This is a genomic window from Pseudomonas sp. TMW22080 (assembly GCF_022496745.1).
GTDB lineage: Bacteria > Pseudomonadota > Gammaproteobacteria > Pseudomonadales > Pseudomonadaceae > Aquipseudomonas > Aquipseudomonas bubulae.
In genome coordinates this window covers 1,145,913-1,203,583 of record NZ_SCFF01000001.1, presented here as the reverse complement: position 1 = coordinate 1,203,583, position 57,671 = coordinate 1,145,913, and the positions used below count along the sequence as shown (strand labels likewise).

Sequence of the window (57,671 nt, the reverse complement as noted above, 5' to 3'; positions counted from 1 at the left end):
AACAACGCTGGCGCGAAACACTTTCGCTTCTTCGTCGTCGATGGAAATCCAGCTACCGTCGGTGGCCGGAGTCATGCATGACATGACGATACGACCACGCTTGTCGTTCTCGTCGGTGTACTGCTTGACGGCGCATTGGCGGCAGGCGCCAACACTGCCCAGGGCAGGGTGCCAGCAGAAATACGGGATATCGAGGCCCAGCGACAGACATGCCTGTAACAGGTTGTCTGCCCCATCGACTTCGAGATCTTTGCCGTCTACGTGGATAGTGGCCATGGTTCAAAGGTCTTCGTTGGCCCGGTGTCAGCGGGCGTGGCTAATGGAATCTTGTTATGCGTTCGAAGCAACCCAGCCTTACGGCGTTATCGAACGATCAGAAGGGGGCACGGACCCCCTTCATTCAGAGCGTTACGCGCCGATAACAATCGGGCGTGCCAGAGGTGGAACACCGGGTTTTGCTTGCGCAATACCGGCTTCGAACTCTGGACGGAAGTACTTGATCGCGCTGCCCAACGGTTCCACGGCGCCCGGTGCGTGAGCACAGAACGTCTTGCCAGGGCCGAGGAAACCGACCAGACCCAGCAGGGTCTCGATATCGCCAGGCTGACCTTCGCCGTGTTCGATCGCCATCAGCAGCTTGACGCTCCACGGCAGACCATCACGGCAAGGGGTGCAGAAGCCGCACGACTCACGGGCAAAGAACTGTTCCATGTTGCGCAGCAAGGAGACCATGTTGACGCTGTCGTCCACGGCCATGGCCAGGCCAGTACCCATACGGGTGCCAACCTTGGCGATGCCGCCGGCATACATTTGTGCGTCCAGGTGCTCGGGCAACAGGAAGCCGGTACCGGCGCCGCCTGGCTGCCAGCACTTGAGCTTGAAGCCGTCGCGCATGCCGCCGGCGTAGTCTTCGAACAGCTCGCGAGCGGTCACGCCGAATGGCAGTTCCCACAGGCCAGGGTTCTTCACTTTGCCGGAGAAGCCCATCAGCTTGGTGCCGTGGTCTTCGCTGCCTTCGCGGGCGAGGGATTTGTACCAGTCAACGCCGTTGCCGATGATGGCCGGTACGTTGCACAGGGTTTCCACGTTGTTCACGCAGGTCGGCTTGCCCCATACGCCCACAGCGGCCGGGAACGGCGGCTTGGAGCGCGGGTTGGCGCGACGGCCTTCGAGGGAGTTGATCAGTGCGGTTTCTTCACCGCAGATGTAACGCCCGGCGCCGGTGTGCACGAACAGTTCGAAGTCGAAACCCGAACCGAGGATATTCTTGCCCAGCAGGCCTGCTGCCTTGGCTTCTTCGACGGCACGGCGCAGATGCACCGCTGCAGTGGTGTATTCGCCACGCAGGAAGATATAGCCACGGTAGGTTTTCAGTGCGCGGGCACTGATCAGCATGCCTTCGATCAGCAGATGGGGCAGTTGCTCCATCAGCATGCGGTCTTTCCAGGTGTTGGGTTCCATTTCATCGGCGTTACACAACAGGTAACGGATGTTCATGGATTCGTCTTTGGGCATCAGCCCCCACTTCACGCCCGTCGGGAAGCCGGCACCGCCGCGACCCTTGAGGCCTGCGTCTTTCACGGTCTGGACGATATCGTCCTGGGCCATGTCGGCGAAGGCCTTGCGCGCAGCGGCGTAGCCGTCCTTGGCCTGGTACTCGTCGAGCCACACGGGCTCGCCGTCGTCACGCAGGCGCCAGGTCAGCGGGTGGGTTTCTGCCGAACGCTTGATCAGGTTGGCAGGGCCGAAAGAAGTCAGGCTCATGGGTAGGCCTCCAACAACGTGGCGACGCCAGCAGGCTGCACGTCACCGAATGTGTCGTCGTCGATCATCAACGCCGGCGCCTTGTCGCAGTTGCCCAGGCAGCACACCGGCAGCAGCGTAAAGCGGCCGTCCGGGGTGGTCTGACCAAGGCCGATGCCCAGCTTGTTCTGGATTTCGCCGACCACGGATTCGTGGCCACCGATGTAGCAGACCATGCTGTCGCACACGCGGATGATGTGGCGGCCGACCGGCTGACGGAAGATCTGGCTGTAGAACGTAGCCACGCCTTCAACGTCGCTGGCAGGGATGCCCAGCAGTTCGCCGATGGCGTAAATCGCGCCGTCCGGCACCCAGCCGCGTTCCTTCTGAACGATCTTCAGGGCTTCGATCGACGCCGCGCGCGGGTCTTCGTAGTGATGCATCTCATGCTCGATGGCCGAGCGCTCGGTTTCGCTCAGGGCGAAACGGTCTGTCTGGATAAGCGTGCTGTTCATGCTTAGCGGTCCACGTCGGCCATAACGAAATCGATACTACCCAGGTACGCAATCAAGTCCGCGACCATTTCACCTTTGATCACCGAAGGGATCTGTTGCAGGTGCGGGAAGCTTGGGGTGCGAATCCGGGTGCGGTAGCTCATGGTGCCGCCATCGCTCGTCAGGTAATAACTGTTGATGCCCTTGGTCGCTTCGATCATCTGGAAGGATTCGTTGGCCGGCATCACCGGGCCCCACGAAACTTGCAGGAAGTGCGTGATCAAGGTCTCGATATGCTGCAGCGTGCGTTCTTTAGGCGGCGGCGTGGTCAGCGGGTGATCCGCCTTGTACGGGCCGGCCGGCATGTTGCGCATGCACTGCTCGATGATTTTCAGGCTCTGGCGCATTTCTTCGACGCGCACGATGCAACGATCGTAGGCATCGCCGTTGGCTGCCAGCGGGACTTCGAATTCGAAGTTCTCGTAGCCGGAATACGGGCGCGCCTTGCGGATATCGAAGTCACAACCGGTGGAGCGCAGGCCGGCACCGGTGACGCCCCATTCCAGGGCCTCTTTGGTGTTGTAGGCGGCAACGCCGATGGTACGACCACGCAGGATGCTGTTGTCCAGAGCGGCTTTCTGGTACTCGTCCAGACGCTTGGGCATCCAGTCGATGAACTCCTTGACCAGGCGATCCCAGCCGTTCGGCAGGTCGTGGGCAACGCCGCCGATGCGGTACCAGGCCGGGTGCAGACGGAAACCGGTGATGGCCTCGATCACCTTGTAAGCGCGCTGACGGTCGGTGAACGTGAAGAACACCGGGGTCATGGCGCCCACGTCCTGGATATAGGTACCCAGGAACAGCAGGTGGCTGGTGATACGGAAGAATTCGGCCATCATGATGCGGATGGTGTCGACCCGGTCCGGCACTTTGATACCGGCCAGCTTCTCGACCGAGAGCACGTACGGCAGGTTGTTCATCACGCCGCCGAGGTAGTCGATACGGTCGGTGTACGGGATGAAGCTGTGCCAGGACTGGCGTTCGGCCATTTTCTCGGCGCCACGGTGGTGGTAACCGACGTCAGGCACGCAGTCGACGATCTCTTCACCGTCCAGCTGCAGGATGATGCGGAAGGCACCGTGAGCCGAAGGGTGGTTCGGCCCCAGGTTAAGGAACATGTAGTCCTCGTTTTCACCGGAGCGTTTCATGCCCCAGTCTTCCGGGCGGAAGCGCGCGGCTTCCTCTTCCAGCTGCACCTTGGCCAGGGTCAGGCTGTACGGATCGAACTCGGTAGCACGGGCCGGGAAGTCCTTGCGCAGCGGGTGACCTTCCCAGGTCGGCGGCATCATGATGCGCGACAGGTGCGGGTGGCCTTTGAAATCGATGCCGAACATGTCCCAGACTTCACGCTCGTACCAGTTGGCGTTCGGCCAGATACCGGTCACGGTAGGGACACTCAGGTCTTTTTCAGACAGGGCCACCTTGATCATGACGTCGCTGTTACGTTCCAGCGACATCAGGTGGTAGAAGACGGTGAAGTCTGCACCCGATGGCAGGCCCTGACGCTTGGTACGCAGACGTTCGTCCACACCGTGCAGGTCATAGAGCATGACGTAGGGTTTCGGCAGGTTGCGCAGGAAGGTCAGTACTTCGACCAGTTTTGCGCGGCTAACCCAAAGCACCGGCATGCCGGTGCGCGTGGCCTGGGCGGTGAACGCCTCAGGGCCAAAACGGGTGTTGAGTTCGACAACCACATCTTGGTCGTCAGCCTTGTAAGGCGGGATGTACAGAGCGGAGCCTGCAGTCATGGTTTTTTATCGCTTTCGGTCAACGTAAAGAATGAAGCCAGTGATTCGTTCTATTGAGTAGAAACGGCGCTGGATCAGACTTCGTCGGGGCTGCGCAGGTTGGTTACCTGAATACGCTGTTCGCGGCGCTGTTCCTTTTGCGATGGCATCTCGGCGCGGTACACGCCTTGTTCGCCAACGACCCAGGAAAGTGGGCGACGCTCCTGGCCAATCGACTCTTGCAAGAGCATCAAGCCTTGCAGAAAAGCCTCAGGGCGGGGCGGGCAGCCGGGTACGTAAACGTCCACAGGCAAGAACTTGTCGACCCCTTGAACCACGGAGTAGATGTCGTACATGCCACCGGAGTTGGCGCACGAACCCATGGAAATGACCCATTTAGGTTCAAGCATTTGCTCGTAGAGACGCTGGATGATCGGCGCCATCTTGATAAAGCAGGTCCCGGCAATAACCATGAAATCCGCCTGACGCGGCGAAGCCCGGATAACCTCGGCGCCAAAGCGCGCGATGTCGTGGGGCGCCGTGAAGGCGGTGGTCATTTCCACATAGCAGCACGACAGGCCGAAGTTGTACGGCCACAGGGAATTTTTACGTCCCCAGTTGACCGTGCCGTTCAGCACGTCTTCGAGCTTGCCCATGAAAATGTTTTTGTGGACTTGATCTTCTAACGGATCGGCAACGGTTTCCCGTGTGCCGATCGGGTATTGCTCGTTAGGAGCATCCGGGTCGATCCTGGTGAGTTCGTATTGCATCGCCAAAGCCTCATTGTTTCAGCTTGGCCTGCCGCTTACGACGAGCTTCCGGTGCCCAATCAAGAGCACCCACCCGAAATAGGTAGACAAGGCCTGCCAACAGAATTGCTATGAAAACGAGAGCTTCGACGAATCCGGTCCAGCCGCTTTCGCGAACAGACACAGACCAGGCAAAGAGAAAGAGGGCTTCGATATCGAAGATCACGAACAGCATCGCGACCAGATAGAATTTGGCTGAGAGCCGCAAGCGGGCGCCACCGGTAGGTAGCATGCCGGACTCGAACGGTTCATTTTTGCTGCGACCCCAGGCTTTTGACCCAAGGAGGCTGGAGACGCCAAGCATGAAGGCACAGAGGCCGACAACGCCGAGAAGGAAAATGGCAAAGCCCCAGTTGTGGGCTATGAGTCCTGTCGCTTCGGGCATGCTGGAAATCCTTAACAGAGAGCAAAGGTCTCTGAGCTAGAAAAGGTGATAAAGCAGTGACGTTATGTCGCAGTGCTATTGATTGCCGGGATTTTATGGCTAAACACCCAGCAAGTAAATTTTCTAAGATGAATTAATTCAGTCCTTTAGTTGTAGAACCTCCATCAATGTCTATGCAGGCCTTGAACTGTGGGCGTTACAGCGTTTTTCAGTGTTTGTTTTTCAGTGTGCATGTATTCAACAAAAGCAACTCGTAATGATAATTAATATCGTTTGAGTGGTTATTTGTTGTGTCGCTATGTCGCAGGCCTGTAGAACTTGGCTTTTTAACCCGGTCTGGCGATCGAAGCATGGATCTGGGTCAGTGTTTTGTCGGATGGGCAGGGCAGCGGGATGTCTTTCTGTGGGAGCGGGCTTGCTCGCGATGCTGATAACTCGGTCCTCCAGGCAGGCGCGGTGATGCCATCGCGAGCAAGCCCGCTCCCACAGGGGAGGGGTGAACAAGTCGCCGGGCAAAAAAACGCCCCGAACCAGTCGGGGCGTCATGGGCATGGCATTGCGTTTGTTCTTTACAGGCTGGGCAATGGCCGTGGTTCCATTATCAGTGGAACTGTTCTTCTTCTGTAGAGCCGGTCAGGGCGGTAACCGAAGACGAACCACCCTGGATCACGGTGGTCATGTCGTCGAAGTAGCCAGTGCCCACTTCCTGCTGGTGCGCCACAAAGGTGTAGCCTTTGGCTGCGTCAGCAAATTCCTGCTCTTGCAGTTTCACGTAGGCGGTCATGTCGTTGCGGGCGTAGTCGTGCGCCAGGTTGAACATGCTGTGCCACATGTTGTGGATACCCGCCAGGGTGATGAACTGGTGTTTGTAGCCCATTGCCGACAGCTCGCGCTGGAATTTGGCGATGGTCGCGTCGTCCAGGTTTTTCTTCCAGTTGAAGGAAGGCGAGCAGTTGTACGACAGCAACTGGTCCGGGTATTCCTTTTTGATTGCTTCGGCAAAGCGGCGCGCTTCTTCCAGGTCCGGCTTGGCGGTTTCGCACCAGATCAGGTCGGCATACGGCGCGTAAGCCAGGCCACGGGCAATGGCTTGATCAAGGCCGGCACGTACTTTATAGAAGCCTTCCTTGGTGCGCTCGCCAGTCACGAATGGCTGGTCGTACGGGTCGCAATCGGAAGTCAGCAGGTCAGCCGCGTTGGCGTCGGTACGAGCCAGAATGATGGTCGGCGTACCGGCAACGTCAGCTGCCAGACGTGCTGCTGTCAGTTTTTGCACAGCTTCCTGGGTCGGAACCAGTACCTTGCCGCCCATGTGACCGCATTTTTTCACCGAGGCCAGCTGGTCTTCGAAGTGAACGCCTGCAGCGCCCGCTTCGATCATGCTTTTCATCAGCTCGTAAGCGTTGAGTACGCCGCCGAAACCGGCTTCAGCGTCAGCCACGATCGGTGCGAAGTAGTCGATATAACCCTGGTCGCCCGGGTTTTTACCGGCTTTCCACTGAATCTGGTCGGCACGACGGAATGAGTTGTTGATGCGCTTGACCACGGTTGGAACGGAGTCCACCGGGTACAGCGACTGATCCGGGTACATGGATTCGGCAGAGTTGTTGTCTGCCGCCACTTGCCAACCCGACAGGTAGATAGCCTGGATACCGGCTTTAACCTGTTGTACCGCTTGGCCCCCGGTCAGGGCGCCCATGCAGTTGACGAAATCTTTCTCAGGACGGAAGGACGGGTGTGCGCCCTGTGTCACCAGTTTCCACAGCTTGTCGGCACCCATTTTTGCAAAGGTGTGCTCGGGTTGAACCGAGCCGCGCAGGCGGACCACGTCAGCAGCGGAGTAATCGCGAGTCACGCCTTTCCAGCGTGGGTTTTCGGCCCAGTCTTTCTCAAGGGCTGCAATTTGCTGTTCGCGTGTCAGTGCCATGGTGATAAACCTCGTCGCATAGGTCTGGGTTGAAAAATGGTTGCTCCACCAGGCACACAACACTGTTGTTTGTATAAGTGCGTGAATGGCGGCTCGCTACGGGCAGTACAGGCCCCAGGGCCTTTGCGGGGCCTCTGATCAGCGGGAGCGGGGCCATCATGCCTTTGCATTTTTGAGGCGTCAAATGTTTTGTAGTGCTTTTTTTATAACACTACATAATTTGCGAAAAACGACTCGTCGGTCAGTTTTGGCCCTTTTGGTCGAGTACATCGACTTTGACCCGAACGGTCATGTCATCCAGGCTTTGCGTAGAGTAGCTGCGGGTTTGCGGCGGATTGTCAGTCTGGTTAAGAGCGTTGTTGCCCGCCACGGTTATCCATTGCCCCAGAGGGCCGCTGACTTGTGTGTCGGTACTTTGCGTGTTCACTACATCGGGTTGCTCCTGGCTCATGCGATCGCGAGTCGTACTGATCGCCAGGTGTACCGTTTCACCTGTGACGCTGGCGGTCACGTAAAAACCCCGGGTGACGTTGCGGTAGTCGGTCTGGGTGAGCAAGCGGCCGTAGGCGTCGGTCTGGGTGCTGGTCAGCGGTACGCTCTGGCCGGTCTGGATAAATGCCGGGGTGCCTTCGCTGGTCTGGATTTGCTGGGTGCCGCCGTCGCGGCTGGCGGTGCTGATCACCCGGGTGTCCGGATCATTAGTGGCCAGGTTGTTGTCACTGGTATCGACCGTGATCAGCAGGCGTCGGGCGGGTGTGTCGAGTTGCGCCAGCAGGTCTTCGAGATTGTGGATTTTCGAGGCGCCTGCCTCGACGATCAGTTGGTTGCCATAGGCGCTGACTTTGCCGTTTTTGCCGATAAAGTTCTGCGCGATGGGCAGCAAATCGGCGCTGGTACGGTTTTGCAGGGTGATGACGCGGGTGTCGGCGATCGCGCTGAAGCTAGCGATCAGCAGCAGGCCAGCGATGAAGGGGCGTAGGGACATGTCCATTATCTCCGCAATGCTTGAAAGGGCTGGGTCTGAGTGTGCCAGATAGCAAAACGCCCTGCGATCCGGGGATGGCAGGGCGTTTTGCAAAACTGCTGTGGGAGCGAGCCTGCTCGCGAAGTTCTCAAGAGTGCCGCGCTAGCAGCCTTCGCGAGCAGGCTCGCTCCCATAGAGATGGGCGTGGCAGTTAGCTCACCCGCACCATATCAACGTGGGGAATCCCTGCTTCGAGGAATTCATCGCTGACGATCTTGAAGCCAAGGCGCTCGTAGAAGGGTGTGGCATGCACTTGGGCGCTGAGCATTTGTTGCTTGAGGCCACGTTTTTCGGCTTCAAGAATCGTGGCCTGCATCAGTGCGTCGCCAACCTTCAGGCCGCGCCAGTCCTTGAGAACCGATACGCGGCCGATATGGCCGTCCGGCAGGAGCCGGGCGGTACCAATCGGGAAGTCGCCTTCATAGGCCAGAAAATGCACGGCATCGGCATCGTCTGCATCCCACTCCAGTTCTGGAGGTACAGATTGTTCGGCAATAAATACCGCCTCACGAATGCGTCGAAGTTCGGCGTTGTCCTTTTGCCAGTCGGCGACACGTACGTGAATGCTATTCATCAGCGAACCCCAGGCTTCCTTGTTTAACCAGCTCGCAGAGCAGGTTGCGTCCATCTTCATCGGCCAGCCATGTGCCGAGGTTGTCACTGTGCAGCGCGTCGGCGGCACAGATCATTTTCAGCAGTTCGCGCAGCTTGCCCGGCAGCAGGCGGCTTTGGCCGCTGGCGAACAACAACAGGTCGTCATCGACCTCGGACCATGCCAGGCGTGCGCTCGGGTTGCGGATCAGGATCGCGCCCTGTTCCAGGCTACCCAGCAGGTCTTCTTCTTCGAGTTCAGGGCCGACCACGAGTTCCGGATAACGTGGCTCGGTCATGAACTGGCCGAACCAGGTCAGCAGCATGCGCTCGTCGCTCATGTGCTCGGTCAGCAGGCTCTTGAGGCGATCAAGGGCGTCGTGCTGGATCTGGTGCGGGTCGCTGACCGGTTGAGCGTCAGCGTCGGTGTAGCGATCTTCGTCCGGCAGGTACTGGCTGAGGAAGTCGGTGAAGTGGGTCAGTACTTCAGCGGCGCTCGGTGCACGGAAGCCCACCGAGTAGGTCAGGCAGTCGTCTACGGCTACGCCACAGTGGGCCAGGCGCGGTGGCAGGTAGAGCATGTCGCCGGGCTCAAGGGTCCACTCGTCGGTGGCCTGGAAATCAGCGAGGATACGCAGGTCCGCGTGCTCCAGCAGCTTGCTGTCGGAGTCGCACATCTGGCCGATCTGCCAGTGACGCTTGCCATGACCCTGCAGCAGGAACACGTCGTAGTTGTCGAAGTGCGGACCAACACTGCCACCTGGGGCGGCGTAGCTGATCATCACGTCGTCGATACGCCAGCTCGGCAGGAAGCGGAAGTTTTCCAGCAGTTCATTGACTTCAGGCACGAACTGATCAACGGCCTGCACCAGCAGAGTCCACTCGCGCTCTGGCAGTTTGCCGAATTCGTCTTCGGCGAACGGACCGCGGCGCAGTTCCCATGGGCGCTCGCCGTGTTCGATGATCAGGCGCGATTCGACTTCTTCTTCAAGGGCCAGACCGGCCAGTTCGTCGGCGTCGATCGGGCTTTCGAAGTCAGGAATTGCCTGGCGCACCAGCAGCGGTTTTTTCTGCCAGTAGTCGCGCATGAACTCGCGCGCAGTGATGCCGCCCAGAAGTTGAAGAGGAATGTCAGGATTCATGTGTAACCTATTGAAAAATTGCACTTTGTAATCGGGAATAAAAACGCCCGGCACGGCCGGGCGTTAATAGGTCGTTGCAGCGATCAGATGCGCTTGGCTTGCTCGACGGCGTTGCCAATGTAGTTGGCCGGAGTCAGCAGCTTCAGCTCGGCTTTGGCCGCTTCCGGCATTTCAAGGCCGTCGATGAAAGTTTGCAGTGCTTCAGGGCTGATGCCCTTGCCGCGGGTCAGCTCTTTGAGCTTTTCGTACGGGTTTTCGATGTTGTAACGACGCATCACGGTCTGGATCGGCTCGGCCAGGACTTCCCAGCAGGCGTCCAGGTCAGCAGCGATTTTCTGTGCATTCAGTTCAAGCTTGCTGATGCCCTTGAGGCTGGCTTCGTACGCGATCACGCTGTGAGCAAAGCCCACGCCGAGGTTGCGCAGTACGGTGGAGTCGGTCAGGTCGCGCTGCCAGCGGGAGATTGGCAATTTGCTGGCCAGGTGCTGGAACAGGGCGTTGGCGATACCCAGGTTGCCTTCGGAGTTTTCGAAGTCGATCGGGTTGACCTTGTGCGGCATGGTCGAAGAACCGATTTCGCCGGCAATGGTGCGCTGCTTGAAGTAGCCCAGGGAGATGTAGCCCCAGATATCGCGATCGAAGTCGATCAGGATGGTGTTGAAGCGGGCGATGGCGTCGAACAGCTCGGCAATGTAGTCGTGCGGCTCGATCTGGGTGGTGTATGGGTTGAAACCCAGGCCCAGCTCGTCTTCGATAAAGGCGCGGGCGTTTTCTTCCCAGTCGATCTGCGGGTAGGCCGACAGGTGGGCGTTGTAGTTGCCCACGGCGCCGTTGATCTTGCCCAGCAACGGTACAGCAGCGACTTGAGCGATTTGACGCTCCAGACGGTAGACCACGTTGGCCAGCTCTTTGCCCAGGGTGGTCGGCGAAGCCGGTTGACCGTGGGTGCGGGACAGCATGGGTACGTCGGCGAACTTGATCGCCAGTTCGCGGATGGCTTCTGCGGTTTGACGCATCAGCGGCAGCATCACGTCATCACGACCTTCACGCAGCATCAGGGCGTGGGACAGGTTGTTGATGTCCTCGCTGGTGCAGGCAAAGTGGATGAACTCACTGACGTTGGCCAGTTCAGGCAGCTTGGCGGCCTGTTCTTTGAGCAGGTACTCAATGGCCTTCACGTCGTGGTTGGTGGTGCGCTCGATCTCTTTGACGCGTTCGGCGTGCTCAAGAGAGAAGTTCTCGGCCAGTTCATTCAGAACGGCGTTGGCTTCGGCAGAGAAGGCCGGGACTTCAGGGATGGCAGCGTGGGCGGCCAGGCGCTGGAGCCAGCGAACTTCAACCAGAACGCGAGCACGGATCAAGCCGTATTCGCTGAAAATTGGGCGCAGGGCCTGGGTTTTGCCGGCGTAGCGGCCGTCAACAGGGGAAACCGCAGTGAGCGAAGAGAGCTTCATGGGGTGTTCTCGGACAGTCGGGCAACGAAATGGGGCGCGTATCATACATGAAAAAACGGCCGGTCCGTTGCCAAGTGACCGGCGTCATACGCGTATCGATTTTAAATTCTGTGCCTGCCGGCGTGTTTCAGTTGCCGCGCAGCATCGGGTAAAGCTCTTTGAGCAGCTTGCGTCGGCTGATGACCAGCTGCCAGCGGTGGCCGCCCAATTGGCGCCACAGCCTTGCGCAGCGGATACCGGCCAGCAGCAGGGCGCGAATTTTTGCCGCGTTGTTCGGTTGTTGCAGGTTGCGCATGTCGCCGTGTACCTGGATACGCTGGCGCAGGGTGCTCAGGGTGTCCTGGTACAACGCGCCACAGGCGGCCACCACGTTTTCATGGGCCGGGCCGAAATGCTCGACCTGGGACTGGATCTGCGGCAGGCGCTTGCCGATCAGCTCCAGCATGTCGTCCCGCTTGGCCAGTTGGCGCTCAAGGCCGAGCATCGACAGTGCGTAACGCAGGGGCTCGCGCTGCAGGGTGTTGGGATCGCGCTCAAGAGCACCGATCAGGGCACGATAGCCTTCGCGCAGGTTGATGTCGTCGCCGCCAAAGACTTCCAGGGTGTCCTTGGGGTCACGCACCAGCAGGCTGCCGAGCATGCAGCTCAGGTCGGCTTCGCTGACCTGGCCGGTCTTGGCAATTTTATCCACCAGCACCGCGGCCAGAAATACGCCGCCGAGGGCTACCAGTTGCTCCTGAGTGGCGTTCATGGGCGTTTGCCCTTGCTCGACCAGGGCTCGGCCACTTCTATCACGCCGCCGCCCAGGCAGACTTCGCCGTCGTAGAACACCACGGACTGGCCGGGGGTGACCGCGCGTTGCGGGTCGTCGAAGGTGGCGCGGTAGCCGTTGGCGGTTTTTTCCAGGGTGCAGGGCTGATCGCTCTGACGATAGCGAACCTTGGCCGTCAGGCGCAGCGGGGTGCTCAGGTCGATCGGATTGACCCAGTAGATCTCGGAGGCGAGCAGGGCGCCGGAGAACAGCCACGGGTGGTCGTTGCCCTGGCCGACGATCAGCTCGTTGTGCTCCAGATCCTTGACCAGCACGTACCACGGCTCGTCGCTGGCGTCCTTGAGGCCGCCAATGCCCAGGCCCTGGCGCTGACCGATGGTGTGGTACATCAGGCCATGATGGCGGCCGATCACTTCACCTTCTGTGGTCTTGATCTCGCCCGGCTGTGCCGGCAGGTATTGCTTGAGGAAGTCGCTGAAGCGGCGTTCGCCGATAAAGCAGATCCCGGTGGAGTCTTTTTTCTTCGCGGTGGCCAGATCGTGTTTTTCCGCAATGCGGCGCACTTCCGGTTTTTCCAGCTCGCCTACCGGGAACAGGGTGCGGGCGATCTGTTCGCCGCCGACGGCGTGCAGGAAGTAGCTCTGGTCTTTGTTCGGGTCCAGGCCCTTGAGCAGCTCGGTACGGCCGTCAATGTCGCGACGGCGCACATAGTGGCCGGTAGCAATCAGGTCGGCGCCCAGCATCAGGGCGTAGTCCAGGAAAGCCTTGAACTTGATTTCGCGGTTGCACAGGATGTCCGGGTTCGGCGTGCGACCGGCCTTGTATTCGGCCAGGAAGTGCTCGAACACGTTGTCCCAGTACTCGGCAGCAAAGTTGGCGGTGTGCAGCTTGATGCCGATTTTGTCGCACACGGCCTGGGCGTCTGCCAGATCATCCATGGCGGTGCAGTAATCCGTTCCGTCGTCTTCCTCCCAGTTCTTCATGAACAGGCCTTCCACCTGGTAGCCCTGCTCCATAAGCAGAACGGCGGAAACGGAAGAGTCGACACCGCCGGACATGCCGACGATGACGCGCTGTTTTTCGGGGGCGACTAGGGCTGGATCACGCATAAGGATTCAATGAGTGTCTTGAAAAAGGACGCGATTCTAGCAGGCCCGAGCGCTCAAGGCTAAACCGAAGGGCGGATTAACGTCAGGTCGAACAGTTTGCCGCCCAGATAATCATCGATGCACTGCAGGGTCAGCTCGCTGCGCCAGCGTTCGCGCTGTGCAAGCAGTTCGTCGCGAGTCAGCCACAGCGGGCCAATGATGCCGGTGTCCAGCTGGTAGTCGGGGTGGTGCTTGAGCGCCTTGCCGGCAAAGCAGATGCGCTGGTAGGTCACGCCGTTGCTGGGAGCGGTGTAGAGGTAAATGCCGATCACACCGGTCAGTTCGACGTCATAGCCGGTTTCTTCGAGGGTTTCGCGGATGGCGGCCTCGATCAGGCTTTCGTCGGGGTCCAGATGACCGGCCGGTTGATTGAGCACGGCGCGGTCGCGCTTGAGTTCTTCGACCATCAGGAAGCGGCCATTGTCTTCGACGACAGTGGCGACGGTGATGTGGGGTTTCCATTCCATGGGGTGGGTCTCGGTTTATAGGTGGATGCATATCCCCTGTGGGAGCGGGCTTGCTCGCGATGCAGGCGCTTCGGTCTGTGCTTTTTACGCGGTGATGCTATCGCGGGCAAGCCCGCTCCCACCGGGTTTGTGTAGGCCGTAAAAACACAAACCCCGGCGTCGTGGGCCGGGGTCTGTGGTGTTGCCTGTTGCCCTTACACCGAAGCGATGATCGCGTTCAGTGTGGCGCTAGGGCGCATTACTTTGCTTACCTTGTCGGCATCGGCGTGGTAGTAACCACCGATATCGACCGGCTTGCCCTGCACGGCGTTGAGTTCGGCAACGATTTTTGCCTCGTTCTCGGCCATGGCTTTTGCTACTGGAGCAAATTGGGCTTGCAGCTCTTTGTCTTCAGTCTGGGCAGCCAGGGCTTGTGCCCAGTACAGCGCCAGGTAGAAGTGGCTACCGCGGTTGTCGATGTTGCCGACTTTGCGCGATGGCGATTTGTTGTTGTCGAGGAACTGACCGGTAGCCTGGTCCAGGGTCTTGGCCAACACCAACGCTTTCGGGTTGTTGTAGGTTGTGCCCAGGTGCTCCAGGGAAGCCGCCAGTGCCAGGAACTCACCCAGCGAGTCCCAGCGCAGGAAGTTTTCTTCCAGCAACTGTTGAACGTGCTTCGGGGCCGAGCCGCCGGCGCCGGTTTCGAACAGGCCGCCGCCATTCATCAGCGGTACGATCGACAGCATTTTGGCGCTGGTGCCCAGTTCCATGATCGGGAACAGGTCGGTCAGGTAGTCACGCAGCACGTTGCCGGTTACCGAGATGGTATCCAGGCCAGCGCGGGTGCGCTCCAGGGTGAACTTCATGGCCTCTACCGGCGCCATGATGCGAATGTCCAGGCCGCTGGTGTCGTGATCTTTCAGGTAGGTTTCAACCTTTTTGATCATTTCGGCGTCGTGGCTACGCTTTGGATCGAGCCAGAACACGGCCGGAGTGTTGCTGGCGCGGGCACGGTTGACGGCCAGCTTGACCCAGTCGCGGATCGGCGCGTCTTTGGCCTGGCACATGCGCCAGATATCGCCTTCCTCGACGTTCTGTTCCATCAGCACGTTGCCGTTGCTGTCAGTTACCCGCACAACGCCCGGGGTCTTGATCTGGAAAGTCTTGTCGTGGGAACCGTACTCTTCGGCTTTTTGCGCCATCAGGCCAACGTTTGGCACGCTGCCCATGGTGGTCGGATCGAAGGCGCCGTGTTTCTTGCAGTCTTCGATGGTGGCCTGGTAGATGGTGGCGTAGCAGCGATCCGGGATCACGGCCTTGGTGTCTTGCAGCTGGCCTTCGGTGTTCCACATCTTGCCGGAATCACGAATCATGGCCGGCATCGAGGCGTCGACGATTACGTCGCTCGGCACGTGCAGGTTGGTGATGCCTTTGTCGGAGTTGACCATGGCCAGCGCAGGGCGGTTGGCGTACACGGCTTCGATGTCGGCTTCGATTTCAGCCTGCTTCTCGGCTGGCAGCGCCTTGATGCGGGCGTACAGGTCGCCGATACCGTTGTTCAGGTTGAAACCGATTTCTTTGAGGACGTCAGCGTGTTTTTCCAGCGCATCCTTGTAGAACTCGGCCACGATCTGACCAAACATGATCGGGTCGGAAACCTTCATCATGGTGGCTTTCAGGTGAACCGAGAACAGTACGCCCTGCTTTTTGGCGTCTTCGATTTCGGCCGCTACGAACTCGCGCAGGGCTTTTTTGCTCATGACCGAGCAATCGATGATCTCACCGGCCTGGACGGCGGTTTTTTCTTTCAGGACGGTGGTGGTGCCGTCTTGAGCGATCAGTTCGATTTTAACGCTGCCCGGTGCTTCGATCAGAGCGGCTTTTTCGCTGCCGTAGAAGTCGCCTTCGCTCATGTGAGCAACGTGGGACTTGGAGTCTGCAGCCCAAGCGCCCATTTTGTGCGGGTGCTTGCGCGCGTAGTTCTTGACCGACAGCGGTGCGCGGCGGTCGGAGTTGCCTTCGCGCAGTACCGGGTTTACGGCACTGCCCATCACTTTGCTGTAACGCGCCTTGATTTCTTTTTCAGCGTCAGTGGTGACGGTTTCCGGGTAGTCCGGGATGTTGAAGCCCTGCGCTTGCAGTTCTTTGATCGCGGCCTGCAACTGCGGGACCGAGGCGCTGATATTGGGCAGCTTGATGATGTTGGCTTCAGGGGTAACGGCCAGGGCGCCCAGTTCGGCGAGGTGGTCTGCTACAGCCTTGTCACCCAATTGCTCGGGGAAGCTTGAGAGGATGCGGCCAGCCAGAGAGATGTCGCGCGTTTCAACGGCGATATCGGCGCTGGCGGTAAACGCCTCGATGATAGGCAGCAGTGAATAGGTGGCGAGCGCCGGAGCTTCGTCGGTGAAGGTATAGATGATCTTCGAACGGTTGGGCATTTCGGATTAACTCTCTTCTTTGCTGAGCGTGCTCAGATACTCGAGATGCGCAGGGTAGGCGCTTTCGTTCACAGTGAACAATGAGCCGAAAGTCGAGGTTCTTCGCGGTGATGTGAATGCATCAGTAGAGCGTCAAGCGGTCGGGCCGGGGTAACGGCCCAGCCTTTCTAGGCCTGAAAGACTCATTCCAGCATGTGTTTGCAGGTGACTCCATGGTCACCGGCGCAGTATACATAGGTCACCAAGGTTGCTGCGAGGGGGGCGGCCTAACACGAATCATCCATTGGTCTAAGTCCCTGCGGCAAAATGCCCTGATTTTTCGCGGTTTGCCCCGTGATTACGGGGTTTTTCGGCAACCTCAATTTTTCCTCGTGATGGCACGGGCATAAAAAAACCGGCCGATTCGCATGATCGAATCGGCCGGTTTCTTGGGCAGCGGGTCAGACCGGGAGGCTGGTCACCTCTTGCGCGGTCGCTGAAGCGCTGGCTGGAACTTGAGCGTTGGTGATTGCAACAGCATGCAGGCCCTTGGGGCCCTGGATTATTTCGAAGCTCACGGGTTGGCCTGCCTTGAGCGTCTTGTAACCGTCCATCTGGATTGCCGAAAAATGCGCAAAAAAGTCGATCGGGTTTCCGTGTTCATCGATGCCTTCCTTGGCCTGCGTATTAATGAAGCCGAAGCCTTTGGCGTTGTTGAACCACTTGACCTTGCCTTGCATACTCATATCCCTCTGCTGCAAACAACTCCATCACTGGAGTATCATCCAGTCAACTCGCACAGAAACCAGTAAAAGTGGTTGACTGCGCGGACCATTTTTCCCCACTGTGGGTACTATATGGTTGTAACACCGTTTTACCGATAGTCAAGGTCACGCGGCGGCGGTGTTGAAATTTGACACCTTTGCCTCCATCACTGTAGTTGCACAACCAACGACGAACCTTTCTTTCCATGCATGCAATCAGCCAGACTCGACTAACATTTAATCAGGATCACCCCGATTTTGATGACGAAGACTCCGCTGGCTTGGCTGTGCAAGAGGCTAAGCCTGCGCTTCAGGCGCCGCCGATGTACAAGGTGGTTTTGTTTAATGATGACTACACGCCAATGGATTTCGTTGTAGAGATCCTTGAGGTGTTTTTTAACTTGAATCGCGAATTGGCGACCAAGGTCATGCTGGCCGTCCATACAGAAGGACGGGCTGTGTGCGGCATCTATACCCGCGACATTGCCGAGACCAAGGCAGCGCAGGTAAATCAGTACGCACGTGAAAGCCAGCATCCGCTACTCTGTGAAATCGAGAAGGACGGTTAACGCCGACCACTTGGGTATGAGGTGAAGCCATGTTAAATCGCGAGCTCGAAGTCACCCTCAATCTTGCCTTCAAGGAAGCCCGCTCCAAACGTCATGAATTCATGACGGTTGAGCACCTCCTTTTAGCGCTTCTGGATAATGAGGCGGCCGCAACCGTTCTACGCGCCTGTGGCGCAAACCTCGAAAAACTCAAGCATGACCTGCAAGAGTTTATTGATTCCACAACCCCCCTGATCCCCGTCCATGACGAAGACCGCGAAACGCAGCCAACCCTGGGTTTTCAGCGGGTCTTGCAGCGTGCCGTGTTTCACGTGCAGAGCTCCGGCAAGCGTGAAGTCACCGGCGCCAATGTGCTGGTAGCCATCTTCAGCGAACAGGAAAGCCAGGCCGTATTCCTGCTCAAGCAACAGAGCGTGGCGCGCATCGATGTGGTCAACTTTATTGCCCACGGCATCTCCAAGGTGCCCGGGCATGGCGAGCACAGCGACAGCGATCATGAGATGCAGGATGAAGAGGGCGGCGAATCGTCGTCTTCCAGCAATCCTCTGGACGCTTATGCCAGTAACCTGAATGAACTGGCCCGCCAGGGCCGGATCGATCCGCTGGTAGGTCGGGAAATGGAAGTTGAGCGTGTCGCCCAGATCCTGGCGCGTCGGCGTAAAAACAACCCGTTACTGGTGGGTGAGGCAGGCGTGGGTAAAACCGCGATTGCCGAGGGTCTGGCCAAGCGCATCGTCGATAACCAGGTGCCTGACCTGCTGGCTAACAGCATCGTCTACTCCCTGGATCTCGGCGCCTTGCTGGCAGGTACCAAGTACCGTGGCGATTTCGAGAAGCGCTTCAAGGCGCTGCTGGGCGAGCTGAAGAAACGCCCGCAAGCGATCCTCTTTATCGACGAAATCCATACGATCATCGGTGCCGGTGCGGCTTCGGGCGGGGTGATGGATGCGTCCAACCTGCTCAAGCCGCTGCTGTCTTCGGGTGACATTCGCTGCATCGGTTCTACCACGTTCCAGGAATTTCGCGGGATCTTCGAAAAAGACCGCGCCCTGGCGCGCCGTTTCCAGAAAGTCGACGTATCCGAACCTTCGGTTGAAGATACCATCAGCATTCTGCGCGGGCTTAAAGGTCGTTTCGAGCAGCACCATGGCATCGAGTACAGCGATGAAGCCCTGCGCGCAGCGGCGGAGCTGGCCTCGCGCTATATCAATGACCGGCACATGCCCGACAAGGCCATTGATGTGATCGACGAGGCGGGTGCCTTCCAGCGTCTGCAACCGGTTGAAAGCCGGGTTAAACGCATTGAAGTCGCGCAGGTTGAAGATATCGTGGCGAAAATCGCCCGTATTCCGCCTAAACACGTCTCGGTCTCGGACAAGGAGCTGTTGCGCAACCTCGAGCGCGACCTGCGCCTGACCGTGTTCGGCCAGGATGCGGCAATCGATTCGTTGTCCACGGCAATCAAGTTGTCCCGTGCGGGGCTCAAGTCGCCGGACAAACCGGTCGGTTCGTTCCTGTTCGCAGGCCCCACCGGTGTCGGTAAAACCGAGGCAGCACGCCAGTTGGCCAAAGCTTTGGGTATCGAGCTGATTCGCTTCGACATGTCCGAGTACATGGAGCGCCACACCGTATCGCGTCTGATCGGTGCGCCTCCGGGCTATGTCGGTTTCGATCAGGGCGGTTTGCTGACCGAGGCCATCACCAAGCAACCTCACTGCGTACTGCTGCTCGATGAAATCGAGAAGGCGCACCCTGAAGTCTTCAACCTGCTGCTGCAGGTCATGGACCACGGCACGCTGACCGACAACAACGGGCGCAAGGCGGACTTCCGCAACGTGATCGTCATCATGACCACCAACGCCGGTGCCGAAACCGCCTCTCGGGCTTCGATGGGCTTTGCCCATCAGGATCATGCTTCCGATGCCATGGAAGCGATCAAGAAGAGCTTCACCCCCGAGTTCCGTAACCGTCTGGACACCATTATCCAGTTTGGTCGCCTCAGCCATGAGGTTATCAAGCATGTGGTGGACAAGTTCCTTACCGAACTGCAGGCGCAGCTGGAAGACAAGCACGTGCAGCTCGAGGTGTCGGATGCGGCGCGTGGCTGGCTTGCAGCGGGTGGTTATGACGCGCTGATGGGGGCACGGCCGATGGCCCGTTTGATCCAGGACAAGATCAAGCGTCCGTTGGCTGAGGAGATTCTCTTTGGTGAACTGGCCGATCATGGCGGTGTGGTACACATCGACCTGGAAAACGGCGAGTTGACCTTCGAGTTTGAAACCGCAGTCGAAATGGCTTGATGTAACACCCTAGTCATAAAAGGCGCCTTCGGGCCAGTGACGATCAGTTGGGCGGGATGCAAAATCCCTGTGGGAGCGGGCTTGCTCGCGATTGGAACAGCGCGGTTTGATAGTTGAACCGCGTCGTCTGTATCGCGGGAAAGCCCGCTCCCACAATGCCCATGACTGGTTTGCATTGGTGCTTGGGCGCCTTTTTGCTGTCTGCGATCAAGCGGCCTGGGCCGACGCGGTATTGCGCTCCAGTACCGTATAGCCGAGTGCGGCAATATGATGATGGACGCGTCGGTAGTCGCGCAGCACCCGCTGGAAGATATCCCCGGATTCGGCCCAGGCCGTCTTGTCGTTCTGCAGCTTGCGAAAGTGCTCGCGGCTGGCGCTGGCTTCCAGCTTGCGCACGGTCTCCTTGTGGCCGATCAGAGCCTTGGCAGCGCTCACGTCCTCACGCAAAAACGCGGTAATGGCCAGGTTCAGGCTGTCCAGCAGGGCCAGGTGCATGGCCTGGATCTGGATCAGTTCGAATGAGGAAAAGCGTTCGCCACGGCGTGTGCGGCGAACAGCCAGTTGCGCGAGGTTGCCGAGGATGTCGCCGGCGTGCTCAAGGTTGATCACGAACATCAGCACTTCCTGGGCGCGATCGGCATCGTCATCGCTCAGGCCATCCTGGCCAATGTCTGCAAGATAGGCGCGGATCGCGGCACTTAGCAGGTCGATGGAGTGATCCAGTTGGCGCACCTTGTCCGCTGTGTCCGGATCGGGTTTCTCGAACAGCTGCAACACCTGGTTGAGCATCAGCGAGGTCATGTCCGCCAGGCGCAGGGCTTCGCGTACGGCATTGGACAGGCCGATATTGGCCACTTCAAGCCCGGCCTCGTCCAGGTATTGCGGCATGCCGGGGTCTGCTGGTGGCTCCTGCTGGGGAAACAGGTAAGTCAGCAGGCGTGCGCAAGGTTCGGTCAGGCCGATAAACACCACGGCCAGCAGCAGATTGAACGCGGTATGCAGGTAAACCACCCAATGTGCCAGGCCGATATCGCTGCGAGCCAGCAAGTTGGCTATCAGCGGCAGGCAGGGCAGCAGCGCCAGGGAGCCCAGCAGGCGCGCCAGCAAGTTGCCCATAGGCAGACGTCGCGCCACTGGCGAACTGGCGCTCATCACGGAGGGCAAGGCGCCGCCGATATTGGCGCCGAGCATCAAGGCGATGGCGGTGGCGGGCGTCATCAGGCCAGCACCTGCCAGCGAGGCGATCAACAGCACCACCGCGACGCTGGAGTGGCAGATCCAGGTCAGCAGCACGGCAGCGACCACCGCGATGATCACATCGCCTTCCAGGCTTTGCATGATGGCGCGAAACACCGAGGTGGCTTCCATATGGCCCAGAGTGGCGCTGAGCAAGCCCAGGGCCAGCAGCATCAGGCCCAGGCCTATCAGTGCGCAGCCGACGCTTTCAAACCGCGAATCATCGCGCAGGCGAAAGACGATATAACCTGTCAGCAAAGTCACCGGCATTGCCAGCGAGGTATCAAAACTCAGCAGTTGTACCACCAGGGTCGAGCCGATATTGGCCCCCAGCATCACGGCCAGGGCGGGCGCCAGGCCCAGGGTGCCAGCTGCAGTAAAGGACGTGGCCATAAGGCTGACCGCCGTACTGCTTTGCAGTACGCCGGTAATGCCGATGCCGCTGATCAGTGCCATCCAGCGGTTATTCAGATTGCGCCCCATCCAGTTGCGCAGCTGGGTGCCAAACCCGCGCAGCAGGGCCGTGGAAATCATATGGGTGCCCCACAGCAAAAGTGCGATGGCGCCCGCGAGGTTGAGTAACAGAGTGGTTCCCGACATGAGGAATCTCCACAGAACACGCATTCATTTTTTGCGCGCGGGCTGGCGCGGTGTGGCGCCGGCCCGCGTTGTTTCAACTCAGTACCACTGCTTGAAACGGCGGATGTAGATCGTTTTCATCAGTTGCGCGACACAGCAATAGCTGAACAGGGTGGCCACCAGCCAAGGGAAGTACGACAACGGCAGTGGTTCCAGGCCCACCATGGTGCCCAGGGGCGAGAACGGTACGTAGATACCCAGCACGATCACGATGAGGGTCATCATGATCACCGGCCATGCTGCAGTGCTCTGGAAGAACGGAATCTTGCGCGTGCGCAGCATGTGCACCACCAGGGTTTGTGACAGCAGTCCCTCAATAAACCAGCCGGACTGGAACAGGGTCTGCATTTCCACGCTGTTGGCCGAGAACACGTACCACATCAGGGCGAAGGTAGTGATGTCGAAGATCGACGACGTTGGCCCGATCCAGATCATGAAGCGGCCGATGTTCTTGGCGTCCCACTTGCGCGGTTTTTGCAGGTATTCCCTGTCCATCTTGTCCCACGGCAAGGCCAGCTGGGAGATGTCGTACATCAGGTTTTGCAGTAGCAGGTGGATCGACAGCATTGGCAGAAAAGGGATGAAGGCGCTGGCTACCAATACCGAGAACACGTTGCCGAAGTTCGAACTGGCGGTCATGTTCAGGTACTTCATGATATTGCCGAAGGTCTCGCGCCCCTTGAGTACGCCTTCTTCGAGCACCATCAGGCTCTTTTCCAGGAGGATGATGTCAGCCGACTCCTTGGCGATATCCGTGCCGCTGTCTACCGAAATGCCTACGTCGGCATCGCGCAGGGCTGGCGCGTCATTGATACCGTCACCGAGAAAACCGACGGTATGGCCATTGGCTTGCAGCGCTTTCAGCACCCGGGATTTTTGCAGTGGGGTGAGCTTGGCAAACACCGTGCGCTGCTCAACCTCCAGTTGCAGTGCGGCGTCGTCCATTGTTTCGATTTGTGGCCCAAGCAGTGGCGTGCCTGGCTCCAGGCCCACCTGCCGGCAGATTTTGCCGGTGACTACAGCGTTGTCGCCGGTCAGCACCTTGATCGCTACGCCGATTTCTTGCAGGGCTGCAATCGCCGGCCCGGCAGTTTCCTTTGGTGGATCGAGGAAGGTGAGCATGCCGCGGATGACCAGGTCGCGCTCGTCTGCGGTGTTGTACTGCTTGTGCGCCTGTGCCTTGGGGATTTCGCGGGTGGCGACCAGCAGTACGCGGAAGCCGTCCTCGTTGTACTCGTTGGCCAGGGCCAGCAGTTGCTCGCGGCGTGTGGGGTCCAGAACCACGCGGGTGTCGCCTTCCATGACATGGGTGGCGATGCCGAGCATTTCTTCGACTGCGCCCTTGCACACCAGCAGGTGGTCGCCACGGTTGTCCTTGACGATGATCGACAGGCGCCGCCGTACGAAGTCAAAGGGCAGTTCATCGACCTTGCTGTAGTTGTGCGGCGCGTTGAATTTTGGGTCCTGCAGGGCAAACTGCACCACGGCCTGATCCATCAGGTTGCGGATGCCGCTTTGGTGATGGCTGTTGAGCCAGGCCAGGGCCAGTACCGACTCATCGCGCTGGCCACTGGCGTCGATGTGATGCTCGAGGATGATGTGATCCTGGGTCAGGGTGCCGGTCTTGTCGGTACACAGCACGTCCATCGAGCCCAGGTTCTGGATGGCATTGAGGCGTTTGACCACCACCTTGCGTTTGGCCATGGCCGTTGCGCCCTTGGCCAGGTTGGCGCTGACAATCATTGGCAGCATTTCCGGGGTCAGGCCCACGGCCACTGCCAGGGCAAACAGGAAGGCATCGCCCCAGTCGCCCTTGGAGAAACCATTGAGGAAAAACACAATGGGCACCATAACCAGCATAAAGCGGATCAACAGCCAGCTGACGCTGTTGACTCCGCGATCGAACGCGGTTTGCGTGCGCGAGCCGACGATGGCCTTGGCCAGCGAGCCAAAGTAGGTGCGCGGGCCGGTGGCCACGACTACGGCGCGAGCAGTGCCACTGACCACGTTGGTGCCCATAAAGCAGATATTGGGCAGATCCAGCAGGTTGCTCTGGTCGGCGGCGGTGCTGGAGGCGGACTTTTGTGTCACATCGCCCAGGGTGTCGTACTTCTCCACCGGCAAGGCTTCGCCGGTGAGCACGGCCTGGCTGATAAACAGATCGCGGGACTCGATCAGGCGAATATCCGCCGGGATCATATCGCCGGCCGACAGCTGCACGATATCGCCGGCCACCAGTTCGCGCATCGGTACTTCGTGCACCGAGGTGCGGGTACCGCTGTTGTCGCGCCGCACCACGGTCGCGGTGGTGCGGACCATGACCTTGAGGGCTTCGGCGGACTTGGCCGAGCGGTGCTCCTGCCAGAACCGCAGCAGGCTGCTGAGGCCAACCATCAGGCCAATGATGATGACTTTGGTCAGGTCGCCTTCTTCGCCATCGCGTTCTGGCAGCCAGTAGTCAGTGACAAAGCTGATCACACCCAGGGTCAGCAGCACATAGATAAAAGGGTTATGCAGGGCCAGCAGAAACTGCACCAGTGCGTGAGGCGGCTTGTCGTGAGCCACTTCGTTGTAGCCATCGCTTTGCAGGCGTTCAGTGGCTTCCTGCTCGGTCAGGCCTGCGGTAGTGGCGCGTACATTGGCCAGGGTGGCTGAAAGGCCGTTTTGTGCTTCCCGAGCGGCACGCATGGACAGTTTATTGCTGTCGCTGGCGCTGTTCTTGTCCCGAACTTTAGTATTTTTTACGGCGCTCATGATGAGTACTCCTGTCGCCAACTCTTGACCGGGCATATATTGAATGGCCTTTTAACAGGCGTGCCAATGTATGCCGAGTCGCAAACTTCGCAATCGGTTTAATTGAAGTGTTAAGTGCGCTTTAAAGTCCCGCTGCTGCGAAGTAATTAATACGCGGGCAGCGGGTGACTACTGGCTTCTTCCATAAGGAACTCCAGTGGGTTGGCAGGGTTTTAATTAATTATGAATCAGCGCAAGAACCGACTCTGCGGGTCCTGGGTGTCGGCCATGCTCCAGCGCTGCTCCAGTTGGCCTGTGGCAGGGCTGACGCGCCAATGCACCTGGCGGTGCGCAGGTTTTGCGTCGGCAACGGATGTGGAAAAGGGTGAGCGGGTCGAGCGGGCCAGGGTGGGCTCGCGTGAAAGTTTCACGCGCATGCTTGAGGCAAAGGCTTGAACGCCGGGTAGTACATGGGTTTTAAAGGTCATAACACACCTCGTGACCGGACTGTCGCCGGTGAGGTCGTTACGATGGAGCGTCAGGCTCTAGCGCAGTTGACCCCGCCGTGCAGGCGAGTCCTGTCAATGTCTGGATTTAGCGCCCGGATCGCCGTAGTGACGGTGACCGGACAGCGACTAGATACTGTGTCCATTGGCTTCTTTTGTGAAGTTTATAGGCGGCCTGAATGACCGGCCTGTGCAATCTACTCAGGCCGCGGGTGCAAGTCAATGTTTAAACCCGGCAAGTGTGGCTGGTACAGCCAGGGTTCAGGAAGTTTGGAAGTTAGGTTTGGGTATATAGCTAATAAGACAAAACAGTTACAGGAGTTCAAACTTTATATGTTGAGCCCTGATTGTGGGAGCGAGCCTGCTCGCGAAGGGATCACTGCGGTTTGCCCGAAAAATTGCGTCGTTTGCTTCGCGAGCAGGCTTGCTCCCACGGCAGGCTCAAATCGCAGACAAACAAAAACGCCCGGCAGAGCCGGGCGTTTTGTATTGACTTGCTTAGCGAGCGCGGTAAGTGATGCGCCCTTTGCTCAAGTCATAGGGCGTCAGCTCGACGCGCACTTTGTCACCGGTAAGAATACGAATGTAGTTCTTGCGCATCTTGCCGGAGATATGCGCGGTTACGACGTGCCCATTTTCCAACTCCACACGAAACATGGTGTTGGGCAGGGTGTCGACGACAGTGCCTTCCATTTCGAAGCTGTCTTCTTTCGACATGCAGTAAAGCCCTCGGTGTCCAATGAATGGCCCGGTGCAACTGCGCCAGGCAAAAGCGGCGTGCATTGTGCCCGAAAAATGGGGGTTAAGCCAAGGGTTCAATCAAGAGAGCTCCATCTCTGATTGATTAAGAGCTCAATGGGCCGATATTCGGTCTTGTAATTCATCTTCTTGCAGTTCTTGATCCAGTACCCCAGATACAGCGCATCCAGCTCCAGGCGGCGCGCTTCGGCGATTTGCCAGAGGATTGCATAGCGCCCCAGGCTGCGCCGCTCTTCGTCGGGATCGTAGAAGGTGTAGACCGCCGACAGGCCATTGGGCAGCACGTCCGTGACGGCGACCGCCAATAAACGGCCATCAAGGCGGAATTCGTAAAATCTGGAAAACGCCAGGTCGCGCACCAGGAAGGCCGAAAATTGATCGCGACTGGGCGGGTACATATCGCCATCGGCATGGCGCTGCTCGATATAGCGCTGGTAAAGATCAAAGTTCTCTTCACTGAACGCCGGTTTTACCGCCTCTACCTGCAAGTCGGCATTGCGCTTGAAAATGCGTTTTTGCTGGCGGTTGGGCAGGAAGCGGGCAACCGGGATGCGCGCCGGGGTGCAGGCATCGCACTTCAGGCAATGCGGGCGATAAAGATGGTCGCCACTGCGCCGGAAACCCATCTCGGACAAATCGGCATAAACCTGCACATCCATCGGCTGGCTGGGGTCGAGGAACAGCGTGGTTGCCTGTTCGCCAGGCAAGTAGCTGCATGCGTGAGGTTGAGTGGCATAAAACTTCAAGCGCGCCAACTCGGTCATGATGAACCCTCGGAAAATCTTTAAATTAAGTGTAAGCCAGCGCGCAAAAGTCGCCTACTAAACCCACTGCGCAGTTGTGGGAAGATCCAGATGTTTTTGCAAATACTCGGCAAATATCTGGCGCGGGATTGAACGCGCACCCAGGCTTTGCAGGTGATCTGTAGGCATCTGGCAGTCAATCAGCACAAACCCCCAGGCCTGCAGCTGTCTGACCAGCGTGGCGAAGCCGAACTTTGAGGCGTTGTCGGCACGGCTGAACATGGACTCGCCAAAAAACAACTGGCCCATGGCCAGGCCATACAAACCGCCCACCAGCTCACCGTTGTCCCAGACTTCCACCGAATGGGCATGGCCGCGGGCATGCAGTTCGATATAGGCGTTTTGCATGTCGTCGGTAATCCAGGTGCCATCCGCATAGTCTCGTGGAGCGGCACAGGCCTGGATCACGGCTGCGAAGTCGCGGTCAAAACTCACCTGGTAGCGTTGCTTGCGCAGCAGTTTGCCCAAACTGCGGGAGATATGCAGCTCTTCGGGAAACAGCACCGTGCGCGGATCAGGCGACCACCACAGGATTGGCTGGCCCTCGCTGAACCACGGAAAACAGCCATGGCGATAGGCCTGGATCAGCCGGTCGGCGGACAGGTCACCGCCAGCGGCCAGCAGGCCGTTGGGTTCGCGCATGGCGTTGGCCAGTGGCGGAAATGTCAGGGTGTCGCGTTTTAACCAGGTCAGCATGGCATTGAGTCTTGCACAAGAAGGGGAGGGCGGCTGCAACTCTGTCACGCAAGTGCGGTCTCAGTCGATCTGCCAGTTAATTACAAGCTGTGTTTTGGTGGTGGTATAAGTCTTTGTCACAAAAGGTAATACATGCTCAAATTGGCGCTTCCCGGCGAGTTATGGCCAGCATGGCATCAGCGGCTCAAACCCGTACAATGGCCTGCCTGTATGAGCTGATCTAAACTGCTCCACGTTGCAGCACGCAATAATAAGGGCAGGGCTCATTTCAAGTCCGAACTTGTCGTCTGCTCGCTATGAGCAGTATTTTGCAGTCACATTAGTCAATTAATAGTTGGGCGCGCCACAGGCGCAGGAAAAGACCCGTTTTGAAGAAATCCACAGCAGCACCCAAAGCAGTTCCTCTCTGGCGTCAGCAATTGCACTACCGGCTCAAGGAAGGTGCATTGATCGCTATCGGCGCCCTGTGCCTGTTCCTGATGATGGCCCTGCTGACCTATGGCAAGGATGACCCCGGCTGGAGCCATAACAGCCGGGTTGTCGATGTACAGAACTTCGGCGGGCCAGCCGGCTCCTACAGTGCCGACATCCTGTTTATGGTGCTGGGTTACTTTGCCTATATTTTTCCGCTGCTGCTGGCGGTCAAGGCCTACCAGATCTTCCGCGAGCGGCATCAGCCCTGGCAGTGGAGCGGCTGGCTGTTTTCGTGGCGGCTGGTCGGCCTGATTTTTCTGGTGCTCTCCGGTGCGGCGCTGGCCCATATCCATTTTCACTCTGCCTCGGGTCTGCCTGCGGGGGCGGGCGGTGCGCTGGGCGAAAGCCTGGGCGACCTGGCCAGGAATGCACTGAATATCCAGGGCAGTACCCTGCTATTGATTGCCTTGTTCCTGTTTGGCCTGACGGTGTTTACCGACCTGTCATGGTTCAAGGTCATGGACGTGACGGGCAAGATCACCCTCGACCTGTTCGAGCTGATCCAGGGCGCAGCCAACCGTTGGTGGGCCGAACGTAACGAGCGTAAGCAACTGCAGGCCAAGCTGCGCGAAGTGGATGCCCGGGTCAATGAAGTGGTCGCGCCAAGCGTTTCCGACAAGCGTGAGCAGGCCAAGGCCAAAGAGCGCCTGATCGAGCGCGAGCAGGCGTTGAGCAAGCACATGTCCGAGCGTGAAAAACACGTGCCGGCAGTGATTGCCCCGGCACCGCCCAAGGCGCCCGAGCCGAGCAAGCGCGTGCAAAAAGAGAAACAGGCGCCGTTGTTTGTGGACAGCGCGGTTGAAGGTACCTTGCCGCCGATCTCGATTCTGGATCCGGCCGAGAAAAAACAGCTCAATTATTCCCCCGAATCCCTAGCGGCCGTTGGCCACTTGCTGGAAATCAAGCTCAAGGAATTCGGCGTCGAAGTGACGGTGGATTCCATCCACCCGGGCCCGGTGATTACCCGTTACGAAATTCAACCTGCTGCTGGCGTAAAGGTCAGCCGCATTGCCAACCTGGCCAAGGACCTCGCGCGCTCGCTGGCCGTGACCAGTGTGCGGGTGGTTGAGGTCATTCCTGGCAAAACCACCGTCGGTATCGAGATTCCCAACGAAGACCGCCAGATCGTGCGCTTCTCCGAAGTGTTGTCGACCCCTGAGTACGATAACGCCAAGTCGCCGGTAGCTCTGGCCCTGGGCCATGACATTGGTGGGCGGCCGGTGATCACCGACCTGGCGAAAATGCCGCACTTGCTGGTAGCCGGTACTACCGGTTCTGGTAAGTCTGTAGGCGTTAACGCCATGATCCTGTCGATCCTGTTCAAGTCTGGCCCGGAAGACGCCAAACTGATCATGATTGACCCGAAAATGCTTGAATTGTCGATCTACGAAGGCATCCCGCACCTGCTGTGCCCGGTGGTAACGGACATGAAGGACGCCGCCAACGCCCTGCGCTGGAGCGTTGCCGAGATGGAACGCCGCTATAAGCTGATGGCCAAAATGGGCGTGCGTAACCTCGCCGGCTTCAACCAGAAGGTCAAGGACGCTCAGGATGCCGGCGAGCCGCTGGTCGATCCGCTGTACAAGCGCGAAAGCATTCACGACGAAGCACCGTTGCTGGTGAAGTTGCCGACCATCGTGGTAGTGGTCGACGAATTTGCCGACATGATGATGATCGTCGGCAAGAAAGTTGAAGAATTGATCGCCCGTATTGCCCAGAAGGCTCGGGCTGCGGGCATCCACTTGATCCTCGCGACCCAGCGCCCGTCGGTGGACGTGATTACCGGCCTGATCAAGGCCAACATCCCGACCCGCATGGCGTTCCAGGTATCGAGCAAGATCGACTCGCGTACCATCATCGATCAGGGTGGCGCCGAGCAACTGCTGGGTCACGGTGACATGCTCTATATGCCGCCAGGTACCAGCTTGCCGATCCGGGTTCATGGCGCGTTTGTGTCCGACGATGAAGTTCACCGCGTGGTTGAAGCCTGGAAGCTGCGCGGCGCTCCGGACTACAACGAAGATATCCTCAACGGTGTTGAAGAGGCGGGCAGCGGCTTTGAAGGCGGTGGCAGCGAAGGTGGGGACGACCCTGAAACGGATGCCTTGTATGACGAAGCCGTACAGTTTGTACTGGAAAGCCGTCGTGCCTCCATTTCTGCTGTACAACGCAAATTGAAGATCGGTTACAACCGCGCTGCGCGAATGATTGAATCCATGGAAATGGCCGGGGTCGTAACCTCTATGAACACTAATGGCTCGCGCGAAGTACTGGCGCCGGCCCCGATGCGCGATTGATCAGCCCCAGGGCTTCTAACTAATCAATGAGGATGTCCATGCGTTTTGTCAGCATGCTGTTGCTACCGGTACTGGCCTTTTCCTCGCTGTCGGCCCATGCCGACGCCGAGAGTGTGAAGCGTCTTGGCCAACTGTTGGGCTCTGATACCATCACGGCCCGTTTTTCCCAGCTGACCCTCGACGGCAGTGGCACCCAGTTGCAGGAAACTGCCGGCGAAATGTCGGTAAAGCGTCCTGGGCTGTTCTACTGGCACACCGATGCTCCCCAGGAGCAACTGATGGTCTCCGATGGCCAGAAAGTCTCGCTGTGGGACCCGGACCTGGAGCAGGTTACGATCAAGAAACTCGATCAGCGCCTGACCCAGACCCCGGCCTTGTTGCTGTCCGGTGATGTATCAAAAATCAGCGAAAGTTTTGACATCACCTCCAAACAGGCCGGTGATGTAATGGACTTCACCCTCAAGCCCAAGACCAAGGACACCTTGTTCGACTCCCTGCGCCTGTCGTTTCGCGGCGGCAAGATCAACGACATGCAGTTGATCGACAGCGTGGGTCAGCGCACCAACATCCTGTTCACCGGGGTAAAGGTCAACGAGCCGATCCCGGCTTCCAAGTTCAAGTTCGATATCCCGAAAGGGGCTGATGTTATCCAGGAATAAGCCCTGGAAGAGGTTTCAAACGCTGCCCATGGATCTGTTTCGAAGTGCCCCGATAGCCCAGCCACTGGCTGCCCGTTTGCGTGCGGCCAACCTGGACGAGTATGTCGGCCAGCAGCACCTGCTCGCCCGCGGCAAGCCCTTGCGTGAGGCACTGGAGCAGGGTGCACTGCACTCCATGATCTTCTGGGGCCCGCCGGGCGTGGGCAAGACCACCCTGGCGCGGCTGCTGGCGGAAGTCTCGGATGCCCACTTTGAAACGGTCTCGGCGGTCTTGGCCGGGGTCAAGGAGATTCGCCAGGCCGTCGAAATCGCCAAGCAGCAGGCGGGCCAGTATGGGCGCCGCACCATCCTGTTTGTCGACGAAGTGCATCGCTTCAACAAGTCGCAGCAAGATGCCTTTTTGCCCTACGTCGAAGATGGCACCCTGATCTTTATCGGTGCCACCACGGAAAACCCCTCGTTCGAACTGAACAACGCCTTGCTCTCGCGGGCGCGGGTCTATGTGCTCAAAAGCCTGGACGAAGCGGCGCTACGCAAGCTGGTGCAGCGTGCGCTGACCGAAGACAAGGGCCTGGGCAAGCGCGGCCTGACCCTTGGCGAAGAAAGCTTTCAGATTTTGCTGCGGGCGACTGACGGCGATGGCCGGCGCATGCTCAATCTGCTGGAAAACGCTTCGGACCTCGCCGAAGACCACAGCGAAATTGGCACCGAGCTGCTGCACAACCTGCTGGGTGATACCCAGCGTCGTTTCGACAAAGGCGGCGAAGCCTTTTATGACCAGATCTCTGCCTTGCACAAGTCGGTGCGCGGCTCGAATCCTGACGGTGCCCTGTACTGGTTTGCACGCATGATCGACGGCGGCTGCGATCCGCTTTACATCGCCCGGCGCGTGGTACGCATGGCCAGTGAGGATATCGGCAACGCCGACCCGCGAGCTCTGAGCCTGTGCCTGTCGGCCTGGGATGTGCAAGAGCGGCTCGGCAGCCCGGAAGGCGAACTGGCAGTGGCCCAGGCCATCACTTACCTGGCCTGCGCACCGAAAAGCAACGCGGTGTACATGGGTTTCAAGGCCGCACTGCGCAGCGCGGCAGAACACGGCTCGCTGGAAGTGCCGCTGCATTTACGCAATGCGCCGACCAAGCTGATGAAGCAACTGGGTTATGGCGACGAGTATCGCTATGCCCATGACGAGCCTGACGCGTACGCGGCCGGGGAAGACTATTACCCGGACGAACTTGAACCCTTGAACCTGTATCAGCCGGTGCCACGGGGCCTTGAGCTCAAAATCGGCGAAAAGTTGAAATACCTCGCCGCACTGGACCGGGCCAGCCCCAAACAGCGGAGAAAACCGTGATTCCATTGATTGCAGCGGTCTCGGTGGGTGGCATTGCAGGTACATTGTTGCGCTTCGCTACGGGTAACTGGATCAACGCCAATTGGCCGCGGCACTTTTATACCGCGACATTGGCCGTTAATATCGTGGGCTGCCTGCTGATTGGCGTCCTGTACGGACTTTTTCTGATACGCCCGGAAGTACCGATTGAAGTCCGCGCCGGGCTGATGGTCGGTTTCCTGGGTGGCTTGACCACTTTTTCATCCTTTTCACTGGATACGGTGCGCCTGCTGGAAAGCGGGCAGGTGCCACTGGCATTGGGCTATGCGGCCCTCAGCGTATTCGGCGGGCTGCTCGCAACCTGGGCTGGCCTGTCCTTGACCAAACTTTGATAAACGAGAAACCGACATGCTTGATTCCAAACTGTTACGTAGCAACCTGCAGGACGTAGCGGATCGCCTGGCATCCCGTGGCTTCAAGCTGGACGTGGCGCGCATTGACGCGCTGGAAGCCAAGCGTAAAGAAGTCCAGACCCTGACCGAGAAGCTGCAGGCCGAGCGCAATGCCATCTCCAAAAGCATTGGCCAGGCCAAGGCTCGCGGTGAAGATATCGCGCCACTGATGGCCAGCGTCGAGACCATGGGCAGCGACCTGGCCAATGGCAAGGTTGAACTGGAAGCCATCCAGACTGAGCTGGACGCCATCCTGCTGGGCCTGCCGAACCTGCCGGATGCGTCCGTGCCGGTAGGCGCTGACGAAGACGGCAACGTCGAAATCCGTCGCTGGGGCACCCCGACTGCCTTTGATTTCGAGATCAAGGACCATGTCGCCCTGGGCGAGCAGCACGGCTGGCTGGACTTTGAAACCGCCGCCAAACTGTCCGGTGCCCGTTTTGCCTTGCTGCGCGGCCCGATTGCCCGTCTGCATCGTGCTCTGGCACAGTTCATGATCAACCTGCACACCGGTGAGCATGGCTACGAAGAGGCCTACACGCCTTATCTGGTACAGGCCCCGGCGCTGCAAGGCACTGGCCAGTTGCCAAAGTTCGAAGAAGAGCTGTTCAAGATCAGCCGTGAAGGCGAAGCCGATTTCTACCTGATCCCGACCGCTGAGGTCACCCTGACCAATATCGTTGCCGGCGAAATCGTTGAACACAAGGCCCTGCCGATCAAGCTGGTGGCGCACACGCCGTGCTTCCGCAGCGAGGCCGGTGCATCGGGGCGCGATACCCGCGGCATGATCCGTCAGCACCAGTTCGACAAGGTCGAGATGGTCCAGATCGTTGAACCGTCCACCTCGATGGACGCGCTGGAAGGCCTGGTCGGCAATGCCGAGAAGGTTCTGCAACTGCTGCAACTGCCTTACCGCACCCTGGCGCTGTGCACCGGTGACATGGGTTTCAGCGCAGTTAAAACCTACGATCTGGAAGTGTGGGTCCCGAGCCAGGACAAGTACCGCGAAATTTCGTCGTGCTCCAACTGCGGTGATTTCCAGGCCCGTCGCATGCAGGCGCGTTTCCGTAACCCGGAAACCGGCAAGCCGGAACTGGTACACACCCTTAACGGTTCCGGTCTGGCGGTAGGCCGCACCCTGGTAGCCGTGTTGGAAAACTACCAGCAGGCTGACGGTTCGATCCGTGTGCCGGACGTGCTCAAGCCTTACATGGGCGGTATTGAGGTCATCGGCTAAATGGAGTTTCTGCCGCTGTTTCATAACCTGCGTGGCAGCCGTGTACTGGTGGTTGGCGGTGGGGAGATTGCCTTGCGCAAATCCCGCCTGCTGGCCGATGCCGGTGCCGTGCTGCGGGTGGTCGCACCCGCCATGGAGCCACAGTTGTGCGAGTTGATAAACAGCAGCGGTGGCGAACAGGTGCTGCGCGGATATGCCGAGGCCGACCTTGAAGGGTGCGTCCTGATCATCGCCGCCACCGACGATGAGCCACTTAACGCTCAGGTTTCCGCCGACGCCCATCGCCGTTGCGTGCCGGTCAACGTGGTCGACGCGCCCGCCTTGTGCAGCGTGATCTTCCCGGCGATTGTCGACCGTTCGCCGCTGGTAATTGCCATTTCAAGTGGTGGTGATGCGCCCGTGCTGGCGCGGTTGATCCGGGCCAAGATCGAAACCTGGATTCCGTCGACCTACGGCCAGTTGGCGGGCCTTGCGGCGCGCTTCCGTAGCCGGGTCAAAGGCTTGTTTCCGGATGTGCAGCAGCGTCGTGGGTTTTGGGAAGATGTGTTCCAGGGCCCGATTGCCGACCGTTTGCTGGCCGGGCAGGGCGCTGAAGCCGAGCGCTTGCTGCTGGCCAAGATTGAAGGTCAGGCTGTCGAAACCACCGGTGAGGTGTATCTGGTGGGTGCCGGGCCGGGTGATCCCGATCTGCTGACGTTCCGTGCACTGCGCCTGATGCAACAGGCAGACGTGGTGCTCTACGACCGTCTGGTGGCCCCGGCGATTCTTGAACTGTGCCGTCGCGATGCCGAACGTATTTATGTGGGCAAGCGTCGCGCTGAGCATGCGGTGCCACAAGACCAGATCAACCAGCAACTGGTCGATCTGGCCAAGCAGGGCAAGCGCGTGGTGCGGCTCAAAGGTGGCGATCCGTTCATCTTTGGCCGTGGCGGTGAAGAAATCGAAGAGCTGGCCGCCCACGGGATTCCGTTCCAGGTGGTGCCGGGTATTACCGCCGCCAGTGGTTGCGCGGCGTATGCCGGTATTCCGTTGACCCATCGCGACTACGCGCAGTCTGTGCGCTTTGTTACCGGCCACCTGAAAGACGGCACCAGCAACCTGCCCTGGAGCGACCTGGTTGCTCCGGCGCAAACTCTGGTGTTCTACATGGGCCTGGTGGGCTTGCCGATCATCTGCGAGCAGTTGATCAAGCATGGTCGTTCGGCTGATACCCCGGCTGCGTTGATTCAGCAGGGCACTACGTCCAACCAGCGCGTGTTTACCGGTACCCTGGCCGACTTGCCGACATTGGTGGCGGAGCATGAAGTGCATGCGCCTACGCTGGTGATCGTGGGCGAAGTGGTTTTGCTGCGTGAGAAACTGGCATGGTTTGAAGGGGCTCAGGCTCAGGTCTGACGTCTGCCCTCACCCCAACCCTCTCCCTCTGGGAGAGGGTTAGGGCTTTGCTTCAGCTCCGATTTTCCCCCACCAGACTCTCTACCGACGGCACTCGCGTATCGCTTTCCATCTGCGCATCATGTTCGATCTGATGGCTGAAGCGGTCCAGTGAGCCCTGCGCCGGCTGGGCATCGCTGGCAAACACCGGCGGGCTGAGGATGTAGGCACCCAGCAAACGACTCAACGCCGCCAGGCTATCAATATGGGTGCGCTCATACCCGTGGGTGGCATCACAGCCAAACGCCAGTAACGCACAGCGAATATCATGCCCCGCCGTCACGGCCGAATGAGCATCGCTGAAGTAATAACGGAACATGTCCCGGCGCACCGGCAACTCATTGTCACTGGCCAGCCCCAGCAAATGCCGCGACAGGTGATAGTCATAGGGGCCGCCCGAATCCTGCATCGCCACACTGACCGCATGCTCGCTGGAATGTTGGCCCGGAGCCACCGGAGCAATATCAATCCCGACAAACTCGCTCACATCCCACGGCAAGGCCGCTGCCGCACCATTGCCGATTTCTTCGGTGATGGTAAACAGCGGATGACAGTCGATAAGGGGCTGTTCGCCACTGTCGACAATGGCTTTCAGGGCGGCGAGCAGGGCCGCCACACCCGCCTTGTCATCCAGATGCCGCGCACTGATATGGCCACTTTCGGTAAATTCCGGCAGTGGGTCGAACGCTACGAAGTCACCAATATTGACCCCCAGGGAATCGCAATCCGCGCGGGTGGCGCAGTAGGCATCCAGGCGCAACTCGATATGGTCCCAACTGATCGGCAGTTCATCCACGCCGGTATTGAAGGCATGGCCAGAAGCCATTAATGGCAGGACACTGCCACGGATCACGCCGTTGTCGGTAAACAGGCTGACGCGGCTGCCTTCGGCAAACCGGCTCGACCAGCAACCAACAGGTGCCAGCACCAGCCGGCCGTTGTCCTTGATCGCCCGCACGCTGGCGCCAATCGTATCCAGATGCGCGGACACGGCGCGGTCCGGGCTGTTTTTCTGGCCCTTGAGGGTGGCGCGCAAGGTGCCGCGGCGGGTCAGTTCAAAAGGGATCCCCAATTCGTCGAGGCGTTCGGCGACATAGCGCACGATGGTGTCGGTAAAACCGGTGGGGCTGGGAATGGCGAGCATTTCCAGCAATACCCGTTGCAGGTAGTCGAGGTCGGGTTCAGGGAGGCTGCGGTTCATAAAAACTCCTGAGGGCCGGTCAGCTATTGAGCAGGCTGACTGTGGGGAAACAACAGATCGATAAAGCGCTCGGCGGTGGGCTGTGGTTCATGGTTGGCCAGCCCGGCGCGTTCGTTGGCTTCAATAAATACATAGTCGGGTTGGTCGGCGGCGGGCACCATCAGGTCGAGCCCCACCACCGGAATATCCAGGGCTCGGGCTGCGCGAATGGCGGCGTCGGCCAGCACCGGGTGCAGCACGGCGGTGACGTCTTCCAGGCAGCCGCCGGTGTGCAGGTTGGCGGTGCGGCGCACGGCCAGTACTTGCCCGGCGGGCAGGATGCTGTCGTAGTCATAGCCTGCGGCCTGCACGGTGCGCAGGGTTTCAGCGTCCAGCGGGATGCGGCTTTCGCCACCGGTGGCGGCCTGGCGTCGGCGGCTTTGCGCCTCGATCAGGCGCTGAATGCGGTGCTGACCGTCGCCGATCACTTGCGCGGGACGGCGGATGGCGGCAGCCACCACTTCAAAGCCGATCACCACGATGCGCAGGTCGAGGCCTTCGTGAAAGCTCTCGAGCAGCACCCGGCTGTCGAACGCCCGCGCTGCCTCGATGGCCTGTTGCACCTGTTCGATGCTGTCCAGGTCCACCGCTACGCCATTGCCTTGCTCGCCATCCACCGGTTTGACCACCACCCGGCCGTGCTCTTCGACAAACGCCAGGTTGTCATCGGCATTGCCCGCCAGTTGCTGGATCGGCACGTTCAGGCCGGCCAGGCTGAGCACCTTGTGGGTCAGGCACTTGTCCTGGCACAGGCTCATGCTGATGGCGCTGGTCAGGTCGCTGAGGGACTCGCGGCAACGAATCCGTCGCCCGCCGTGGCTAAGGGTGAACAGGCCGGCGGCCGCGTCGTCAATTTGCACGTCGATGCCACGTTTGTAGGCTTCTTCAACGAGGATGCTGGCATAGGGGTTGAGTCCGACTTCGGGGCCAGGCCCTAGAAACAGCGGCTGGTTGATGCCGTTCTTGCGCTTGATGGCAAAGGTCGACAGGGTGCGAAACCCCAGTTTGGCATACAGGTTCTTGGCCTGGGCATTGTCATGCAGCACCGACAGGTCGAGATAGCTCAGGCCGCGGCTCATAAAGTGCTCGACCAAATGCCGCACCAGCACTTCACCCACTCCCGGGCGTGAACAGAGCGGGTCGACCGCCAGGCACCAGAGGCTGCTGCCATTTTCGGGGTCGTTGAATGCGGTGTGATGGTTCAAGCCCATGACACTGCCGATCACCGCGCCGCTGTCCTCGTCTTCGGCCATCCAGTACACCGGGCCGCCGTCGTGGCGCGAGGTCAGCAGGGTCGGGTCGATGGGCAGCATGGAGCGTGACAGGTACAGGGTGTTGATCGCGTTCCAGTCCGCCTCGCTTTGTGCGCGGCGGATACGGAAGCCGCGAAACACGCGGGTGGCCTGGCGGTAATCGGTAAACCACAGGCGCAGCGTATCCGAGGGGTCGAGAAACAGTTGTTGCGGCGACTGCGCCAGCACCTGCTGGGGCGCGGCGACATACAGGGCAATATCGCGCTCGCCGGGCTGCTCGTTGAGCAGCTCTTCGGCCAGGGTGACGGGATCGGGAAAGGTATGCCCGATCAACAGCCGGCCCCAGCCGCAGTGTACGGCCACGGGGCAGGCATTCAGTTCGCTGCCATCCTCGGCAAAGCGGGCTTGCAGGCGTTCATAGGAAGGCGTCTGGCCACGCAGTAAACGCTGGCTATAAGCCGTAGCGAGAGGTTTCATCGATCAGATTCCTTGTTCGCTCAGCCACAGGTTCAGGGCGGCCAGTTGCCACAGCTTGGAGCCGTTGAGGGGGGTCAGCTGGCTTTGCGGGTTGGTCAGCAACTGGTCAAGCATGGCTGGCTGGAACAGGCCGCGATCCTGGCTCGGGTCCAGCAGCAGGTCGCGCACCCAGTTGAGGGTGTTGCCCTGCAAGTGCTTGAGCCCCGGCACCGGGAAATAGCCTTTTTTGCGGTCGATGACTTCGCTGGGGATCACCAGTCGTGCGGCTTCCTTGAGTACCTGCTTACCGCCGTCGGGCAGTTTGAAGCGCGCTGGAATCCGCGCTGACAGCTCGGCCAGGCGGTAATCGAGAAACGGCGTGCGGGCTTCCAGGCCCCAGGCCATGGTCATGTTGTCCACCCGTTTGACCGGGTCATCCACCAGCATCACGGTGCTGTCCAGGCGCAAGGCCTTGTCCACCCCGGCCTGGGCCCCCGGCTGTGCGAAATGCTCACGCACAAAGTCGCCAGCGGCGTCATTGGCTGTCAGCCATTGTGGCTGGACGGTGGCCTTGTACTCGTCGTAACTGCGGTCGAAAAAGGCTTCGCGGTACGCGGCATAAGGATCGCTGGCGCCATCTACTTGTGGATACCAGTGATAGCCGGCAAACAGTTCGTCAGCGCCCTGGCCGCTTTGCACCACCTTGCAATGCTTGGCCACTTCACGCGACAACAGATAAAAGGCGATGCAGTCATGACTGACCATCGGCTCGCTCATGGCGCGGAAGGCCGCTGGCAGTTGCTCGATGATTTCGTGCTCGCCAATGCGCAGTTGGTGATGGCGCGTGCCGTAATGCCGGGCAATCAAATCCGAATACTGGAATTCATCCCCGCGCTCGCCGCCTGCGTCCTCAAAGCCGATGGAGAAAGTCGACAGATCCTGTACGCCCACATCGCGCAACAACCCCACCAACAAACTGGAGTCGACACCGCCAGAGAGCAGCACGCCGACATCCACCGCCGCCCGTTGGCGGATAGCCACGGCTTCGCGGGTGCTGTCGAGGACACGATCGCGCCAATCTTCCAGGGTCAGATTGACTTCATCGGCACGGGGGCCGTAGGGCAGGGTCCACCAGGTTTTTTGCTCGGTGTGGCCATTGGCGTCAATACGCAACCAGGTCGCGGGTGGCAGCTTTTCGATACCGGCAATCAGCGTGCGTGGCGCTGGTACAACGGCATGAAAATTCAGGTAGTGATTAAGCGCCACCGGGTCGAGCATGGGGCTGATATCACCGCCCTTGAGCAGCGCCGGCAGGGTCGAGGCAAAGCGCAAGCGCTCACCGGTACGCGACAGATACAGCGGCTTGACCCCCAGACGATCGCGGGCCAGAAACAGGCGCTGGGCATCGCGTTCCCAGATGGCAAAGGCAAACATGCCATTGAGCTTGGGCAGCAGCGCTTCGCCCCAGGCGTGATAGCCCTTGAGCAGAACTTCGGTATCGCCACCCGAATAAAAGCTGTAGCCCAGGGCTTCAAGCTCGGCGCGCAGCTCGGGGAAGTTATAGATCGCGCCGTTGAAGGCCAGCGACAAACCCAGCTGGCTGTCGATCATCGGTTGGGCTGAACCATCCGACAAATCCATGATTTTCAGGCGGCGATGGCCCAGGGCTATCGGCCCCTGGCTGTGAAAACCCCAGGCATCGGGGCCACGTGGTGCAAGGTAGTGGGTGATGCGTTCGATGGCTGCCAGGTCGGCAGGGTGTTGATCAAAACGTAACTCGCCAGCTAATCCGCACATGGTGTGTAAATCCTTGGTCTTTCGGCATGTGGTGCTACAGGGATGAGTCAGCGTCTTTGCAGGACGCCTGGTAGCGCTTTGGGCCCGGTTTTAAAGGGCGATGCAGTTTTTGACTGCATCGCCAGCCCTTGCGGTGCAAGGCACAAGGCACTCGCTCCGGCATAAATGACCGTGTTTTATCGAGTGACCTGTGCCCGGATCGTTCAATAAAAGTTACAAGTGGTTGTTTTGTCGGGGCTTGGGAGGCCAGCAGGGTTTTGGCTGAAGAGCACTATTTATCTATGTCACATCCCCTGCGACGCCACGTTAGGTTAGGCGCTCTCTGACCTGCAGAAGACCGGATATGCCCCGCCATATGCCCCCGCTGGATGCTCGCGATACCACGCTCAGTGACCTGGAACCCCTGGAGCTGGTCCACAGCCATATGCCCAAATGGTTGTTGGGCGCTGATCCACAGGTCATTGCGGCCATGAATGCATCCATGGCCAGTAGCCGTTTCTATCATGGCCTGGTCGGCAAGAAGTTCGGTGAGCTGCAAAGTGTCGAGGTGTACTGCGGGGCATTGCTGGCAGCCGAGGTCAGGCGTGAGTTCGGGTCGTCACTGAATATTCACCGTGACTATCTGGCGGTGGTGCATGTTCACCTGATCCCCAATATCACGTTGTTCAGTTCCGTTCGCCATTACCTGGTGCATGACGAGCCGAAAACCCTGCTGTGGGCAGCCCTGCAGAATTTTTCGGCCGACGAGGCCCTTGCAAACGGCTTTAATCCGCAAAGCCATATCCGCTACGGTGGCCATCCTCAGCAGATCAGCCCTCTCGAGCCCTGCCACTTTGCCGCGCTATGCCGCAGGCTGGATCTGGGGCTCAAGTATCAACAGTATCTGGAGCATGCTTTGGGCGTTACGGCGTCGGGAACTCCCGGGCCCAGGCATTTGGCGACAGAGTCGAACCTCAGGCTTTTAAAAACCCATGACATGGCGGTCGACGCGCATGTCGCCTACCTCAAGAAACAAATCAGTCAGGCAGCCTATACCACACTGCTTGCCGCCCTGGCTCTGCCCGCCAGTACTGCCCAGGTGCACGGGGTGCAACTGGACGGCAAGCCGATGGTGCCAAGTTCCTTGTCGATACTGGACACGGAAATTGACGGGGTGGTGGTCTTCTCTTCCGACACCTTGTTGTTGCACCCCGGCAACCGCTTGATTGCCTATATCCCCAATGACCCGCGGGCACCCTTGTTCGAGTTCAGTTCATTGCAGGTATTCACCGATGAGTTGAAGCATCGCCTGCTGGATCCGGCGTATGCCAGGTTTTTCTCCCGCTTCACCGCCTTGAATGTACGGCCGCTGTTTATGCAAAAGGTCGCTGGCAGGCCCGAGCATCTGGCCCTTACCGCAACCCCTCTGACCATCAGCGCAGCGCATTACCTGTGCACGGTGCAGCTCAGGAACATGTTTGCCGATGCCCGGCAACTGGCCGTGCCCACCGGCGTGCTGGACGAGCGCGAACGCGAAGAGCGCTGGCAGATGTACAAAACGGCAGGGTTGTTTCTGGTAAACGTCGCGGCCCTTTTTGTGCCGGTGCTGGGCGATCTGATGCTGGCGGTGGCCATTGGGGAGATGCTCAAAGAAGTCTATGAGGGGGTGGAAGACTGGGCCCAGGGCGATGTTGACCATGCTCGCGAGCACTTGCTCAATGTCGCCACGGATCTGGCCGTCAACGCAGGGGTAGTGGTCGGGCTGGGAGCTGTCAAAGCCGCTGCCAGTCGTTTGAGCGCAGCCACCCGGGCGCACTTTGAAGGCTTTCAACCCGTCAGTCGTGATGATGGCACCACCCGGTTATGGAATAAAAACCTGCAGCACTACGAGCATAAAGTAATGGGCGAGCATCGCTATACAGCTGATGCCCAAGGTTTACTCAGCCTTCATGGCAGGCAGTATGTAGACGTGGACGGCAAGCACTATCCTGTCGAATTCGACAGCGAGCGCAGGCAATGGCGCATACCTCATCCGCGCAGGGCCGATGCTTTCAGGCCTGCCTTGCTACATAACAACGAAGGGGCCTGGCAGCATGCCCATGAGCGGCCACTGGAGTGGCAAGACAGTGCGACGCTGCTGGGCCGTTTGGGATCGGCAACAGCAGCACTGGACAGGCAGACACTGGAACGGATTCGGGAACTGACTGACACGGCACCGGGCGTCCTGCGCCGCATGCATCTGGAAAGTCTGGCGCCGCCTTCCTTGCTGAAAGTCAGCCTCAAGCGCTTTGAAATCAACCAGCTTATCGACACCTTTGTCGCACAGATGAGTACCGACCAGTATGCCTCCCGGCGCTGGAGCGAGCTGCAATTACAGCTCTTGCCGGCATTGCCGAAATGGCCAGCGGGCAAGGTGTTGACGGTTGCCGACGATACGGGAAACCGCCTTGCGCACTATGCCAGTGTGATGTGGCCGGCTACGTCCCATATCAACCTGACAAGCTCTGTCGTTGAGCAAGGCAAGTTGCTGGATGCTGTTCTTGCGGCCTTGTCCGACTCACAGGTCAGGGCACTGCTGGGCAATGACCTGCCTGCTCCGGGGGCACTGGCCCGCAGACTGGCCCTGGTATTGGGCAGTCATGCGCGGGATAACAAACGTCAGGTCTTCGAGAGGTTGTATGGGCTTTTCAATATCTCGTCTGCGGCAGAAGCCTTGCCCATCGAACGTGACTTTCCGGGGTTGCCCCGTACGGTAGCGCAAGCGTTGGTTGAGTCGGCCAGTAATCCGCAGCTTGAACATTTGCGCAGGGGCAGAGTGCCGCTGGAACTGGCCGAGCTGGCGCGCATGCACCTGCGTGAGGCCAGGATAAACCGGGCGATCGAAGGCTTTTATCTTGAGCATCAGGCCAATGACGACACTGAGCGGCTGGCCTTGCATTATCTGGATCAACTGCCCGGCTGGCCTGCTGACAAGGCGCTGGAGATTCGCGAAGATTCGATTTCAGGCGCCATGACTCATTATTGGGGCGGCGTACAGACGACCCCACCGCACGTGCTGGTCAAAACGCTGCGGGGCTACGAGCGTTACCGGCCACGCGGTCATGTCCATTTGCTTGAGCCTGGCGGTCCTCTGCCATTATCCACTGCCGTGTTTGAATCCCTGACCGATCTTGAGCGCGATGCCATGGGCTTTGCTGCAAACACGGATGCCCCGGCGTTCAATGCGGCCCTGGCAAAGCGGGCGGCCAATGCCCGTCAGGAGTCCGCCCAGGTGTTGCGCATACAGCCGATCAAACCGGGGTTCAAACCGCCGATTACCCTGGCAGATGGTCAGGTGGGCTACCCCCTGTGCGGAATGACATCCGGTGAGCACTCCTGGGAATTGCAGCGCCGTGTGCGCAGGATTTACTCCGACTTTGAAGATGAGCAAGTCATTGAATACCTCGACACCCTGGTCGAGCGGGGGCTTGAACCGCTCAATATCCTGCGTGAGCGCAAGCGCGAGAGAAGGGCCTTGCTAACGAGCCTGCAAGCCTGGATCGATGCCACTCCGGGTGAAGTTGTTCCGACCGATACCCTATATGACTACCCCGAGAACCGATATCAGGCTGCAGGGCTGATTGAGCGTTGCTGGCGTAAAAACCCCGCTCATATTCCCTGGGCTCACAACGAAGAGTTGCACAGCCTGAGCCTGGACGGCTTTCGATTGGGCAACTTTCCGGATCTGCCAGCCATTGCCGACTTCAGCCATGTGCGGGAATTGAAACTCAGCAACATGAATTGCCGGGACACGGCCAATGCATTCCTTGAACATTTCAGCGGGCTGGTTGCCCTTGAAATGGATAACAATCGCATGGTCAACCTGCCCAGGCAGTTGGAGCGCATGCCCAATCTGCAGCGTTTGTCCCTGGCCCGTAACCTGTTGTATCTGAACCCGGGCAACCTGTCGGTATTGAACTCGCTGGGCAAGCTGCAAGTGCTCAACCTCAATGACAACCTGCTGGGTCCGAACCTTAGCCTCAGTAATCTGGGTTTTTTGCGTCGGGTCTATTTGCGTCGTACCTGGATCGACCAATGGCCGCAAGACCTGATATCCCGCCCGTTTCTTGAGTCGGCCGATCTGCGGGAAAACCGTATTATCGACATACCTGAACATGTCTATCAGGCCTCACCCACTGTGACGCGCAATATTTCCCTGGCCGGCAACCCGTTGTCCGCCACCAGCCGCCTGCGTCTGGCCCGCTATGCCATGCAGGGTGGCAGCAGCATGGGCATCAACAGCGAACAGTTGATGAGCGAGGCGGCGGCGTTCGAGTTCTGGACGGCGGGTATTACCGCTCAGGAATTGCGAAGAAGAGAGCTGTTATGGAACAGCTTGCGAGCCGATGCGGCTTCAGACGATTTTTTTACGGTGCTCAGCCGTTTGACATCGACTGCGGACGCCCATGAAGTGCGTCAGGATTTCAGCCGACGTGTCTGGGAAATGATTGAAGCGGCCAACGAGAGCTCCTCCTTGCGCCGTGATGTGCTGGATATTGCGGCTTCGCCGCGTAGCTGTACAGACAGTGTGGCTTTTACGTTCAGCGAGATGGAAGTGCAAATGGAACTGTCCGGGCTTTCAGGCGCGGGCTCGCCTCAGAAGCAGCAACTGCTGACTCTGGGCAAAGGGCTTTTCAGGCTCGACAGGCTCGCCAGAATCGCCCACGAGCACTTTTTGTTACGCCTTGAGGGGGCAGGCCCGGCACCGGACGAGCTTGAGATGCACCTGGCTTACCGTGTGGGCCTGGCGCGAGCCCTTGAGCTGCCGGGGCAACCTGAAAGCATGGCGTTTAAATCACTGGCCGGGGTGACTCAGGCAGATCTGGACATTGCGCGGCTGGAAGTCGAAAAGGCCGAGAAAACGGCCTCGCTGAACATCTTTATCAGCACCCGCCAGTTTTGGCGGGAGTACTTGATACGTACCCACAGGACGCAATATGGCGCGCTGACCGAGCCGTACTTCGAGGCGTTAAGCAACTTGCTTAAAAGATCTCCAGAAATGAACAGTGAGCGCTATCTGCGCGAGGTCAGCGAAGTTCGCCATCAGATGGACGCGGCTGTCGATGTCTGGAGCCTGCAAAAGACCGAGGCGCTGCTGGCGCCCAAGTCCCTTGAGGGGTCGCCCTCTACAGCCCTTTGATCAGGGCCCGCAGCCCGAACCGGTTCGGCAGGCAGGCTTCGGCCACTGCTCTGGATACGGGCAGGGGTTCATCGTTGATCCAGGCGGCGAGTATTTCGCCAGACAGGGGTGCGGTGATGAGCCCGCGAGAGCCGTGGCCGCTGTTGACGTACAAGCCATCAAGCCACGGGCAGGGGACGTCAGGCACCTGTCGGGCATCCTTGCGCAACACGCCATAGGCGCTGGCGAACTGCTCCGGATCCGCGAGCGGGCCTACAATTGGCAAGTAGTCCGGGCTGGTGCAGCGGAACGCTGCCCATCCACGCAGGGTGTCAGGGTTGAGTTGTTCGTCACCGAGCCGATGGGCCAGGTCCGGTGAGATTTCCTCGAGCAGCTCGAGGTTACCTTGATGCCCCTGCGGGGTGGTGGTCAGGTCTTCGTTATCAAAGTCGAAGCTGGCGCCCAGCGTGTGCTCACCGAGGCGGCCAGGAGCCACATAGCCCTCGGCACACACTACGGTTTTCAATACGGCGCTGGCAGGGGTTTCTACCAGTTGAGTGATTTGCCCGCGAATCCGTTTGAGTGGCAGGCCGCTGCTGGCCGGGAAGCGCTTGACCTCGGCAGCGCCAGCCAGAATGACAACCGGAGCGCTGGCCAGTACCTGGTCGTTGTGGCACGCCTGCCATTGCTCATTGACCTTGTGCAGTTGCAAAATGTCATGGTGGGTCAGCACCCGAACCTTGGGGTGCAGGGCCTGGTAGTGGCAAAGCGCTGGAGGGTGAACCCAGCCGCCTTCGGGGTAGAACAGGCCGCCGTGGGCCAGTTCGATCCCGGCCAGGGCTTGTGCCTGGGGTTGGTCAAGCAGATGCACCAGCGCCGGGGGAAAGGCTGCGGCCAGTTGGGCCTGTCGTGCGGCTTCCTTGGCGTTGAAAGCCAATTGCAGGACCCCGCAATCATCCCAGTCGCGCCCGCGCTGCAGGTGTTCCAGCAGACGACGGGTGTAGCCAAAGCCGCTGACGATCATCTGCGACAAAGTCGTACCGTGTGCCGAGAGCTTGAGGTACAGAACGCCTTGCGGGTTGCCCGACGCTTCCTTGGCCAGTCTTTCGTGGCGCTCCAGCAATATCACCGTCCAGCCGCGGCGGGCCAGGCTATTGGCGCTGGCGCAACCCGACAGGCCGCCACCGATGACCAGTGCTGTACGCGGGCCTTTGATCCGGGGCGGGCGGGCAAACCAGGGTTTGACTGTGGGTGCTGTTGAAGCGGTGTCCGGCAAGCCGACAAAGGTGCCGCGCAGGATTTCCCACTTATGGCCTATGCCTGGCGTGCGGCGCATCTTGAATCCGGCGTCATTCAGTGCGCGGCGTACCCAGCCGGTGCTGGTGAATGTGCTGATTGTCGAATCGGGTGCCGCCAGGCGTGCCAATTGCGCGAACAGTTCCGGGGTCCACATGTCGGGGTTTTTCGCCGGGGCAAAACCGTCGAGAAACCATGCATCAACTTTGGCGTCGAGTTGCGGCAACTGTTCAAGTGCATCGCCGATCAACAACGTGAGCGTGACCCGGCCATCGGCCAGGGTCAGGGTCTGAAAGCCCGGATGGATTGCAAAATACACGGCCAGCAATTGTTCGCAGAGGGGCGTCAGCTCCGGCCACAGGGCCAGCGCGCGTTGCAGGTCGGTGCGGGTCAGCGGGTATTTTTCGACGCTGATGAACTGCAGGCGCGCATCGGGGTGGGCATGTTGCTCGAACAGCTGCCATGCGCACAAAAAATTCAGCCCGGTGCCGAAACCGGTTTCGCCAATAACCAGATGGCCGTCAGCGGGCAGGGCGGCGAAACGCTCTGCAAGGGCGTTCTGTTCGATAAAGACATAGCGGGTTTCTTCAAGCCCCGACTTGTCCGAAAAATACACGTCATCAAACACCCGTGAATGGGGGCGACCTTGGTCATCCCAGTCGATCTGGGCATTGGCAGTTTCAGTAGTCATGTGTGGCTCGGCAACGGCAAGGCAGCCATTCTAGCCGATCAGTCAGGCCGGGACTGATCCATGACAGGTTTGCTCGGTTTCTTCCTGCATATTGCAGAGCAATCCGCTAGGCTTGGTTCATCTTGCCAGGGAGCATTCCATGTTCGAATCAGCTGAAATCGGCCATTTCATCGATAAAGAAACCTACGACAGGGAAGCCCCCGCTTTACGTGAAGCGTTGCTTGAAGCCCAGTTTGAGCTCCATCAGCAAAAGCGTGCTTCGGTCATTGTGCTGATCAATGGCATTGAAGGCGCCGGCAAGGGTGAAACGGTCAAACTGCTTAGTGAATGGATGGATCCGCGCCTGATCGAAGTGCGGACTTTTGATAGCCAGACCGATGAAGAGCTGGCTCATCCGCCGGCCTGGCGTTACTGGCGTCAATTGCCCGCCAAGGGGCGGATGGGCGTGTTTTTTGGCAATTGGTACAGTCAGATGCTCCAGGGCCGGGTTCACGGCCTGTTCAAGAATGCCGTGCTTGATCAGGCGATCACGGGCGCCGAACGTCTGGAAAAGATGCTGTGCAATGAGGGCGCAGTGATCTTCAAGTTCTGGTTCCACCTGTCCAAAAAACAAATGAAGGAACGCCTGCAAACCCTTAAGGATGACCCATTGCACAGCTGGCGCATCAGCCCGCTGGACTGGCAGCAGTCCAAAACTTATGACAAGTTCGTACGCTATGGCGAGCGGGCGATCCGCCGCACCAGTCGTGATTACGCACCGTGGAATATCGTCGAAGGTATTGACCCCTATTACCGCAGTTTGACTGTGGGCAAAATCCTTCTTGAAGGGTTGCAGGCGGCGTTGCATACCCCCAAGGTTGCAGCCCGCCCGGCGGGTGTGCCGCCGTTACCGGACAAGCAAGGCGAATTGACCCTGCTCGATTGCCTGGACCTGACCCGGCATTTTGAAAAAGAGGATTACCAGGAGCAATTGATCACTGAGCAGGCGCGTCTATCGGGCCTGATGCGTGACAAACGGATGCGCCGGCATTCATTGATCGCCGTATTTGAAGGCAATGATGCCGCAGGCAAAGGCGGCTCTATCCGGCGGGTGGCGGCAGCGCTGGACCCGCGTCAGTACATCATTGTGCCTATTGCTGCGCCTTCCGAGGATGAGCGAGCACAACCTTATCTTTGGCGTTTTTGGCGACATATACCGGCGCGGGGCAAATTCACCATTTTTGACCGCTCCTGGTATGGCCGGGTGCTGGTTGAACGGGTCGAGGGTTTTTGCACGAAAGCGGACTGGATGCGCGCTTATGGCGAGATCAACGATTTCGAAGAGCAACTTACGGCAGCAGGCGCGATTGTCGTCAAATTCTGGCTGGCAATCGACAAGGACACCCAGCTTGAGCGTTTTCAGGAGCGTGAAGAAATCCCGTTCAAACGCTTCAAGATTACCGAGGAAGATTGGCGTAATCGCGAAAAGTGGGATGTGTACCGCAGTGCGGTATGCGACATGGTGGATCGCACCAGCACCGAAATCTCGCCCTGGACCCTGGTTGAAGCCAATGACAAGCGCTGGGCACGGGTAAAGGTGCTACGCACGATCAACGAGGCTCTGGAAGCAGCCTTCGAGAAACGCGACAGGCAGGAAAAAAAGCGCAAGAAGAAGTAACACGGTACTTACCCTGTGGTGCTTCGCTTGTGCGCGGCAACACGGGGTTAGCCTGCGACTATATATCTACCACTGATGCACTCCGGGTTTCTGTTCAGATCAGGTGACTGTCGATCACTTGGGATGAACGCTTTCATGTCCGAAAACAACCACACCCTTAACGCTGACCAGTACCTTTCATTTGGCAGCCTGTCTATCAATTTGCCCGGTACTCTGCGAGAGCGAAAAGTCTCACGCTACGAAGCAAGCCTGCAGTCATTTATAGGCACTGCTGATCAGGCGATGACTCGCTTGGCCGCTTACCGGGATACTCATGAGCAGGCTCTGACCCAGTGTGCCGAAACTCAACAGGCAACGGACAGGCTGCTCGAGGGGGCCGAGTCTCAGGGCACCGACTTCTGGACCCGGCTGGATGCCGGCGGGCTTAGTCTGTTGCAGCGTTTGTCTTCGGGCAGGTCGCGCAGCTTGCTGGCCGAAGCACAGTTGCAAGTGTATGAAGGCCGGTTGAGCGAATCCGCGTATCAACAGATAAAAGAAGTTGTCAGCGAACCCTGGTCTTCACTCCGCGGGCAAAGTGTCAGCTGCGTTTGCGACCTGTCCCTGGGCACCTCGCAACGCTCTTATTTGCTGCAGGGGGCGATGGTGATAACTCGTCAGCCTGCGCTTGATGACCATCAACATCCGGAGCCCGTATTTCTGTTCGTTCCGGGCAATGCGGGCGGTTTGCAAGCATTCACTTCCGTGGCTCAGCTCAAGACCCAACTGGCCCGCAGCGTTCGGGCCGATCCGGACGGGTTCTGGCTCGGCCATGTTTCGCTGAAAAACCGCGCTGCTGCTCGGGCAGCGATAATGCTCGAGGGTACTGAAAGCCCCGTTATCCTGCGTGTGCTCGATGGTCATGCCTTCAGTCTGGGGGTTGAGGATCAAATCGCCGGCTATAAAGAAATTGCTTCGCTTATAGCCAGGGGCCAGTTGTTGTACAGCGAATCGACGGTTGCGCAGTCTCTTGAGCGCTTGCGTCTGGAAACCGCACAAAACCTGCTGGCGCCGGGCAATGAGGCCCGTGAACAGGGCATTGACCTTGTGGCGGAACAATTGCGTACGGCACAGGCTACGCAGGACTTGCCGGACTGGTTGCTGCGGGCATCGGTCGAAGAGCGGGCCGAATATGCCAAGGGACTTGTGGTTTACGCACGTAATGCCCTTTGGCTGGAGGACGATCTTAACCGTCATCTGCCGTCATTCGAGATGTTTACCCGCGATAAGCTGGCTGAGCGGCTCAAGGCCGATTTAAAACGAGATATCGATCCGGATGCGGTCAGGGTCGATATGCCCGATCGGGTCATCGTTGAGGTGTTGCAAACGAGCGAGAGGGCCGAGCGTCCGCATCTGGCGGGCGATACGTCGGAAAGCATAGCGATCACCGGCTTTTCAACCTGGGATGACGTCAGTCTTGCGCGTCACACCTTCAGCTTGTCCGAGCTGGCTCGCAAGAATATTGATGTGAATGACGAACAGCAGATGCTGCGTCTCAAGCACAGCTACTTCACTCTGGATGGCGTGGATACCAAGGCGCTGGGTATTGACCTTAAGTATCTGCTCAAAACCATTCCGGATCTGGATGTTGCCATGCTTTACAGCATGAGGATCACCCGTGCTTTTCTGGGTCGCACAGTAGGGGGTAGCCAGCCCGGAGCTCCCGATATTGCCAGGCGACTGGGAGTGTTCAGGCAAGCCATCAACCTTGAGGCCTGGGTCGCACGTCAGCGCAGCCACCTGTCAGAGCGGGGGTACAGGCTGGCGCAGGCAGCGACCGCACCCGGCAATGGTAATCACAAACCTGACGCCGAATTCGACATCGAATACCGTTATACCTGGTTACGCTCACCAGACCGGGGGGACAGTTCCTATACCGAACAAGCCTTGATCGGGGTGTCTGTGGTGCATGACAAAACCTCGGGGCTGGCGCTGATGTATCTGGCGGGCGCTCCGGGTAATCAGAAGTTCTTCGAAGGTTCCGGGTTCCAGCATCTGATTGAACGTCTCTCCAATCATGTGCTGCTCAACAGGGAGCTGCTCACCTACTTCGCAAACAGTACAGAGACCGGTTCGAGCGTTGCGCGGAATATTCAGAACATCAATGCCATTTTGCGTGTCGGAACTTACGGTTTTCTCGTGATTGACCCGGTCAAGGCGTCCCATGTGTCGCTGACTGACATGCAGTACCTGGCACGCATGGGGCGGCTCAAGGAGCAGGTCTATGGTTCCTCCAGATCGGCGCTGGATATCGAGCGCCGTCAGATGGAGCGTATTGCGCAGCGGGATCTGAGCTACATAAAGATTGGCCTGTCGGTTATTCCGGGTATTGGCACAACCATTGGTGTCTATGACGGCTGGAATGACGCATCTGCGGCCATCAGTGCGTTTGCCCGAGGCGATTACAAGGCGGGAGCGTGGCTGGCTTTCTCTGCCGCGCTTAATTTGGGCGAGGCGGTTCTTACGCTCGCACCTCTGGTGGCGCGCCCCAGAGCAGTAAGCGCAGTGCTGGGCAGCCTGGATGAAACGGTGACCAAGGCCGTAGCAACCCTATATGACGCAGGGTGGAGAGCCAGTAAATCGTTGCAGAAAAAACGCCTGAAGGATCTATTGCCGTCTGTCACTTCCCGCAAGCCCTGGCGTACCAAGGCATTCGAGGGCTATGAGGTCAAAGTCCCGCTCTATGACGCCGTGAGGCTCAGGGGGAAAAACGAAAATGTCTATCTCTTGAATAACAAGATGTACATTCAGATCGATGAAAAAGTGTACGAAGTGTATCGTCGCTCAGGTGAGAAAACCCTTCGCCTCAAGGCGCGCCCGCCCAAGAACTATGAACCGCCGATCAGGATGGATGCACGGGGGCGCTGGGAGTATCACGCCGATGTCGGGGGCAAGGGAGGGGCGCCGTTTCCGGAGCTGGAAGAGCTGATTGTTGATTCAACCCCCGTTACATCCACGCGCAAGGTTCCTGATGGATACGCTGTGACGGCCGCGGTTACCCCGGCGCCAATTCCTGCCGTACATCCTCAAGGCGTCGAGTCGATGGACAGGGTGGTTATCGGCCATCGGGATTTGTTTGTTTCCAGCGAACTTGATAGTGCAGGCAATTTTGGAATCTATCGTATTGATCCTGCTGATCCGACCCGACTGCAGGCTCAGGGTGTATTAACGCCCGAAGGGGTATATCGCCTCACCGATCAGCCTCTAGTCTCCGGTAGCGATCTGTTTGAAGAAGTCGCCGAAGATTTTGTCTTTATGGACAACAAGTTCTATCGGGTGCAACTGGATACTGAGCAGTTTTCCTGGAAAGTGGTGCGCACGGGTGATGAGGGTAGCAGCACGCTGTTTATCGAAAGTGATGGGGTATTTGATCCGGTCACACAACGGTTGGTCATCAGCAACTGGCACCTGATGCCAAGGCTCGGAGAACATCCCAGTCTGGAGGCCCTGGTGCGCCAGGCGCTTGACTTGCCTGCAACTGGTCTTGACCACGAAGTCTATGCATTTTTGCGCAACTACACGCGCCAGATCATCCAGTCTGTCGACACACAGGTGATACGGGCACCTGATGTGCTGGAGCTGGAGCGTCTGTGTGAGCAGAGCCTGCGCCGCAAGCAATTCCCGGTGGGCAGGCTGGACGAAGCCTTGACGGCCATGGCCAACAAGCAGCCCCTGCCGATCTGGGCACCGGTCTATGACGAACTGCAGGGTATGCGCTCGGTATTCCCGACGACATCCGGAAGGTATTACAACATTGATGCCGTGCGTCAATTGCGCAGTCATATGTCGATCCGCGATCTGGATGTGGAGGTTGCCGCCCTTATTGACAACTATGCAGCAATGCGTGCCGGATTGATCTCTACGTTTAATATGAGAACCACTCTGGCCAAAAGCGTCATGCAGTTGGTCTTGAAAAAGCGTGGCTACACATTGCTTGATGGCGGTCGCTACAAAGTGGGGGCTGCCGGTTTCGGTATGGTGCTACGTGGTCCCAACGGTGATCTGTATCTGATGGAAGTCAGGCATATACGGGCTACCGGCAACACCTGGGGGCATGTTTTTTTTGATCGTGGATCCGCGAGCAAACTAGTCATGATGTCTGACGAATGGGTCGATATCGTCGTGCGAAAATCCCTGGAGGAAGTGCCATTCAATCCTGCAGCTGTGGCAGTACAGCAAGCCAGGGCAGATGGCCGCTTGTTCAAACTGGTTGGCACCATCACCCCCGACAAGGAAGTGATGGTGTTCAAGGTTGCAACCCCGGGCCCAGGATTGTAAAAAACCGCCTAGCCGTGCTTGCCCGCGCCCAGCATGTTTTCAGGACGAACCCACTGGTCAAACTCGGCGTCCGTGAGGTAGCCCAGTTCCAGTGCTGCTTCGCGCAGGGTCAAACCTTCGGCGTAGGCCTTTTTGGCAATCTCGGCTGACTTGTCATAGCCGATATGGGGGTTGAGTGCGGTCACCAGCATCAGGCCGCGCTCCAGGTGTTCGGCCATTTTGGCGGCATCGACCTCAAGCCCGGTGACGCAGTGTTTGAAAAAGTTGCTGCAACCGTCTCCCAGCAACTGGATGGATTGCAGCAGGTTGTGAATGATCACCGGTTTATAGACGTTCAGTTGCAAATGCCCCTGGCTTGCAGCAAAGCCGATGGCAACATCGTTGCCCATCACCTGGCACGCCAGCATCGACAAGGCTTCGCACTGGGTCGGATTAACCTTGCCCGGCATGATCGAACTGCCCGGCTCATTGGCGGGCAGTTTGATTTCGGCAAGCCCGGCGCGGGGGCCGGAACCCAGCAGGCGGAAGTCATTGGCCAGTTTCATGAGGGTCACGGCCAGTGTTTTGAGGGCGCCTGACAAGGTGGTCAAGGGCTCGTGGCCGGCCAGCGCGGCAAATTTGTTCGGCGCGGTCACAAATGGCAGGCCAGATAACGCAGCCAGTTCAGCGGCAATCGCTTCGGCGAAACCGTGGGGTGCATTCAGCCCGGTGCCCACCGCGGTACCCCCCTGTGCCAGCTCGCACACTGCGGGCAAGGCCGAACGTATGGCTTGCTCGGCGTAGTCCAGCTGCGCGATATAGGCTGACAGCTCCTGGCCGAAGGTGATCGGCGTGGCGTCCATCATATGGGTGCGGCCGGTCTTGACCAGTTTCATATGCCGTGCCGACAACTCGGCCAGGCCTCCTGCCAGTTCATTGATCGCGGGCAGCAAATGATTGTGCACAGCCTTGGCGGCGGCGATATGCATGGCGGTGGGGAAGCAGTCGTTGGAGCTTTGCGAGCGGTTGACATGGTCATTGGGGTGGACTGGCGACTTGCCGCCACGGCCTTTGCCCGCCAGTTCATTGGCGCGTCCTGCAATCACTTCGTTGGCGTTCATGTTGCTCTGTGTACCGCTGCCTGTCTGCCACACCACCAGCGGGAACTGGTCGTCGTGTTCACCGTTGAGCACTTCATCGGCGGCCTGTTCGATCAGGCGGGCGATATCGGCAGGCAAATCACCGTTGCGGTCATTGACCCGCGAGGCAGCCTTTTTGATCAAGACCAGGGCATGCAGAACCGCCAGCGGCATTTTTTCGTTGCCGATGGCAAAGTTGATCAGTGACCGCTGTGTCTGCGCCCCCCAATAAGCCTCATCGGCCACGCTTACTTCACCCAGGCTGTCGGTTTCGATACGGCTCATCGGCTCTTTCTCCTTGAAGTCTGACCTGACAGCTTAGGCGTTGATTCACACTAAGGGTTCAATCTTGCGTTTTCGGTGCTTTTGGTCGGCTGATGAGAACGTCTATCAGTGTCGGGGTTGAGTGACACACTTTATTAGGCGCAGAATGGCCGCCCTTGGGGTTAAACCTCGCTTGCTAGAAAAGGAAACTCGATGACCCGTCTTCGCGCCATCTGTACAGCGGTAGCTCTGGTTTGCGCCAGCGGCCAGGTTTTCGCCGATGCAGCTAGCCACGCTGCCAGTGCTGAAACGTTCCTGAAACTGGCACATGCCGATAAGCTGGGTACCCCGGTGTATATGCAAGTGCAGCAAATGTTCGCTCAGCGTTTCGAGCAAACCAAAGCACCAGCCTCCAAGAAAGCCCTGCTGGAAACTTACCAGGCCAAAGCCAACACCGCTCTGGATCAAGCCATTGGCTGGAACAAGCTGAAGCCGGACATGGTCAAGCTCTACACCACCAATTTCACCGAGTCTGAGCTCAAGGACCTGGTAGCGTTCTACCAGTCGCCTCTGGGCAAGAAAGTGCTGGAAAAAATGCCGCAACTGACCCAGCAATCGGCACAAATGACCCAGGCCAAACTGGAAAGTGCAGTGCCGGTTGTCAACAAGCTGCTAGAAGACATGACAGCCGAGCTGGAGCCAAAAGCGGCCCCGGCCAAAAAGAAGTAAGCGGAGCCTGAATGAGCATGCAACAGCGTATTGAAGCGGCGCTAGGCGCTCTGCAACCCGAGCACCTGAGCGTGCTGGATGAAAGCCATATGCACAGTCGTGGGTTGCAGACCCACTTCAAGGCAGTGGTGGTCAGCGAGCAGTTCGCCGGGCTCAACAGCGTCAAGCGTCATCAAAAGGTCTATGCCACCCTGGGTGACCTGATGGGCGAGTTCCATGCGCTGGCTTTGCACACGTACACGCCTGTGGAATGGGCGAAAATCGGCACGGCCCCGGCATCGCCGACCTGTGCTGGCGGTGGGCACTGAGTTGGCGTAATCCGCCTGCTTTTTGTTAGAATCCGCAACGCGCCGCTTCGTCGGCGCGTTTTTTTTTGCGCCCGGTTCACCCTTTACGAGGGTAGCCACCTGGAGATTGATGCGATGACTTCGCCTGTTGTTGTAGCTGCACTGTATAAATTCGTCACCCTTGAGGACTACGTCGAGCTGCGTGAGCCACTGCTCAAGGCCATGGTCGACAACGGTATCAAGGGCACCTTGCTGATCGCCGAAGAAGGCATCAACGGTACGGTATCCGGCAGCCGTGAAGGTATTGACGGGCTGATGGCCTGGCTCAAGACTGATCCGCGCATGGTCGATATCGATCACAAGGAATCCTACTGCGATGACCAGCCTTTCTATCGGACCAAGGTCAAGCTCAAGAAAGAAATCGTCACCCTCGGTGTTGAAGGCGTGGACCCGAACAAGAAGGTCGGGACCTATGTCGACCCCGAGAACTGGAATGCGCTGATCAGCGATCCAGAGGTGTTGTTGATCGACACCCGCAACGATTACGAGGTTTCGATCGGTACGTTTGAAGGCGCTATCGATCCGAAAACGACCAGCTTTCGCGAATTCCCCGACTATATCAAAGCCAATTTCGACCCTGCCAGGCACAAGAAAGTCGCGATGTTCTGCACCGGCGGCATTCGCTGTGAAAAGGCTTCGAGCTATATGCTCAGCCAGGGTTTTGACGAGGTTTATCACCTCAAGGGCGGTATCCTGAAGTACCTCGAAGAGGTACCCCAGGAAGAAACCAAATGGCAGGGCGACTGCTTTGTATTTGATAACCGCGTTACCGTGCGCCATGACCTCAGCGCCGGCGAATACGATCAGTGCCATGCCTGCCGCACCCCGATCAGCCTCGCTGATCGCGAGTCCGAGCACTATCAACCCGGTATCAGTTGCCCGTATTGCTGGGACAGCTTGAGCGAGAAAACCCGTCGCAGCGCCATTGATCGCCAAAAGCAGATCGAGCTGGCCAAGGAGCGTAACCAGCCGCACCCGATCGGTCACAACTACCGTAAAGCTGCCGAGGCCTGATATGACAGCGCGCCTGCTCTATGTGATGGATCCAATGTGCTCCTGGTGCTGGGGTTTTTCGCCCATCGCCCAGGCGCTGGTTGAGCAGGCGCAGGCCGCAGGCGTTGAGTTGCATCTGGTAGTGGGAGGTTTGCGCACCGGCAGTGGCTCGGCGCTTGAGCCTGCTACGCGGCGCTATATTCTTGAGCACTGGCAGGCGGTCACAGAGGCCACCGGGCAACCTTTCAACTTCGAGGGGGCCTTGCCCGACGGCTTTATCTACGACACCGAACCTGCCTGCCGGGCTATTGTCGCGGTACGCAGCCTTGCCCCCGATTGCGCCTGGAAGCTGGTCAAACTGATACAGCAGGCGTTTTACGTACAAGGCCGTGATGTGACCCAGGCAAGTGTGCTGGTCGAACTGGCTGAAATCGCGGGAGTGCCGCGTATCGAATTTGCTGCCGCTTTTGACTCTGCCGAGGAGCATGCAGCGACAGCCGCGGATTTTACCTGGGTGCAGGATCTGGGGATTGCCGGTTTTCCGACCTTGCTTGCCGAGCGCAACGGCCAGCTGGCGTTGTTGACCAACGGCTATCAGCCGCTTGCGCCCTTGTCTGACTTGCTTGCTCGCTGGCTTGAACGCGCTGCACGTGTTTGATCCCTCTGCTGTACCGCCTGCGGCTGCGGTGACGGATCGCCTGACCTGGGCCGAAATCCGCCGCCTGGCCCTGCGCCATAAAAAAGCCCTGTGGCTTGCCAACGGCGTTGCCGTGCTGGCGACCCTGTGCAGTGTGCCGATCCCCTTGCTGCTGCCTTTGCTGGTGGACGAGGTGCTGTTGGGTAACGGCGACGCTGCGCTGAAGGTCATGAACCACTGGCTGCCGACTGCGTGGCAAAGCGCGGCAGGCTATATCGGCCTGATGCTGGCGATTACCCTGTTGCTGCGCTGCGGTGCTTTGCTGTTTAACGTGCTGCAGGCGCGGCTGTTTTCGCGGCTGGCCAAGGACATTGTGTTTCGCATTCGCCTGCGCCTGATCGAACGCTTGAAGCGAATATCACTGGCCGAGTACGAAAGCCTGGGCAGCGGCACGGTGACGACTCATCTGGTCACCGACCTCGATACGCTCGACAAGTTTGTCGGAGAAACCCTGAGCCGATTTTTGGTGGCGATGCTCACTCTGGTGGGCACTTCGGCGATTTTGTTGTGGATGCACTGGCAGCTGGCGCTGCTGATTTTGCTGTTCAACCCGCTGGTGATTTACGCCACGGTGCAGTTGGGCAAGCGGGTCAAGCACCTGAAAAAGCTTGAAAACGACAGCACGGCGCGCTTTACCCAGGCCCTTACCGAG

General features: G+C 58.8%; 43 protein-coding genes (2 of these 43 cut by a window edge). 16 read left to right on the top strand and 27 right to left on the bottom strand.

Annotation, left to right across the window (positions count from 1 at the left end):
* The 16 genes from nuoG to EQV96_RS05150 all read right to left on the bottom strand — a co-directional run.
* Positions 1-276, bottom strand: the 5' portion of a protein-coding gene (nuoG, locus tag EQV96_RS05225; RefSeq protein ID WP_095003301.1) for an NADH-quinone oxidoreductase subunit NuoG. The gene continues 2,439 nt to the left of window position 1, outside the view; only the first 276 of its 2,715 coding nucleotides appear in the window; it begins with the start codon at positions 274-276; its stop codon lies beyond the left edge, outside the window.
* A gap of 132 nt (positions 277-408) precedes the next feature.
* Positions 409-1,764, bottom strand: a complete 1,356-nt coding sequence (gene nuoF / locus EQV96_RS05220; protein WP_086796175.1) for an NADH-quinone oxidoreductase subunit NuoF — start codon at positions 1,762-1,764, stop codon at positions 409-411.
* Positions 1,761-2,258 (bottom strand): NADH-quinone oxidoreductase subunit NuoE, encoded by a 498-nt coding sequence (gene nuoE / locus EQV96_RS05215; RefSeq protein ID WP_088379405.1) that lies wholly within the window; start codon positions 2,256-2,258, stop codon positions 1,761-1,763. Before nuoE ends, nuoF begins: the two co-directional genes overlap by 4 nt.
* Before the next feature lie 2 nt (positions 2,259-2,260).
* Positions 2,261-4,045, bottom strand: a complete 1,785-nt coding sequence (nuoC, locus tag EQV96_RS05210) for an NADH-quinone oxidoreductase subunit C/D (protein ID WP_095003300.1) — start codon at positions 4,043-4,045, stop codon at positions 2,261-2,263.
* A 74-nt stretch (positions 4,046-4,119) separates the two neighbouring features.
* On the bottom strand, positions 4,120-4,794 hold the full coding sequence (locus EQV96_RS05205) for an NADH-quinone oxidoreductase subunit B (RefSeq protein ID WP_016780200.1): 675 nt from the start codon (positions 4,792-4,794) through the stop codon (positions 4,120-4,122).
* Positions 4,795-4,804: 10 nt separating this feature from the next.
* Positions 4,805-5,218 carry an NADH-quinone oxidoreductase subunit A gene (locus EQV96_RS05200; RefSeq protein WP_003446990.1) on the bottom strand — a complete coding sequence of 138 codons (414 nt, stop codon included), beginning with the start codon at positions 5,216-5,218 and terminating at the stop codon, positions 4,805-4,807.
* A 601-nt stretch (positions 5,219-5,819) separates the two neighbouring features.
* On the bottom strand, positions 5,820-7,145 hold the full coding sequence (aceA, locus tag EQV96_RS05195; protein WP_048365296.1) for an isocitrate lyase: 1,326 nt from the start codon (positions 7,143-7,145) through the stop codon (positions 5,820-5,822).
* 241 nt (positions 7,146-7,386) lie between these two features.
* Positions 7,387-8,130 carry a secretin N-terminal domain-containing protein gene (locus EQV96_RS05190; RefSeq protein ID WP_240881520.1) on the bottom strand — a complete coding sequence of 248 codons (744 nt, stop codon included), beginning with the start codon at positions 8,128-8,130 and terminating at the stop codon, positions 7,387-7,389.
* Positions 8,131-8,320: 190 nt separating this feature from the next.
* The gene (locus EQV96_RS05185) at positions 8,321-8,743 is read right to left on the bottom strand and encodes a GNAT family N-acetyltransferase (RefSeq protein WP_095003299.1); all 423 of its coding nucleotides are present in this window, start codon (positions 8,741-8,743) and stop codon (positions 8,321-8,323) included.
* Entirely contained in the window at positions 8,736-9,902 is a 1,167-nt protein-coding gene (locus EQV96_RS05180) for a cupin domain-containing protein (protein WP_095003298.1), read from the bottom strand. The genes EQV96_RS05185 and EQV96_RS05180 overlap by 8 nt, the downstream gene beginning before the upstream one ends.
* An 83-nt stretch (positions 9,903-9,985) precedes the next feature.
* Complete coding sequence (gene purB, locus EQV96_RS05175) at positions 9,986-11,356, bottom strand: adenylosuccinate lyase (RefSeq protein WP_016780205.1); 1,371 nt, start codon at positions 11,354-11,356, stop codon at positions 9,986-9,988.
* Positions 11,357-11,483: 127 nt separating this feature from the next.
* Entirely contained in the window at positions 11,484-12,107 is a 624-nt protein-coding gene (gene hflD, locus EQV96_RS05170; RefSeq protein WP_095003297.1) for a high frequency lysogenization protein HflD, read from the bottom strand.
* Positions 12,104-13,237 (bottom strand): tRNA 2-thiouridine(34) synthase MnmA, encoded by a 1,134-nt coding sequence (mnmA, locus tag EQV96_RS05165; protein WP_095003296.1) that lies wholly within the window; start codon positions 13,235-13,237, stop codon positions 12,104-12,106. Before mnmA ends, hflD begins: the two co-directional genes overlap by 4 nt.
* A gap of 59 nt (positions 13,238-13,296) precedes the next feature.
* The gene (locus EQV96_RS05160) at positions 13,297-13,743 is read right to left on the bottom strand and encodes an NUDIX hydrolase (RefSeq protein WP_095003295.1); all 447 of its coding nucleotides are present in this window, start codon (positions 13,741-13,743) and stop codon (positions 13,297-13,299) included.
* 194 nt (positions 13,744-13,937) lie between these two features.
* The gene (locus EQV96_RS05155; protein WP_095003294.1) at positions 13,938-16,160 is read right to left on the bottom strand and encodes an NADP-dependent isocitrate dehydrogenase; all 2,223 of its coding nucleotides are present in this window, start codon (positions 16,158-16,160) and stop codon (positions 13,938-13,940) included.
* A gap of 440 nt (positions 16,161-16,600) precedes the next feature.
* Positions 16,601-16,879: a cold shock domain-containing protein gene (locus EQV96_RS05150; protein WP_095003305.1), complete on the bottom strand. Its 279-nt coding sequence runs from the start codon at positions 16,877-16,879 to the stop codon at positions 16,601-16,603.
* 230 nt (positions 16,880-17,109) lie between these two features.
* Here EQV96_RS05150 and clpS point away from each other — a divergent pair, with 230 nt between their 5' ends.
* Positions 17,110-17,472: an ATP-dependent Clp protease adapter ClpS gene (gene clpS, locus EQV96_RS05145; RefSeq protein WP_016780211.1), complete on the top strand. Its 363-nt coding sequence runs from the start codon at positions 17,110-17,112 to the stop codon at positions 17,470-17,472.
* 29 nt (positions 17,473-17,501) lie between these two features.
* Entirely contained in the window at positions 17,502-19,772 is a 2,271-nt protein-coding gene (gene clpA / locus EQV96_RS05140) for an ATP-dependent Clp protease ATP-binding subunit ClpA (RefSeq protein WP_095003293.1), read from the top strand.
* Between the two features lie 207 nt (positions 19,773-19,979).
* Here the strand turns inward: clpA and EQV96_RS05135 are convergent, their stop codons facing one another.
* From EQV96_RS05135 to aat, 6 genes are all read right to left on the bottom strand, one after another.
* Positions 19,980-21,608, bottom strand: coding sequence for a Na/Pi cotransporter family protein (locus EQV96_RS05135; protein WP_095024122.1), 1,629 nt, complete (start codon positions 21,606-21,608; stop codon positions 19,980-19,982).
* A gap of 78 nt (positions 21,609-21,686) precedes the next feature.
* Positions 21,687-24,401: a magnesium-translocating P-type ATPase gene (gene mgtA, locus EQV96_RS05130; protein ID WP_240881517.1), complete on the bottom strand. Its 2,715-nt coding sequence runs from the start codon at positions 24,399-24,401 to the stop codon at positions 21,687-21,689.
* Positions 24,402-24,628: 227 nt separating this feature from the next.
* Positions 24,629-24,868, bottom strand: a complete 240-nt coding sequence (locus tag EQV96_RS05125; RefSeq protein WP_095003290.1) for a hypothetical protein — start codon at positions 24,866-24,868, stop codon at positions 24,629-24,631.
* Positions 24,869-25,384: 516 nt separating this feature from the next.
* Positions 25,385-25,603: a translation initiation factor IF-1 gene (gene infA, locus EQV96_RS05120; RefSeq protein WP_002553999.1), complete on the bottom strand. Its 219-nt coding sequence runs from the start codon at positions 25,601-25,603 to the stop codon at positions 25,385-25,387.
* A 98-nt stretch (positions 25,604-25,701) separates the two neighbouring features.
* The gene (locus EQV96_RS05115) at positions 25,702-26,409 is read right to left on the bottom strand and encodes an arginyltransferase (protein WP_240881516.1); all 708 of its coding nucleotides are present in this window, start codon (positions 26,407-26,409) and stop codon (positions 25,702-25,704) included.
* A gap of 57 nt (positions 26,410-26,466) precedes the next feature.
* A complete protein-coding gene (gene aat, locus EQV96_RS05110) occupies positions 26,467-27,144 on the bottom strand; it encodes a leucyl/phenylalanyl-tRNA--protein transferase (protein WP_095003288.1) in 678 nt (225 codons plus the stop codon).
* A gap of 368 nt (positions 27,145-27,512) precedes the next feature.
* On the opposite strand from aat, the gene ftsK reads away from it, so the two are divergent.
* From ftsK to cysG, 6 genes are read left to right on the top strand one after another with little or no spacing between them, the layout of a single operon-like run.
* Positions 27,513-29,915: a DNA translocase FtsK gene (gene ftsK, locus EQV96_RS05105; protein ID WP_095003287.1), complete on the top strand. Its 2,403-nt coding sequence runs from the start codon at positions 27,513-27,515 to the stop codon at positions 29,913-29,915.
* Positions 29,916-29,953: 38 nt separating this feature from the next.
* A complete protein-coding gene (gene lolA / locus EQV96_RS05100; protein WP_046809214.1) occupies positions 29,954-30,574 on the top strand; it encodes an outer membrane lipoprotein chaperone LolA in 621 nt (206 codons plus the stop codon).
* A gap of 28 nt (positions 30,575-30,602) precedes the next feature.
* The gene (locus EQV96_RS05095; RefSeq protein ID WP_095019126.1) at positions 30,603-31,928 is read left to right on the top strand and encodes a replication-associated recombination protein A; all 1,326 of its coding nucleotides are present in this window, start codon (positions 30,603-30,605) and stop codon (positions 31,926-31,928) included.
* Positions 31,925-32,299, top strand: a complete 375-nt coding sequence (crcB, locus tag EQV96_RS05090) for a fluoride efflux transporter CrcB (RefSeq protein ID WP_095003285.1) — start codon at positions 31,925-31,927, stop codon at positions 32,297-32,299. The genes EQV96_RS05095 and crcB overlap by 4 nt, the downstream gene beginning before the upstream one ends.
* A 16-nt stretch (positions 32,300-32,315) precedes the next feature.
* On the top strand, positions 32,316-33,596 hold the full coding sequence (gene serS, locus EQV96_RS05085) for a serine--tRNA ligase (protein WP_130871748.1): 1,281 nt from the start codon (positions 32,316-32,318) through the stop codon (positions 33,594-33,596).
* Positions 33,597-34,991: a siroheme synthase CysG gene (gene cysG / locus EQV96_RS05080; protein WP_095003283.1), complete on the top strand. Its 1,395-nt coding sequence runs from the start codon at positions 33,597-33,599 to the stop codon at positions 34,989-34,991. It abuts the gene before it with no gap.
* Between the two features lie 52 nt (positions 34,992-35,043).
* On the opposite strand, the gene EQV96_RS05075 is transcribed toward cysG, so the two are convergent.
* Genes EQV96_RS05075 through EQV96_RS05065 form a run of 3 tightly spaced genes read right to left on the bottom strand, consistent with a single transcriptional unit; the run spans position 35,044 to position 39,776 of the window.
* Entirely contained in the window at positions 35,044-36,231 is a 1,188-nt protein-coding gene (locus tag EQV96_RS05075; RefSeq protein ID WP_095003282.1) for an osmoprotectant NAGGN system M42 family peptidase, read from the bottom strand.
* A 23-nt stretch (positions 36,232-36,254) separates the two neighbouring features.
* A complete protein-coding gene (ngg, locus tag EQV96_RS05070; protein WP_095019128.1) occupies positions 36,255-38,000 on the bottom strand; it encodes an N-acetylglutaminylglutamine synthetase in 1,746 nt (581 codons plus the stop codon).
* 3 nt (positions 38,001-38,003) lie between these two features.
* Positions 38,004-39,776, bottom strand: coding sequence for an N-acetylglutaminylglutamine amidotransferase (locus tag EQV96_RS05065; RefSeq protein WP_240881514.1), 1,773 nt, complete (start codon positions 39,774-39,776; stop codon positions 38,004-38,006).
* 343 nt (positions 39,777-40,119) lie between these two features.
* Between EQV96_RS05065 and EQV96_RS05060 the strand changes: the two genes are divergently transcribed.
* Complete coding sequence (locus tag EQV96_RS05060) at positions 40,120-44,934, top strand: NEL-type E3 ubiquitin ligase domain-containing protein (protein WP_240881512.1); 4,815 nt, start codon at positions 40,120-40,122, stop codon at positions 44,932-44,934.
* Here EQV96_RS05060 and mnmC read toward each other — a convergent pair.
* Positions 44,921-46,900, bottom strand: a complete 1,980-nt coding sequence (gene mnmC / locus EQV96_RS05055; RefSeq protein ID WP_240881510.1) for a bifunctional tRNA (5-methylaminomethyl-2-thiouridine)(34)-methyltransferase MnmD/FAD-dependent 5-carboxymethylaminomethyl-2-thiouridine(34) oxidoreductase MnmC — start codon at positions 46,898-46,900, stop codon at positions 44,921-44,923. The two genes, EQV96_RS05060 and mnmC, sit on opposite strands and share 14 nt — an antisense overlap.
* A gap of 139 nt (positions 46,901-47,039) precedes the next feature.
* Here mnmC and pap point away from each other — a divergent pair, with 139 nt between their 5' ends.
* Both pap and EQV96_RS05045 read left to right on the top strand, forming a co-directional pair.
* The gene (gene pap / locus EQV96_RS05050) at positions 47,040-48,557 is read left to right on the top strand and encodes a polyphosphate:AMP phosphotransferase (RefSeq protein ID WP_240881507.1); all 1,518 of its coding nucleotides are present in this window, start codon (positions 47,040-47,042) and stop codon (positions 48,555-48,557) included.
* A gap of 135 nt (positions 48,558-48,692) precedes the next feature.
* Complete coding sequence (locus EQV96_RS05045; protein ID WP_240881504.1) at positions 48,693-52,871, top strand: DUF6543 domain-containing protein; 4,179 nt, start codon at positions 48,693-48,695, stop codon at positions 52,869-52,871.
* Between the two features lie 8 nt (positions 52,872-52,879).
* On the opposite strand, the gene EQV96_RS05040 is transcribed toward EQV96_RS05045, so the two are convergent.
* Complete coding sequence (locus EQV96_RS05040) at positions 52,880-54,274, bottom strand: class II fumarate hydratase (RefSeq protein ID WP_095002819.1); 1,395 nt, start codon at positions 54,272-54,274, stop codon at positions 52,880-52,882.
* A gap of 192 nt (positions 54,275-54,466) precedes the next feature.
* On the opposite strand from EQV96_RS05040, the gene EQV96_RS05035 reads away from it, so the two are divergent.
* From EQV96_RS05035 to EQV96_RS05015, 5 genes are all read left to right on the top strand, one after another.
* Positions 54,467-54,982 (top strand): DUF2059 domain-containing protein, encoded by a 516-nt coding sequence (locus tag EQV96_RS05035; protein WP_095002818.1) that lies wholly within the window; start codon positions 54,467-54,469, stop codon positions 54,980-54,982.
* Positions 54,983-54,993: 11 nt separating this feature from the next.
* The gene (locus tag EQV96_RS05030; protein ID WP_130871743.1) at positions 54,994-55,290 is read left to right on the top strand and encodes a BolA family protein; all 297 of its coding nucleotides are present in this window, start codon (positions 54,994-54,996) and stop codon (positions 55,288-55,290) included.
* A 114-nt stretch (positions 55,291-55,404) separates the two neighbouring features.
* Positions 55,405-56,343: a rhodanese-related sulfurtransferase gene (locus EQV96_RS05025; protein WP_095019032.1), complete on the top strand. Its 939-nt coding sequence runs from the start codon at positions 55,405-55,407 to the stop codon at positions 56,341-56,343.
* Position 56,344: 1 nt separating this feature from the next.
* Complete coding sequence (locus tag EQV96_RS05020) at positions 56,345-56,980, top strand: DsbA family protein (RefSeq protein WP_095024116.1); 636 nt, start codon at positions 56,345-56,347, stop codon at positions 56,978-56,980.
* A 28-nt stretch (positions 56,981-57,008) separates the two neighbouring features.
* On the top strand, positions 57,009-57,671 hold the 5' portion of the coding sequence (locus EQV96_RS05015) for an ABC transporter ATP-binding protein (protein ID WP_178084401.1). Its footprint extends 1,119 nt past the window's final position; the window shows 663 of its 1,782 coding nt (coding positions 1-663); the start codon lies at positions 57,009-57,011; its stop codon lies off the right edge, out of view.

Coding starts and splice junctions, on each gene's coding strand:
- nuoF (WP_086796175.1), bottom strand. CDS start 1,764: ATGAGCCTGACTTCTTTCGGCCCTGCCAACCTGATCAAGCGTTCGGCA.
- nuoE (WP_088379405.1), bottom strand. CDS start 2,258: ATGAACAGCACGCTTATCCAGACAGACCGTTTCGCCCTGAGCGAAACC.
- nuoC (WP_095003300.1), bottom strand. CDS start 4,045: ATGACTGCAGGCTCCGCTCTGTACATCCCGCCTTACAAGGCTGACGAC.
- EQV96_RS05205 (WP_016780200.1), bottom strand. CDS start 4,794: ATGCAATACGAACTCACCAGGATCGACCCGGATGCTCCTAACGAGCAA.
- EQV96_RS05200 (WP_003446990.1), bottom strand. CDS start 5,218: ATGCCCGAAGCGACAGGACTCATAGCCCACAACTGGGGCTTTGCCATT.
- aceA (WP_048365296.1), bottom strand. CDS start 7,145: ATGGCACTGACACGCGAACAGCAAATTGCAGCCCTTGAGAAAGACTGG.
- EQV96_RS05190 (WP_240881520.1), bottom strand. CDS start 8,130: ATGTCCCTACGCCCCTTCATCGCTGGCCTGCTGCTGATCGCTAGCTTC.
- EQV96_RS05185 (WP_095003299.1), bottom strand. CDS start 8,743: ATGAATAGCATTCACGTACGTGTCGCCGACTGGCAAAAGGACAACGCC.
- EQV96_RS05180 (WP_095003298.1), bottom strand. CDS start 9,902: ATGAATCCTGACATTCCTCTTCAACTTCTGGGCGGCATCACTGCGCGC.
- purB (WP_016780205.1), bottom strand. CDS start 11,356: ATGAAGCTCTCTTCGCTCACTGCGGTTTCCCCTGTTGACGGCCGCTAC.
- hflD (WP_095003297.1), bottom strand. CDS start 12,107: ATGAACGCCACTCAGGAGCAACTGGTAGCCCTCGGCGGCGTATTTCTG.
- mnmA (WP_095003296.1), bottom strand. CDS start 13,237: ATGCGTGATCCAGCCCTAGTCGCCCCCGAAAAACAGCGCGTCATCGTC.
- EQV96_RS05160 (WP_095003295.1), bottom strand. CDS start 13,743: ATGGAATGGAAACCCCACATCACCGTCGCCACTGTCGTCGAAGACAAT.
- EQV96_RS05155 (WP_095003294.1), bottom strand. CDS start 16,160: ATGCCCAACCGTTCGAAGATCATCTATACCTTCACCGACGAAGCTCCG.
- EQV96_RS05150 (WP_095003305.1), bottom strand. CDS start 16,879: ATGCAAGGCAAGGTCAAGTGGTTCAACAACGCCAAAGGCTTCGGCTTC.
- clpS (WP_016780211.1), top strand. CDS start 17,110: ATGCATGCAATCAGCCAGACTCGACTAACATTTAATCAGGATCACCCC.
- clpA (WP_095003293.1), top strand. CDS start 17,502: ATGTTAAATCGCGAGCTCGAAGTCACCCTCAATCTTGCCTTCAAGGAA.
- EQV96_RS05135 (WP_095024122.1), bottom strand. CDS start 21,608: ATGTCGGGAACCACTCTGTTACTCAACCTCGCGGGCGCCATCGCACTT.
- mgtA (WP_240881517.1), bottom strand. CDS start 24,401: ATGAGCGCCGTAAAAAATACTAAAGTTCGGGACAAGAACAGCGCCAGC.
- EQV96_RS05125 (WP_095003290.1), bottom strand. CDS start 24,868: ATGACCTTTAAAACCCATGTACTACCCGGCGTTCAAGCCTTTGCCTCA.
- infA (WP_002553999.1), bottom strand. CDS start 25,603: ATGTCGAAAGAAGACAGCTTCGAAATGGAAGGCACTGTCGTCGACACC.
- EQV96_RS05115 (WP_240881516.1), bottom strand. CDS start 26,409: ATGACCGAGTTGGCGCGCTTGAAGTTTTATGCCACTCAACCTCACGCA.
- aat (WP_095003288.1), bottom strand. CDS start 27,144: ATGCTGACCTGGTTAAAACGCGACACCCTGACATTTCCGCCACTGGCC.
- lolA (WP_046809214.1), top strand. CDS start 29,954: ATGCGTTTTGTCAGCATGCTGTTGCTACCGGTACTGGCCTTTTCCTCG.
- EQV96_RS05095 (WP_095019126.1), top strand. CDS start 30,603: ATGGATCTGTTTCGAAGTGCCCCGATAGCCCAGCCACTGGCTGCCCGT.
- serS (WP_130871748.1), top strand. CDS start 32,316: ATGCTTGATTCCAAACTGTTACGTAGCAACCTGCAGGACGTAGCGGAT.
- cysG (WP_095003283.1), top strand. CDS start 33,597: ATGGAGTTTCTGCCGCTGTTTCATAACCTGCGTGGCAGCCGTGTACTG.
- EQV96_RS05075 (WP_095003282.1), bottom strand. CDS start 36,231: ATGAACCGCAGCCTCCCTGAACCCGACCTCGACTACCTGCAACGGGTA.
- ngg (WP_095019128.1), bottom strand. CDS start 38,000: ATGAAACCTCTCGCTACGGCTTATAGCCAGCGTTTACTGCGTGGCCAG.
- EQV96_RS05065 (WP_240881514.1), bottom strand. CDS start 39,776: ATGTGCGGATTAGCTGGCGAGTTACGTTTTGATCAACACCCTGCCGAC.
- EQV96_RS05060 (WP_240881512.1), top strand. CDS start 40,120: ATGCCCCGCCATATGCCCCCGCTGGATGCTCGCGATACCACGCTCAGT.
- mnmC (WP_240881510.1), bottom strand. CDS start 46,900: ATGACTACTGAAACTGCCAATGCCCAGATCGACTGGGATGACCAAGGT.
- pap (WP_240881507.1), top strand. CDS start 47,040: ATGTTCGAATCAGCTGAAATCGGCCATTTCATCGATAAAGAAACCTAC.
- EQV96_RS05045 (WP_240881504.1), top strand. CDS start 48,693: ATGTCCGAAAACAACCACACCCTTAACGCTGACCAGTACCTTTCATTT.
- EQV96_RS05040 (WP_095002819.1), bottom strand. CDS start 54,274: ATGAGCCGTATCGAAACCGACAGCCTGGGTGAAGTAAGCGTGGCCGAT.
- EQV96_RS05035 (WP_095002818.1), top strand. CDS start 54,467: ATGACCCGTCTTCGCGCCATCTGTACAGCGGTAGCTCTGGTTTGCGCC.
- EQV96_RS05030 (WP_130871743.1), top strand. CDS start 54,994: ATGAGCATGCAACAGCGTATTGAAGCGGCGCTAGGCGCTCTGCAACCC.
- EQV96_RS05025 (WP_095019032.1), top strand. CDS start 55,405: ATGACTTCGCCTGTTGTTGTAGCTGCACTGTATAAATTCGTCACCCTT.
- EQV96_RS05020 (WP_095024116.1), top strand. CDS start 56,345: ATGACAGCGCGCCTGCTCTATGTGATGGATCCAATGTGCTCCTGGTGC.